The sequence below is a fragment of the Streptomyces sp. NPDC090025 genome, from assembly GCF_044748125.1.
GTDB lineage: Bacteria > Actinomycetota > Actinomycetes > Streptomycetales > Streptomycetaceae > Streptomyces.
The window spans coordinates 114432-170377 of sequence record NZ_JBIVFL010000011.1 but is presented as its reverse complement, the minus strand read 5'-3'; the positions used below and the strand labels follow the sequence as shown (position 1 = coordinate 170377).

General features: G+C 73.0%; 52 protein-coding genes and 1 CRISPR repeat array (1 of these 53 only partly in view). Of the genes, 23 read left to right on the top strand and 29 right to left on the bottom strand.

Annotated elements, in window-relative coordinates:
- Positions 1-13: 13 nt before the first annotated feature.
- Positions 14-1972 (bottom strand): ABC transporter ATP-binding protein, encoded by a 1959-nt coding sequence (locus tag ACIPXM_RS24350; protein ID WP_401658896.1) that lies wholly within the window; start codon positions 1970-1972, stop codon positions 14-16.
- Positions 1969-3906: an ABC transporter ATP-binding protein gene (locus tag ACIPXM_RS24345; RefSeq protein ID WP_401658894.1), complete on the bottom strand. Its 1938-nt coding sequence runs from the start codon at positions 3904-3906 to the stop codon at positions 1969-1971. The genes ACIPXM_RS24350 and ACIPXM_RS24345 overlap by 4 nt, the downstream gene beginning before the upstream one ends.
- 235 nt (positions 3907-4141) lie before the next feature.
- Here ACIPXM_RS24345 and ACIPXM_RS24340 point away from each other — a divergent pair, with 235 nt between their 5' ends.
- The 4 genes from ACIPXM_RS24340 (at position 4142) to ACIPXM_RS24325 (ending at position 8058) form a co-directional block, all read left to right on the top strand.
- Complete coding sequence (locus ACIPXM_RS24340) at positions 4142-5044, top strand: ABC transporter ATP-binding protein (protein ID WP_401658892.1); 903 nt, start codon at positions 4142-4144, stop codon at positions 5042-5044.
- Complete coding sequence (locus ACIPXM_RS24335; protein WP_401658889.1) at positions 5041-5853, top strand: ABC transporter permease; 813 nt, start codon at positions 5041-5043, stop codon at positions 5851-5853. Before ACIPXM_RS24340 ends, ACIPXM_RS24335 begins: the two co-directional genes overlap by 4 nt.
- Positions 5854-5917: 64 nt before the next feature.
- Positions 5918-7399, top strand: a complete 1482-nt coding sequence (locus tag ACIPXM_RS24330) for a sensor histidine kinase (protein WP_401658886.1) — start codon at positions 5918-5920, stop codon at positions 7397-7399.
- 5 nt (positions 7400-7404) lie between these two features.
- Positions 7405-8058 carry a response regulator gene (locus ACIPXM_RS24325; RefSeq protein ID WP_401658882.1) on the top strand — a complete coding sequence of 218 codons (654 nt, stop codon included), beginning with the start codon at positions 7405-7407 and terminating at the stop codon, positions 8056-8058.
- Between the two features lie 23 nt (positions 8059-8081).
- On the opposite strand, the gene glgX is transcribed toward ACIPXM_RS24325, so the two are convergent.
- On the bottom strand, positions 8082-10391 hold the full coding sequence (gene glgX, locus ACIPXM_RS24320; RefSeq protein ID WP_401658879.1) for a glycogen debranching protein GlgX: 2310 nt from the start codon (positions 10389-10391) through the stop codon (positions 8082-8084).
- Between the two features lie 155 nt (positions 10392-10546).
- Here glgX and ACIPXM_RS24315 point away from each other — a divergent pair, with 155 nt between their 5' ends.
- The 6 genes from ACIPXM_RS24315 (at position 10547) to ACIPXM_RS24290 (ending at position 17138) form a co-directional block, all read left to right on the top strand.
- Positions 10547-11773: an Ig-like domain-containing protein gene (locus ACIPXM_RS24315; protein WP_401658877.1), complete on the top strand. Its 1227-nt coding sequence runs from the start codon at positions 10547-10549 to the stop codon at positions 11771-11773.
- A 259-nt stretch (positions 11774-12032) separates the two neighbouring features.
- A complete protein-coding gene (locus ACIPXM_RS24310) occupies positions 12033-13283 on the top strand; it encodes an Ig-like domain-containing protein (RefSeq protein ID WP_401658875.1) in 1251 nt (416 codons plus the stop codon).
- Positions 13284-13369: 86 nt separating this feature from the next.
- On the top strand, positions 13370-14137 hold the full coding sequence (locus ACIPXM_RS24305) for an enoyl-CoA hydratase/isomerase family protein (RefSeq protein WP_401658873.1): 768 nt from the start codon (positions 13370-13372) through the stop codon (positions 14135-14137).
- Between the two features lie 89 nt (positions 14138-14226).
- Positions 14227-14742, top strand: a complete 516-nt coding sequence (locus ACIPXM_RS24300; RefSeq protein ID WP_401658870.1) for an ATP-binding protein — start codon at positions 14227-14229, stop codon at positions 14740-14742.
- A 396-nt stretch (positions 14743-15138) separates the two neighbouring features.
- On the top strand, positions 15139-15906 hold the full coding sequence (locus tag ACIPXM_RS24295) for a polysaccharide deacetylase family protein (RefSeq protein WP_401658868.1): 768 nt from the start codon (positions 15139-15141) through the stop codon (positions 15904-15906).
- Positions 15906-17138, top strand: a complete 1233-nt coding sequence (locus tag ACIPXM_RS24290) for a hypothetical protein (protein WP_401658866.1) — start codon at positions 15906-15908, stop codon at positions 17136-17138. The genes ACIPXM_RS24295 and ACIPXM_RS24290 overlap by 1 nt, the downstream gene beginning before the upstream one ends.
- Positions 17139-17583: 445 nt before the next feature.
- On the opposite strand, the gene ACIPXM_RS24285 is transcribed toward ACIPXM_RS24290, so the two are convergent.
- The gene (locus ACIPXM_RS24285) at positions 17584-18222 is read right to left on the bottom strand and encodes a GNAT family N-acetyltransferase (RefSeq protein WP_401658864.1); all 639 of its coding nucleotides are present in this window, start codon (positions 18220-18222) and stop codon (positions 17584-17586) included.
- A 74-nt stretch (positions 18223-18296) separates the two neighbouring features.
- Here ACIPXM_RS24285 and ACIPXM_RS24280 point away from each other — a divergent pair, with 74 nt between their 5' ends.
- The 3 genes from ACIPXM_RS24280 (at position 18297) to ACIPXM_RS24270 (ending at position 21260) form a co-directional block, all read left to right on the top strand.
- Entirely contained in the window at positions 18297-18512 is a 216-nt protein-coding gene (locus ACIPXM_RS24280; protein ID WP_401658861.1) for an EF-hand domain-containing protein, read from the top strand.
- A 113-nt stretch (positions 18513-18625) separates the two neighbouring features.
- Positions 18626-19534 (top strand): CopD family protein, encoded by a 909-nt coding sequence (locus tag ACIPXM_RS24275; RefSeq protein ID WP_401658858.1) that lies wholly within the window; start codon positions 18626-18628, stop codon positions 19532-19534.
- 772 nt (positions 19535-20306) lie between these two features.
- The gene (locus ACIPXM_RS24270; protein ID WP_401658856.1) at positions 20307-21260 is read left to right on the top strand and encodes a LuxR C-terminal-related transcriptional regulator; all 954 of its coding nucleotides are present in this window, start codon (positions 20307-20309) and stop codon (positions 21258-21260) included.
- Here the strand turns inward: ACIPXM_RS24270 and ACIPXM_RS24265 are convergent.
- The 11 genes from ACIPXM_RS24265 to ACIPXM_RS24215 all read right to left on the bottom strand — a co-directional run bounded on the left by ACIPXM_RS24265 (position 21226) and on the right by ACIPXM_RS24215 (position 33525).
- The gene (locus ACIPXM_RS24265; RefSeq protein WP_401658853.1) at positions 21226-22785 is read right to left on the bottom strand and encodes an MmgE/PrpD family protein; all 1560 of its coding nucleotides are present in this window, start codon (positions 22783-22785) and stop codon (positions 21226-21228) included. The two genes, ACIPXM_RS24270 and ACIPXM_RS24265, sit on opposite strands and share 35 nt — an antisense overlap.
- Positions 22786-22801: 16 nt before the next feature.
- Positions 22802-23404, bottom strand: a complete 603-nt coding sequence (locus ACIPXM_RS24260; protein WP_401658851.1) for a flavin reductase family protein — start codon at positions 23402-23404, stop codon at positions 22802-22804.
- A gap of 4 nt (positions 23405-23408) precedes the next feature.
- A complete protein-coding gene (locus ACIPXM_RS24255; RefSeq protein ID WP_401658848.1) occupies positions 23409-24359 on the bottom strand; it encodes a diacylglycerol/lipid kinase family protein in 951 nt (316 codons plus the stop codon).
- A 68-nt stretch (positions 24360-24427) separates the two neighbouring features.
- Entirely contained in the window at positions 24428-25798 is a 1371-nt protein-coding gene (locus ACIPXM_RS24250; RefSeq protein WP_401658845.1) for a cytochrome P450, read from the bottom strand.
- Entirely contained in the window at positions 25795-27156 is a 1362-nt protein-coding gene (locus ACIPXM_RS24245; protein ID WP_401658842.1) for an NAD(P)/FAD-dependent oxidoreductase, read from the bottom strand. Before ACIPXM_RS24245 ends, ACIPXM_RS24250 begins: the two co-directional genes overlap by 4 nt.
- Entirely contained in the window at positions 27153-28319 is a 1167-nt protein-coding gene (locus ACIPXM_RS24240; RefSeq protein WP_401658839.1) for a flavin-containing monooxygenase, read from the bottom strand. The genes ACIPXM_RS24245 and ACIPXM_RS24240 overlap by 4 nt, the downstream gene beginning before the upstream one ends.
- 18 nt (positions 28320-28337) lie before the next feature.
- Positions 28338-28820, bottom strand: a complete 483-nt coding sequence (locus ACIPXM_RS24235; RefSeq protein ID WP_401658837.1) for a hypothetical protein — start codon at positions 28818-28820, stop codon at positions 28338-28340.
- 25 nt (positions 28821-28845) lie between these two features.
- Positions 28846-29364, bottom strand: coding sequence for a type II toxin-antitoxin system RatA family toxin (locus tag ACIPXM_RS24230; RefSeq protein WP_401658835.1), 519 nt, complete (start codon positions 29362-29364; stop codon positions 28846-28848).
- Entirely contained in the window at positions 29357-30634 is a 1278-nt protein-coding gene (locus ACIPXM_RS24225) for an aspartate aminotransferase family protein (RefSeq protein WP_401658833.1), read from the bottom strand. Before ACIPXM_RS24225 ends, ACIPXM_RS24230 begins: the two co-directional genes overlap by 8 nt.
- A gap of 94 nt (positions 30635-30728) precedes the next feature.
- On the bottom strand, positions 30729-31865 hold the full coding sequence (locus ACIPXM_RS24220; RefSeq protein ID WP_401658830.1) for an acyl-CoA dehydrogenase: 1137 nt from the start codon (positions 31863-31865) through the stop codon (positions 30729-30731).
- Positions 31852-33525: an aldehyde dehydrogenase family protein gene (locus tag ACIPXM_RS24215; RefSeq protein ID WP_401658827.1), complete on the bottom strand. Its 1674-nt coding sequence runs from the start codon at positions 33523-33525 to the stop codon at positions 31852-31854. Before ACIPXM_RS24215 ends, ACIPXM_RS24220 begins: the two co-directional genes overlap by 14 nt.
- A 194-nt stretch (positions 33526-33719) precedes the next feature.
- On the opposite strand from ACIPXM_RS24215, the gene ACIPXM_RS24210 reads away from it, so the two are divergent.
- Genes ACIPXM_RS24210 through ACIPXM_RS24200 form a run of 3 tightly spaced genes read left to right on the top strand, consistent with a single transcriptional unit; the run spans position 33720 to position 35460 of the window.
- Positions 33720-34718 carry a bifunctional lysylphosphatidylglycerol flippase/synthetase MprF gene (locus ACIPXM_RS24210; RefSeq protein WP_401659173.1) on the top strand — a complete coding sequence of 333 codons (999 nt, stop codon included), beginning with the start codon at positions 33720-33722 and terminating at the stop codon, positions 34716-34718.
- 11 nt (positions 34719-34729) lie between these two features.
- Positions 34730-35206 carry an SRPBCC family protein gene (locus ACIPXM_RS24205; RefSeq protein ID WP_401658824.1) on the top strand — a complete coding sequence of 159 codons (477 nt, stop codon included), beginning with the start codon at positions 34730-34732 and terminating at the stop codon, positions 35204-35206.
- A complete protein-coding gene (locus tag ACIPXM_RS24200) occupies positions 35203-35460 on the top strand; it encodes a hypothetical protein (protein WP_401658821.1) in 258 nt (85 codons plus the stop codon). The genes ACIPXM_RS24205 and ACIPXM_RS24200 overlap by 4 nt, the downstream gene beginning before the upstream one ends.
- Before the next feature lie 81 nt (positions 35461-35541).
- On the opposite strand, the gene ACIPXM_RS24195 is transcribed toward ACIPXM_RS24200, so the two are convergent.
- From ACIPXM_RS24195 to ACIPXM_RS24185, 3 genes are read right to left on the bottom strand one after another with little or no spacing between them, the layout of a single operon-like run.
- Complete coding sequence (locus ACIPXM_RS24195; RefSeq protein WP_401658818.1) at positions 35542-36609, bottom strand: alpha/beta hydrolase fold domain-containing protein; 1068 nt, start codon at positions 36607-36609, stop codon at positions 35542-35544.
- Entirely contained in the window at positions 36606-37466 is an 861-nt protein-coding gene (locus tag ACIPXM_RS24190; RefSeq protein WP_401658815.1) for an SDR family NAD(P)-dependent oxidoreductase, read from the bottom strand. Before ACIPXM_RS24190 ends, ACIPXM_RS24195 begins: the two co-directional genes overlap by 4 nt.
- 8 nt (positions 37467-37474) lie before the next feature.
- Positions 37475-38923, bottom strand: coding sequence for a flavin-containing monooxygenase (locus tag ACIPXM_RS24185; protein WP_401658812.1), 1449 nt, complete (start codon positions 38921-38923; stop codon positions 37475-37477).
- A 221-nt stretch (positions 38924-39144) separates the two neighbouring features.
- On the opposite strand from ACIPXM_RS24185, the gene ACIPXM_RS24180 reads away from it, so the two are divergent.
- Positions 39145-40707 carry a flavin-containing monooxygenase gene (locus ACIPXM_RS24180; RefSeq protein WP_401658809.1) on the top strand — a complete coding sequence of 521 codons (1563 nt, stop codon included), beginning with the start codon at positions 39145-39147 and terminating at the stop codon, positions 40705-40707.
- Positions 40708-40785: 78 nt separating this feature from the next.
- Complete coding sequence (locus ACIPXM_RS24175; protein ID WP_401658806.1) at positions 40786-42246, top strand: MFS transporter; 1461 nt, start codon at positions 40786-40788, stop codon at positions 42244-42246.
- Between the two features lie 260 nt (positions 42247-42506).
- Here ACIPXM_RS24175 and ACIPXM_RS24170 read toward each other — a convergent pair whose 3' ends face one another.
- Positions 42507-43148: a TetR/AcrR family transcriptional regulator gene (locus ACIPXM_RS24170; protein ID WP_401658803.1), complete on the bottom strand. Its 642-nt coding sequence runs from the start codon at positions 43146-43148 to the stop codon at positions 42507-42509.
- A gap of 209 nt (positions 43149-43357) precedes the next feature.
- Between ACIPXM_RS24170 and ACIPXM_RS24165 the strand changes: the two genes are divergently transcribed.
- The gene (locus ACIPXM_RS24165) at positions 43358-44155 is read left to right on the top strand and encodes a BTAD domain-containing putative transcriptional regulator (RefSeq protein ID WP_401658800.1); all 798 of its coding nucleotides are present in this window, start codon (positions 43358-43360) and stop codon (positions 44153-44155) included.
- Positions 44156-44188: 33 nt separating this feature from the next.
- On the opposite strand, the gene ACIPXM_RS24160 is transcribed toward ACIPXM_RS24165, so the two are convergent.
- Positions 44189-44857: an SGNH/GDSL hydrolase family protein gene (locus ACIPXM_RS24160; RefSeq protein WP_401658798.1), complete on the bottom strand. Its 669-nt coding sequence runs from the start codon at positions 44855-44857 to the stop codon at positions 44189-44191.
- Between the two features lie 570 nt (positions 44858-45427).
- Between ACIPXM_RS24160 and lanL the strand changes: the two genes are divergently transcribed.
- The 4 genes from lanL to ACIPXM_RS24140 all read left to right on the top strand — a co-directional run bounded on the left by lanL (position 45428) and on the right by ACIPXM_RS24140 (position 50675).
- Complete coding sequence (gene lanL / locus ACIPXM_RS24155; RefSeq protein ID WP_401658795.1) at positions 45428-48238, top strand: class IV lanthionine synthetase LanL; 2811 nt, start codon at positions 45428-45430, stop codon at positions 48236-48238.
- 156 nt (positions 48239-48394) lie between these two features.
- On the top strand, positions 48395-48550 hold the full coding sequence (locus ACIPXM_RS24150) for a VenA family class IV lanthipeptide (protein WP_401658792.1): 156 nt from the start codon (positions 48395-48397) through the stop codon (positions 48548-48550).
- Positions 48551-48816: 266 nt separating this feature from the next.
- The gene (locus tag ACIPXM_RS24145; RefSeq protein WP_401658790.1) at positions 48817-49812 is read left to right on the top strand and encodes an ATP-binding cassette domain-containing protein; all 996 of its coding nucleotides are present in this window, start codon (positions 48817-48819) and stop codon (positions 49810-49812) included.
- Entirely contained in the window at positions 49809-50675 is an 867-nt protein-coding gene (locus ACIPXM_RS24140; protein WP_401658787.1) for an ABC transporter permease, read from the top strand. The genes ACIPXM_RS24145 and ACIPXM_RS24140 overlap by 4 nt, the downstream gene beginning before the upstream one ends.
- A gap of 262 nt (positions 50676-50937) precedes the next feature.
- Here ACIPXM_RS24140 and ACIPXM_RS24135 read toward each other — a convergent pair whose 3' ends face one another.
- From ACIPXM_RS24135 to ACIPXM_RS24095, 9 genes are all read right to left on the bottom strand, one after another.
- Complete coding sequence (locus ACIPXM_RS24135) at positions 50938-51144, bottom strand: hypothetical protein (protein ID WP_401658785.1); 207 nt, start codon at positions 51142-51144, stop codon at positions 50938-50940.
- Between the two features lie 28 nt (positions 51145-51172).
- Positions 51173-51721 carry a glycine-rich domain-containing protein gene (locus tag ACIPXM_RS24130; protein WP_401658782.1) on the bottom strand — a complete coding sequence of 183 codons (549 nt, stop codon included), beginning with the start codon at positions 51719-51721 and terminating at the stop codon, positions 51173-51175.
- 145 nt (positions 51722-51866) lie between these two features.
- Positions 51867-52046, bottom strand: a complete 180-nt coding sequence (locus ACIPXM_RS24125; RefSeq protein ID WP_401658779.1) for a hypothetical protein — start codon at positions 52044-52046, stop codon at positions 51867-51869.
- Positions 52043-52207 (bottom strand): hypothetical protein, encoded by a 165-nt coding sequence (locus tag ACIPXM_RS24120; protein ID WP_401658776.1) that lies wholly within the window; start codon positions 52205-52207, stop codon positions 52043-52045. Before ACIPXM_RS24120 ends, ACIPXM_RS24125 begins: the two co-directional genes overlap by 4 nt.
- Positions 52204-52389, bottom strand: coding sequence for a hypothetical protein (locus tag ACIPXM_RS24115; protein WP_401658773.1), 186 nt, complete (start codon positions 52387-52389; stop codon positions 52204-52206). Before ACIPXM_RS24115 ends, ACIPXM_RS24120 begins: the two co-directional genes overlap by 4 nt.
- An 87-nt stretch (positions 52390-52476) precedes the next feature.
- Positions 52477-53319, bottom strand: coding sequence for a helix-turn-helix domain-containing protein (locus ACIPXM_RS24110; protein WP_401658771.1), 843 nt, complete (start codon positions 53317-53319; stop codon positions 52477-52479).
- 10 nt (positions 53320-53329) lie between these two features.
- Complete coding sequence (locus ACIPXM_RS24105) at positions 53330-53845, bottom strand: DUF6879 family protein (RefSeq protein WP_401658768.1); 516 nt, start codon at positions 53843-53845, stop codon at positions 53330-53332.
- Position 53846: 1 nt separating this feature from the next.
- Positions 53847-54056, bottom strand: coding sequence for a hypothetical protein (locus ACIPXM_RS24100; RefSeq protein WP_401658765.1), 210 nt, complete (start codon positions 54054-54056; stop codon positions 53847-53849).
- A gap of 421 nt (positions 54057-54477) precedes the next feature.
- Positions 54478-54994: direct repeats of the CRISPR family, unit length 29 nt; unit sequence CGGAACACCCCCGCTCGCGCGGGGACCAC.
- Between the two features lie 117 nt (positions 54995-55111).
- Positions 55112-55946 carry the 3' portion of an L-serine ammonia-lyase gene (locus tag ACIPXM_RS24095; protein ID WP_401658762.1) on the bottom strand. 536 nt of this gene lie beyond the right edge of the window, so 835 of the gene's 1371 nt are visible here — the last part of the coding sequence; its start codon lies off the right edge, out of view; it ends in the stop codon at positions 55112-55114.

Below are 55946 nucleotides of genomic sequence, written 5' to 3'. Positions count from 1 at the left end.
GGGTCCCGGCGGGTCAGCCGACCAGGCTGTCCCGCCAGGCCCGGTGCAGACCCGCGTAACGGCCCTCGCCGCCCACCAGTTCGGCCGGGGAGCCGTCCTCCACGACCCGGCCCGCCTCCATCACCAGGACCCGGTCGGCGACCTCCACCGTGGACAGCCGGTGGGCGATCACGATCGCCGTACGGCCCGCGAGGACCGTGTCCATGGCCCGCTGGACCGCCCGCTCGCCCGGCACGTCCAGCGAACTCGTCGCCTCGTCCAGGATCAGCACCGCCGGATCGGCCAGCAACGCCCGCGCGAAGGCCACCAGTTGGCGCTGGCCCGCCGAGATGCGGCCGCCGCGCTTGCGGACGTCGGTGTCGTAGCCGTCCGGCAGGCCGGTGATGAAGTCGTGCGCGCCGATCGCCTTCGCCGCCTGCTCGATGTCCGCGCGGCTCGCCTCGGGCCGGCCGATCGCGATGTTCTCCGCGACCGTCCCGGAGAACAGGAACGCCTCCTGCGTCACCATCACCACCCCGCGCCGCAGCTCGGGCATCGCCAGCTCGCGCAGATCGACCCCGTCGAGCAGCACCCGCCCCTGGGTCGGGTCGTAGAACCGGGCGAGCAGCTTCGCCAGCGTCGACTTGCCCGCGCCGGTCGCCCCGACCACCGCCACCGTCTGCCCGGCCGGGACGGTCAGGTCCAGGGTCGGCAGCACCTCGCCGCCGGTCCGGTACGCGAAGCGCACCCCGTCGAACACGACCTCGCGGCCCGGCGCACCGCCCCGCCGCTCCGGCAGCGCACGCGGCGCCGTCGCCTCCGGCACGCTCGGCTCCTGCGCGAGCAGCCCGGCGATCTTGGCGAGCGAAGCGGCCGCCGACTCGTACGAGTTGAGGAACATCGCCAGCCGGTCGATCGGGTCGTAGAGCCGCCGCACATAGAGCACCGCCGCCGCGAGCACCCCGAGCTCCAGGGTCCGGTCGGCGACCCGCCACGCGCCCCACAGACACATTCCGGCCACCGCCGTGTTCGCGACAAGCCGCGAGCCCACCACATAGCGGGCCATCTCCAGGAGCGCGTCCCCGTTGCTGCGGGCGTGCCGCGCGTTGAGCCTCGCGAGTTCGGCGTCGTTGGCCCGCTCCCGGCGGAACGCCCGTACCGGCCGGATGCCGTTCAGCGTCTCCGCGAACTTCACGATCACCGCCGCGATCGCCGACGACCGCTCCCCGAACACCCGGGCCGAGCGCCGCCGGTAGCCGCGCACGAGCACGTACAGCGGCCCGAAGGAGGCGACCGCCACCGCGCCGATGCCGAGGTCGAGCCAGAGCAGCATCACCGAGATCGACACGAAGGACAGGGCCACGCCGATGAGTTCCTGCAAGCCCTCGGCCAGCAGCTCGCGCAACGACTCGACGTCGCTGGTGGAGCGCGAGATCAGCCGCCCGGAGGTGTAGCGCTCGTGGAAGTCCACGCTGAGCAGCTGCGCGTGCCGGAAGATCCGCCCGCGCAGGTCGAGCAGCACGTCCTGGCTGATCACCGCCGCGACCCGGACGAACGCGTACTGCAGCAGCCCGCCGCCCGCCGCGCAGCCCAGATACCCGAGCGCCACCGCGAGCAGCGGCCCGTGGTCCCCGGCCCGCAGCGCGGGCACGCCCCGGTCGATCGCGTACGCCACCAGCAGCGGCCCGGCCTGCAGCGCGGCCTGCTGGAGCAGCAGGACAAGGGCGGCGACCGTCACCCGCGCCCGGTGCGCGCCGAGCAGCGAGCGCAGCAGCCGCCCGGTGGCGCCGGGGGCGGTGGGCAGGTCGTCCTGGTCGAAGGGGTCGACGGCGGGTGCCTTGGTGCCGGGCGCGGGTGCGGGTGCGGGTGCCGCTTCCGCACCCGGGGTCGCTTCCGCACCCGGCGCCGGGCCCGGGACCGGGACCGGGCCCGGGACCGTAGCCGGACCTGTGCCCGGCCTCGTGTCCGCCTTCGCGTCCGGCTGCTCCGTCATCGGGTCTCCTCCCGCTCGCCGGACATCAGCCAGGCGTACTCGGCGCTGTCGCGCAGCAGTTCGTGATGGGTCCCGACCGCCGTGATCCGGCCGCCGGAGAGCAGCGCGACCCGGTCCGCGAGCAGCACCGTGGACGGCCGGTGCGCCACCACCAGGGCGGTGGTGCCGCGAAGCACCTCGCGCAGCGCCGCCTCCACCCGGGCCTCGGTGTGCACGTCGAGCGCGGACAGCGGGTCGTCGAGGATCAGGAAGCGCGGCCGGCCGGCCACCGCGCGGGCCAGCGCGAGGCGCTGGCGCTGACCGCCGGAGAGACTGAGGCCCTGCTCGCCGACCTCGGTCGCCGCGCCGTCCGGCAGCCGGTCCACGAAGCCGTCGGCCTGGGCGACGCCGAGCGCCCGCCGCAGCTCCCCGGAGTCCGGCCCACCGGCCGCCGCCCCGTCGGCCGCCCCTGCCACCCCCATCAGGACGTTCTCGGCGACGCTCGCGGAGAACAGCGTCGGCTCCTCGAACGCCATCGACACCAGGGTCCGCAGCCGCTCCCGGGGCATCCGCGTGACGTCCTCGCCGTCGAGCAGGATCCGCCCGCCGGTCGCCTCGTGCAGCCGGGGTACGAGCGCGGTCAGCGTGGTCTTGCCGGAACCGGTCGCACCGACCAGGGCCATCGTCTCGCCCGGCCGGACGTGCAGATCGATCCCGTCGAGCACGGGCGGCGCGCCGTCCGGCGCGTCCGGGAAGCGGAAGGTCAGGTGCTCGAACCGGATGCCGTCCGCGGCCCCGGGGGCTTCCGGGGCCCCCGGCCGCGCCGGAAGGACCACCCCAGGGGTCTTGTTCTCGTTCCCGGCCTCGGTCTCCTCGGCCGCGTCCATCACCTCGAAGTACCGCTGCGTCGCCGTCGCCGCCTCCTGGCTCATCGCCAGCAGGAAGCCGATCGACTCCACCGGCCAGCGCAGCGCGAGCGCCGTCGACAGGAACGCCACCAGGGTGCCCGCCGACAGCTGCCCGTCGGCCACCCGCAGGGTGCCGATCACCAGCGCCGCGCCCACCGCGAGCTCCGGCAGGAAGGTGATCAGCGCCCAGATCCGGGCGAGCAGCCGGGCCTTGCCCAGCTCCGTGGTCCGCAGCTGCCCGGCGAGCTTCTTGAAGGCCGCCGCCTGGCTGCGGTGGCGGCCGAAGCCCTTGATGATCCGGATGCCGAGCACGCTCTCCTCGACCACCGTGGTCAGATCGCCCACCTGGTCCTGGGCCCGCCGCGCCACCACCGCGTACGACCGCTCGAAGGACCAGCACAGCACCACCATCGGCACCACGGGCACAAGCAGCACAAGGCCGAGCGCCCAGTCCTGGGCGAGCAGCACCGCGTAACCGACCACGATCGTCACCCCGTTGACCAGCAGGAAGGTCAATGGGAAGGCCAGGAACATGCGGACCAGCATCAGATCCGTCGTGCCGCGCGAGAGCAGCTGCCCGGAGGCCCAGCGGTCGTGGAAGGCGATCGGCAGCCGTTGCAGCCGGGCGTAGAGCTCTGCCCGCATCCGGGCCTCCACCCCGGCCAGCGGCCGGGCCACCAGCCAGCGGCGGATGCCGAACAGCACCGCCTCGGCGATGCCGAGCAGCAGCAGCCACAGCGCGCCGAGCCACACCCCGGTCATGTCCCGGTCCGTGACCGGGCCGTCGACCAGCCACTTCAGGACGAGCGGGATGACGAGCGAGAGGCAGGAGGCGACGACGGCGACGGCCGCCGCCGTGAAGAGCCGGGCGCGCACCGGCCGGACGTACGGCCACAGGCGCAGCAGTGAACGCACGGCGGAGTGCGGGGGAGCGGGCGCGGGCGCGCTCACCGGCCCGGGTATCGGCCCGGGCCCGGATATCGGTACGGGGTCGGTGGCCGGGCCGGCGGGCGGGGCTTCGGCGGGGGCGGAATCGTTTTCAGGCATCAGGTCCGAGACTAGGGTTCGGGCCTGTCCGCGCTCACCTGCTTTTCCGGCCACCGGCCCCGGCCACCGGACTCGAACGCCGGTCCGGGCGCAGGTCCGAGCACCCGCCCCGCCCGGCGGGGTCGTACTCCGGGGCCGGACCGCGGGGTCGTACCGCCCGTCAACCGATCGGCTGATCCCGGTTCGAGCGCGATGGCCGATACCGCCGCGCCCCGCCCCGGCCGAACCTTGACCCATGCCCATGATCGAGGTTCACGACCTGCACAAGAGCTACGGCGGACGCACCGCCGTCGACGGCGTCTCCTTCACGGTGGAGGAGGGCGAGATCTTCGGCGTCCTCGGCCCCAACGGCGCCGGGAAGACCACCACCGTCGAGTGCGTCGCGGGACTGCGCGTCCCCGACTCCGGCACCGTCCGGGTCGCCGGGCTCGACCCGGTCGCCCGGCACACCGACGTCACCCGGCTGCTCGGCGTCCAGCTCCAGCAGAGCGAGCTCCAGGCCAAACTCACCGTCCGCGAGGCCCTTGAGCTGTACGCCTCCTTCCACGAGCGCCCGGCCGACTGGCGCGGGCTCGCCGAACGACTCGGCCTCGACGCCCAGTTGGGCACCCGCTACGCCAAGCTGTCCGGCGGCCAGCAGCAGCGCCTGTTCATCGCGCTCGCCCTGATCGGCAACCCGCGCGCGGTGATCCTCGACGAGCTCACCACCGGGCTCGACCCGCGCGGCCGCCGGGACACCTGGGCCCTGGTGGAGTCCGTCCGGGACAGCGGCGTGACCGTGCTCCTGGTCACCCACTTCATGGAGGAGGCGCAGCGGCTCTGCGACCGGGTCGCCGTCATCGACCGGGGCCGGGTCACCGCGCTCGACACCCCGGCCGGGCTGATCGGCCGGGCCGCCCACGGCAGCACCGTCTCCTTCGACGCGGCCACCCCGCTCGCGGCGGCCGAGCTGCTCGCGCTGCCCGGCGCGGCCGGGGTCGAGACCCGCGACGGCCGGACCGTGCTCACCGGCAACGACGCCACCGTCGACGCCTTCGTCCAGCTCCTCGCCCGCCGCGCGGTGACCGCCCGCGGCCTGCGCGTCACCGACGCCACCCTCGACGACGCCTACCTCGACCTGACCGGAGCCGACCAGTGACCACCACCGCCCCCACTTCCCCCACTTCCCCCACTTCCCCCGCCGCTCCCGCCCCGACCGCTTCCGCGTCCGGTGCCGCCCGCGCCCTGCTGCGCACCGAGGTCCGGCTGTTCCTGCGCGAACCCGGCGCCCTGTTCTGGGTGATGGCCTCGCCGACCGTGCTCCTGGTGGTCCTCGGCTGCATCCCCTCCTTCCGGGCACCCTCCGCCGACCTCGGCGGACGGCGGGTGATCGACCTGTACGTCGCCATCTCCGTGCTGTTCGCGCTGATCATGGCCGGTCTTCAGGCCATGCCGCCGGTCCTGGCCGGGTACCGCGAGCGCGGCATCCTGCGCCGGATGTCCACCACCCCGGTCCGCCCCGGCGCGCTGCTCGGCGCCCAACTGGTGCTGCACGGCGGCGCCGCGCTGGTCTCCGCGCTGCTCGTGATCACCGTCGGCAGGGTCGCCCTCGACGTCCCGCTGCCCGGCAACCCGGCCGGCTATCTGCTCGCCCTGCTGCTCGCCGTCGCGGGCGCCCTCGCGCTCGGCGCCGCCGTCTGCGCGGTCTCCCGCACCCAGAAGATCGCCACCGCCGTCGGCTCGGCGGTGTTCTTCCCGAGCATGTTCACCGCGGGGGTCTGGCTGCCGGTCCAGGCCATGCCGGATACGCTGCGCCGGATCGTCGACTTCTCCCCGCTCGGCGCCGCCTCCCAGGCGCTCGACGCGGCCACCGGCGGCGGCTGGCCCGGCTGGGCGGCGCTCGGCGTGATGGCGGCCTGGGCGGTGCTGCTCACCGGGGCGGCGGTCCGCTGGTTCCGCTGGGAGTGAGCGGCGGTGTTGTACGGCGGCGAGGAAGAGGTACGAGGAAGAGGCACGAGGAAGAGGTACGGGGATGAGCGAGCCGGAGACCGGCGGCGGGGCCGGTGCGGCCGAGGCGGCGGCGCCCGTCCCGCCCGTCGCCACGACGACGGTCGAGGAGCGCTGGCGGCAGTTCTTCCGCTGGGGTCCTTACGGCCTCTTCGCCGTCGGCGCGGCCCTCGTCGCGGCCTCCGCCGACGAGATCATGACCGCCCGGCGGGTGGCCTTCGCGGTCGCGCTCGGCGCCGCGCTGCTGCTGCTCCAGCTCTGGTGGACCCGCCACCAGACCGTCGCCGCCGCCCGGCCGGCCACCGCGGACACCCGCACGGCCGGGGCGGTCACGGCCGACGCCGGCGCGGCTCAGGCCGTCACCGCCGCGGAAGCGCTCGCCGCCCGGGACGCGGGCGCCCCGGTCAGCCTGCTGCCCGGCGCCCCGGGCCCCGCCGCCACCTGCTACTTCGTGCTGCGCAGCGCCCTGGCCTTCGCGCTCACCTGGCTGAACCCGTTCTTCGCGGTCTTCGCCTGCATCGGCTACTTCGACGCCCACCACCTCCTGCCGCGCCGCCCGGTGGTCACCCGGGCCGGGCTGCTGGCCGTCGCGCTGACCCTGTCCGGTTCGCAGTCCGGCGGGCTGCCGCCTCGCTCGACCATGCAGTGGGTGGCGTTCGGCGGTCTGTTCGCGCTCAACGCCGGGCTCGCGGTGGGGCTCTCGCACCTGGGCGAGAAGGAGGCCGAGAAGGCCAGGACGCTCGTCGAGACCAACGTCCGGCTGGAGCGCGCCCTCGCCGAGAACGCCGCCCTGCAGGCCCAACTCCTCGTCCAGGCCCGGGAGGCGGGCGTCGCCGATGAGCGGCGGCGGCTCGCCGCCGAGATCCACGACACGATCGCGCAGGGGCTCGCCGGGATCATCACCCAGCTCCAGGTGGTGACCGTGACCACCGACCCCGAGGTGGCCGGGACCCATCTGCGGCGGGCCGCCGACCTCGCCCGGCACAGCCTCGGCGAGGCCCGCCGCTCGGTGCGCGACCTCAGCCCGGTCGCGCTCGAACACGACGCGCTGCCACGGGCGTTGGCGAAGACGGTGACCGCCTGGTCCGAACGCACCGGGATCGACGCCCGGTTCACCGTCACCGGCACCGAACTCCCGCTGCACGGCGAGATCGAGGCGTCCCTGCTGCGGATCGCCCAGGAGGCGCTGGCCAACGCCGAACGCCACTCCGGCGCCGCCAGGGCCGGGGTCACCCTCTCCTACATGGGCGACGAGATCACCCTGGACGTCCGCGACGACGGCCGCGGCTTCACCGCCGACGCGGTCCCGGCGCCCTCCCGGGCGGGCGGGTTCGGGCTCGGCGGGATGCGGGCCAGGGCCGAACGGCTCGCCGGACGTCTCACGGTGGAGAGCGAACCCGGCCATGGCACGGCGATCAGCGCTCGCGTACCGTTGACCGGCGACAACGACGAGGACAACGGCGATGGCGGGGCGACGACGGCAGCGATGGGCGACGACGGGCGATGACGGCGATGCGTGAGACCCCGGCGATCACCCTGCTGCTCGTCGACGACCACCCGGTCGTCCGCGACGGCCTGCGCGGCATGTTCGAGACCGACCCCGGCTTCCGGGTGCTCGGCGAGGCCGCGAACGGCGTCGAGGGCGTCGCGCTCGCCCTCGCGCTCGACCCGGACGTGGTCCTGATGGACCTGCGGATGCCCGGTGGGGGCGGGGTCGACGCGATCGCCGAGCTGGTCCGGCGGGGCGCCAGGGCCCGGGTCCTGGTCCTCACCACGTACGACACGGACACCGACACGCTGCCCGCGATCGAGGCGGGCGCCACCGGCTACCTGCTCAAGGACACCCCGCGCGAGGAGCTGTTCGCGGCCGTACGGGCCGCCGCCGAGGGCCGTACGGTGCTGTCCCCGGCCGTCGCGGGCCGCCTGGTCAGCCGGGTCCGCACCCCGGCCGCCCCGGCCGACGAGTCGCTGTCCGCGCGCGAGCGCGAGGTCCTGGAACTCGTCGCCAAGGGCACCTCCAACCGGGCCATCGCCGCCGAGCTGTTCATCAGCGAGGCCACCGTGAAGACCCATCTGACCCATGTCTTCGCCAAGCTGGGCGCCAAGGACCGCGCCGCCGCCGTCGCCCTCGGCTACGACCGCGGCATCCTCGGCCGCCCCACCTGACTCTCCCGGGCCGCCCGGCGCCGTCAGGCCCGTACCCGCAGCAGCACCACCGACCGGCCCGCCACCGTGAGCGGCGCGCCGCCCGGGTGCCGGGTGCCCGGGGGAGCGGACTGGTCCTCCAGGGCGGTGTCCAGGACCCGCTCGTACGACTCCGCCCAGGGCGGGCCCGGCAGCCGGAACTCCACCGGCCGGGCCCCGGTGTGCAGCACCGCGAGGAAGCTGTCGTCGGTGACCTGCGCGCCGCGCTCGTCCCGGCCCGGTATGTCGCGGCCCGACAGATACAGGCCGAGGCTCTCCGCGGGCGCGTACCAGTCGGCCTCCGTCATCTCGCCGCCCGCCGCCGTGAACCAGGCCAGGTCCCGGAGCCCGTCCGCGCCCTGCGGGAGGCCGGAGAAGAACGCCCGGCGGCGCAGCACCGGATGGTCGTGGCGCAGCGCGACGAGCCGCCGGGTCAGCGCGAGCAGCTGGGCGTTGCCCGGGTCGTCGGTGAGGCTCCAGTCCAGCCAGCCCAGCTCGTTGTCCTGGCAGTAGGCGTTGTTGTTGCCGCCCTGGGTGCGGCCCATCTCGTCGCCCGCGACCAGCATCGGCACCCCGGTCGAAAGCAGCAGCGTGCTCAGCAGGTTCCGCAGCTGGCGGCGGCGCAGGCCGGTCACCGCCGGGTCGTCGGTCTCGCCCTCGGCGCCGCAGTTCCAGGACCGGTTGTCGTCGGTGCCGTCCCGGTTGCCCTCGCCGTTGGCCTCGTTGTGCTTGCGTTCGTAGCTGACCAGGTCCCGCAGGGTGAAGCCGTCGTGCGCGGTGACGAAGTTGACCGAGGCGTACGGGCGGCGCCCGCCCCAGGCGTACAGGTCGCTGGAGCCGGAGAGCCGGTAGCCGAGGTCGCGGACGTCCGGCAGCGCGCCCCGCCAGAAGTCCCGCACGGCGTCCCGGTAGCGGTCGTTCCACTCGGTCCACAGCGGCGGGAAGGCGCCCACCTGGTAGCCGCCGTTGCCGACGTCCCACGGTTCGGCGATCAGCTTCACCCGGCGCAGCACCGGGTCCTGGGCAATCACCGCGAGGAACGGCGACAGCATGTCGACGTCGTGGAAGGAGCGGGCGAGCGCCGCCGCCAGGTCGAAGCGGAAGCCGTCCACGCCCATCTCGGTGACCCAGTAGCGCAGGCTGTCGGTGATGAGCCGCAGCACCTGCGGCTGCACCACGTGCAGGGTGTTGCCGCAGCCGGTGTAGTCGGCGTAGCGGCGGGCGTCGGACTGGAGCCGGTAGTAGCCGCGGTTGTCGATGCCCTTCAGGGACAGCGTCGGGCCCAGCTCGCCCGCCTCCGCCGTGTGGTTGTAGACCACGTCGAGGATGACCTCGATGCCCGCCGCGTGCAGCGCCCGCACCATCCGCTTGAACTCGCCGACCTGCTGCCCGGCCGTGCCGCTCGCCGAGTATCCGGCGTGCGGCGCGAAGTAGCCGATGGAGTTGTAGCCCCAGTAGTTGGTGAGCCCGCGCCGCAGCAGATGGTCCTCGTGCGCGAACTGGTGCACCGGCAGCAGTTCCACCGCCGTCACCCCGAGCCCGCGCAGATGCTCGACCGCCGCCGGATGGGCGAGCCCGGCGTAGGTGCCGCGCAGCGGCTCCGGCACCCCCGGGTGGCGGGCCGTGAACCCCTTGACGTGCAGTTCGTAGATGACCGAGTCCGGCCACGGCGTCTTCGGCCTGCGGTCGTCGGACCAGTCGTCGTCGTCCCGCACGACCACACCCTTGGGCACGTACGGGGCGGAGTCCCGCTCGTCGCGGACGGTGTCGGCGACATGCTGCTGGGGCCAGTCGCGGACGTGCCCGTACACCTCGGGCGGCAGTCCGGTGCGCGCGAAGTCGCCGTCGACCGCGCGCGCGTACGGGTCGAGGAGCAGCTTCGCCGGGTTCCAGCGGGCCCCGGTCCACGGGTCCCAGCGGCCGTGCACCCGGTAGCCGTAGCGCTGCCCGGGGCCGACGCCGGGCACGAAGCCGTGCCAGATCTCGTGGGTGAGCTCGGCGAGCCGCAGCCGGGTCTCGTGTCCTTCGGCGTCGAACAGGCACAGCTCGACGGCCTCGGCGCCGCCCGCCCAGAGCGCGAAGTTGGTGCCCGCGACCCCGCCGGGCCCGACCCGGCAGCGGGCGCCCAGCGGGTTCGGCGCGCCCGGCCACACCGCCCGGCCGCCCGGCGCCCCGCCGTCCGCACCGCCCGGCGCCCCGGCCGGCACCCCGGTCGCCGCGAGGCCCGGCGCCGGGTCCCGCACCCCGCCCCGCGCCCGCTCCACCCGCGCCCGGGCATGCCCGGGCACCGCCTCCTGCTCGGCTGCGCTCGACACCGTCCGGCCTCCCGCGGCTCTCCCCGTGCGAGCGGGCGGCGTCCCGGCCGGAACCGCCCGCACGTGGTCCTGCACCTGTTCTGCCCGCACGGCCGTGCTCCCAACATGCGCCGCACGCACGTTTCCCCTGGAGGGTGGCCGTCGTTGGGCCGGTCGTGAGACATGTACTGAAGCGGGCGGGTTACGCGTGCGCGGTCGCGGGCCTCCTGGTGGCCCTGGGTGCCACCGCGGGCTGCACCGGCGGGGACGGCGGCGGGGGCATCGACCTGAGCCTGCCGGGGAAGGCGCGCGCCCCCGGCGATGTGATCCGGGTGAGCCCGGAGGACGGCACCCGGGGCGTGCCGGCCGAGGGGCCCCTGGAGGTGAAGGTCGACAGCGGCCGCCTCGAACGGGTCACCGTGGTCCAGGTGGAGGACGCGCAGCGGACCGAGGTGGCGGGCGGGATCTCCGCGGACGGGCTGCGCTGGCGCCCCGCCGACGGCACCCGGCTCGCGCTCGCCGCCAAGTACAGCGTGGACGCGGTCGCGCTCGACGGCCACGGCCGCCGCTCGGCCCGCCACACCACCTTCACCACCGTCGTCCCCGAGCACCGGTTCATCGGCTACTTCAAGCCGGAGAACCGTTCCACGGTGGGCGTCGGGATGATCGTGTCGCTCTCCTTCAACCAGGAGATCGAGAACCGGGCCGAGGTCGAACGGGCCGTCAGGATCACCTCGGACCCGCCCGTCGAGGTCGTCGGCCACTGGTTCGGCAAGGACCGGCTGGACTTCCGCCCGGCCACGTACTGGCAGCCCGGCACCCGGGTCACCGTCGACCTTGCGCTCCGCGACGTCGAGGGCGCGCCGGGGGTGTACGGCATCCAGCGCAAGACGGTCGGCTTCACGGTGGGCCGCTCCCAGGTGTCCCTGGTGGACGCCGAGAAGCACACCATGGAGATCCGGCGCGGCGGCGAGCTCCTGCACACCCTGCCGATCACGGCCGGGGCGCCGAAGACCACCACGTACAACGGGAAGATGGTGGTCACGGAGCTGTACGACGTGACCAGGATGGACGGCCGTACGGTCGGTTTCGGCGGCGAGTACGACATCAAGGACGTGCCGCACGCCATGCGGCTCACCGACTCCGGCACCTTCCTGCACGGCAACTACTGGGCGTCCGCGTCGACCTTCGGTTCCGCGAACGTCAGCCACGGCTGTGTGGGTCTGCGGGACGTGAAGGGCGGCGGCGCGGACACCCCGGCCGGCTGGTTCTTCGACCGGACGCTGATCGGCGACGTGATCGAGGTGGTCAACTCGCAGGACAAGCAGGTCTCCCCGGACAACGGTCTCGGTGGCTGGAACATGACCTGGAGCCGCTGGAAGACCGGCTCCGCCCTCGGCTGACCCGCCGCTCCCCGACCCGCTCCCTGACCCGGCCCCCGCCCCGTTCCCCGACCCGCCCACGGCACAGCCGCACCCCGTCCGAGGTGCGGCTTTCGCCCGCCGTACGGCGCTGTATCACGTCAACTGGGACTGAACGGTGACATTCACGAGGAACTTTCGTGTCCCACGGTGTGATTAATTGACGCCGTAGGCGCGGGTCACGCGCATGGGGGTGGGGTCCGGCAGGTGTGCCGGGGCCGCGCGAGGGGAGAACACCATAGTGAACGGGCAGCCGATATCCGGTCGGACCACCGGACGACGCGGCCGAGGCGCGCGCCTCGGCGCGCTGGCGACGGGGGCGCTCCTCCTAGTCCTGACCGCCTGCGGAGGCGGTGACACCGGCGGCGCCAAGGGCGGCACCGACGGCGCGGGCAGCGGCAGCGGTGGCGGCAAGCAGGAGATCGCCGCCTCGCAGGCCGTCGTGACGGTCCTGCCGAAGGACGGCGCCGACGCCGTCGCCACCAGCGGCGCCCTGAAGGTGACGGCCCAGCAGGGCAAGCTGACCACGGTCTCGGTCGCCGACTCCGAGGGCAACAAGGTCGAGGGCAAGCTCGCCGCCGACGGCAGCAGCTGGGAGCCGGTCGGCCACTTGGCGGCCAGCACCCAGTACAAGGTGCACGCCATCGCGCAGGACACCGAGGGCCGCGAGTCCGCCAAGGACACCACCTTCGCGACGCTGACCCCGAAGAACACCTTCATCGGCCACTACACGCCGGAGGCCGGCCAGACCGTCGGCGTCGGCATGCCGGTGTCCATCAACTTCACCCGGGGCATCACCGACCCGGAGGCCGTCGAGCGCGCCATCAAGGTGACGGCGGAGCCCGCCGTCGAGGTCAAGGGCCACTGGTTCGGCAACGACCGCCTCGACTTCCGGCCGAAGGACTACTGGGCCGCGGGCACCAAGGTGACCGTGCAGCTCAACCTGGACGGCGTCGAGGGCCGCCCGGGCGTGTACGGCAAGCAGAAGAAGACGTACTCCTTCACCATCGGCCGCCGCCAGGTCTCCACGGTCGACGCCGCCGCGCACACCATGAAGGTCGAGCGCAACGGCTCCATCGTGAAGGACCTGCTGATCACCGCGGGTGCCCCGTCGACGACCACGTACAACGGCCAGATGGTCATCAGCGAGAAGTTCAAGGTGACCCGGATGAACGGCGCCACCGTCGGCTTCGGCGGTGAGTACGACATCAAGGACGTGCCGCACGCCATGCGCCTGTCCGCCTCCGGCACCTTCGTGCACGGCAACTACTGGGCCTCCGCCTCGACCTTCGGCTCGACCAACGTCAGCCACGGCTGCGTCGGTCTGCGCGACGCCCGGGGCGCCGGTGACAGCTCCACCCCGGCCGCCTGGTTCTACGACCACTCGCTGATCGGCGACGTGGTCATCGTGAAGAACTCGAAGGACAAGCAGATCAAGCCCGACAACGGCCTCAACGGCTGGAACATGTCGTGGTCGGAGTGGACCGCCTGACGGACCCCGCTCCCTCCCGGGGCCCGGTGCGGTTGTGACCAACCGCACCGGGCCCCGGCGCGTTAACGACGGCTAACCTTTCGGGCATGACTGTGAACCTCGAAGTCGCCGAAGGCGTCGGCACGATCCGCCTCGACCGCCCTCCGATGAACGCCCTCGACATCGCGATCCAGGACCGGCTGCGCGAGCTCGCCGTCGAGGCGGGTGAGCGCGCCGACGTACGGGCCGTGGTGCTGTACGGCGGCGAGAAGGTGTTCGCGGCGGGCGCGGACATCAAGGAGATGCGGGACATGGACCACGCGGCCATGGTCGGCAGGGCCCGCGGCCTGCAGGACGCGTTCACCGCCATCGCCCGGATCCCCAAGCCGGTCGTCGCGGCCGTCACCGGCTACGCGCTCGGCGGCGGCTGCGAGCTGGCGCTGTGCGCCGACTTCCGGATCGCCGCCGAGGACGCCAAGCTCGGCCAGCCGGAGATCCTGCTCGGGCTGATCCCGGGCGCCGGCGGCACCCAGCGGCTGCCCCGGCTGGTCGGCCCGTCGAAGGCCAAGGACCTCATCTTCACCGGCCGGATGGTGAAGGCCGAGGAGGCGCTGCGGATCGGCCTGGTCGACCGGGTCGTCCCGGCCGCCGAGGTGTACGAGCAGGCCCACGCCTGGGCCGCGAAGCTCGCCCAGGGCCCGGCGATCGCGCTGCGCGCCGCCAAGGAGTCGATCGACCAGGGCCTGGAGACCGACCTCGACACCGGTCTGACCATCGAGCGGGCCTGGTTCGCGGGTCTGTTCGCCACCGAGGACCGGGAGCGCGGGATGCGCAGCTTCGTCGAAGAGGGCCCGGGCAAGGCCAAGTTCGTCTGACCGGCGGCTCGCTGACAGTCCGTCTGACAATGTGGCCGTTTCGGGGGTCGAATCCCTCGGAACGGCCACGCGCCAGGCTCCGCCCGGCCATGATGGGGGGCATGGCGGGCCTGGAAGGTATGGATCAACCGCGGCAGCGTGGCGGTGCGACCGCCGCACGGTGGGTACCGGCCGCGGAGGACGAACAGGCCGCGGAAGCACTGAGGTTGTACGGGAACCCGGCCGAGGAGGACGCCCGGTTGCCGTCGCGCCCGCAGTCGGCCGCGGTCGCCCGGCGGCTCACCCACTGGGTGGTCGTACGGCACTGGGGACTGAGCGCGCAGATCGCCGAGCACGCGGTGCTGCTCGTCTCCGAACTGGTCGGCAACGCGGTCCGGCACACCGGTGCCCGGGTCTTCGCGCTGCGGATGCTGCGGCGGCGCGGCTGGATCAGGGTCGAGGTGCGCGACCCCTCGCGCGGCCTGCCCTGTCTGATGCCGGTGCACGAGCTGGACACCAGCGGCCGTGGCCTGTTCCTGGTCGACAAGCTGTCCGACCGCTGGGGCGTCGACCTGGCGCCGCGCGGCAAGACCACCTGGTTCGAGATGCGGGTCAGCGACCGCTGAGCCCGCGGCCCCCGCCTCGCCCGGAAACACGAAAGCCCCCGTCCGCCGGGGTACGGCGCCTGGGGGGCTCTCGTGTGTGCGCCGTGGATAGGGGGGGTGTTCCACGGCTGCTTCGTTCGACCTTGCCCGGGTCAATGGGGGTCGTGTCACCGACTATGACACGAGGGAGGGCACGGCGGCAAAAGTCCCTACCGGGGCAGAACCGGACAAACAGTGACAGTTTACCGGTGAATCGTTGGTGACGTGCGGCACTCACCTTTCAAAACATGAATAGGTATGAGGTTCACGGAGTGTTTCCTCGCCCTGTCCGCATGGTGGACGCCTGAATCCGACCCGCAAACGTCCTGAATCGGCTCAATCGTTATCTTTCCGCTCCATTCATCTTTAAATGGACGCGTGATGCCGACCGACCGCCGAGGCGCCCTCCGGGCGGGCGCGGCCACCGCCCTCGCGGGAGCCCTCGCCACCGCCTGCGGCACGGAGCCCCGCCCCGCGCCGCCCCGGCCCCAGCGCCCCGCCCCCGCGGCACCCGTCGCCGCCCCCGCGCCCCGCCGCTATCCCGGCCTGCCCGCCGAGATCGCCCACGGCCCCCGCGACCGCCCCCGGGTCGCCCTCACCTTCCACGGCCAGGGCGACCCCGCGATCGCCCGCACCCTGCTCGGCCAGGCCGAACGGGCCGGCGCCCGGGTCACCGTCCTCGCCGTCGGCGGCTGGCTCGACGAACACCCCGACATCGCCCGGCGGATCCTCGACGGCGGCCACGACCTCGGCAACCACACCCAGCACCACCTCGACATCAACGCCATGACCGAGGACCAGGCACACGCCGAGATCGAGGGCTGCGCCCGTCGGCTGCGCCGCCTCACCGGCTCCGTCGGCACCTGGTTCCGGCCCTCCCGCACCCAGCACGCCACCCCGGCCGTCGTACGGGCCGCCCGGCGCGCCGGATACCCGCACGTCCTCTCGTACGACGTCGACTCCCTCGACTTCACCTCGCCCGGCGCCGCCGCCGTCGTCACCAACATCACCCGGCCGCTGCGCGACGGCTCCGTGGTCAGCCTCCACTTCGGCTACCCCGACACCGTCGCCGCGCTGCCCCTCCTCCTCGCCGACCTCGACCGCCGCGGCCTGCGCGCGGTGACCACCACGGAGCTGCTGAGCTGATGCCGACCCCGCGCCCCTCCCGCACCCGGACGGGAACCCGTACCCGTACCGCCGCCCTGCTGCTCACCACGGCCGCCGCCCTCGCCCTCGGCCCGGTCGGCTGCGGCGGCCCGCGCCCCGCCCCCGACGCCGGACACAGCACCCAGAAGGCCGCCGCCGTCCCCGCCGTCCCCGCCGTCCCCAAGGCCGCCGCCGCGCCCGCCGGACTCCCCGGGATGCCGCCCCTGCTCGCCCGCGACGACGTCTACGCCGCCGACCGGCCGAACCGGCTCTCCCCGGTGGTGCAGGGCTTCCCGTCCCGGGTCTACGTCCCGAACACCAACTCCAACACGGTGTCCGTGATCGACCCGGCCACCTACAAGGTCATCGAGACCATCCCGGTCGGCGTCCAGCCGCAGCACGTCGTCCCGTCCTGGGACCTCAAGACCCTCTGGGTCAACAACAACCGCGGCCACACCCTCACCCCCATCGACCCGGCGACCGGCGTCGCCGGAAAACCGGTCGAGGTGCACGACCCGTACAACCTGTACTTCACGCCCAACGGCAAGTACGCGGTCGTGATGGCCTCCATGGACCGCGAGCTGGTCTTCCGCGACCCGCACACCATGGCGCGGAAGAAGACCGTCCCGGTCACCTGCTACGGCGTCAACCACGCGGACTTCTCGGCGGACGGCCGGTACTTCGTCGTCTCCTGCGAGTTCTCCGGCGAGCTGCTCAAGGTCGACACCGAGAAGATGGAGGTCGTCGGCCAGCAGAAACTGCCCTTCCAGGGCGCCATGCCGCAGGACGTGAAGATCTCCCCGGACGGCAAGACCTTCTACATCGCCGACATGATGGCCCACGGCATGTGGGTGCTCGACGGCGACACCTTCACCACCCCCCGGCTGCTGCCCACCGGCAAGGGCTGCCACGGCCTGTACGTCTCCCGCGACTCCAAGGAGATGTACGTGTCCAACCGGGGCGAGGGCACCGTCTCCGTCTTCGACTTCACCAAGAACGCCCTCACCAAGAAGTGGCACCTGCCGAACGGCGGCTCCCCGGACATGGGCGGCGTCTCGGCCGACGGCAAGGTGCTGTGGCTGTCCGGCCGCTACAACTCCGAGGTGTACGCGATCGACACCACGACCGGCCACCAGCTGGCCCGCATCCCGGTGGGCAGCGGCCCGCACGGGCTTGCGGTGTACCCGCAGCCCGGCCGGTACTCCTTGGGCCACACCGGCATCTTCCGATAGTTCTGTGGCTCGGTTCGCCCTTTTTTCGTGGCTCGGTTCGCCTCCGGGGCGCTACAGCCGAGCTCACAGCACCTGCCGTGCTCGGCCCCTCGTTCCTCGGGGCCTGTGCGCGCCAGGCACTGTTCCCTCGACGCGCCCCTTCGGCTCACTCGCCCGTACGGGCACAGCCGCAACAGCAGTCACCCCCGGGCCAGGCCGCCCCCCGGGGGGCTCAGCCCGCACCAGTAGGCACCCCACCGGTGCGGGCTCACCCTCCGGCGGCGCCTGCTGGTCCGGTCTCACCTGTTGGGCGAGTGAGCCGAAGGGCGCCGTGGGTGTCGAAAGGGAGAGCGCGCGGAGGTCCCGAGGTACGAGGGACCGAGCACGGTCGACCGTCGACACACGCTGAGGCGCCCGGAGGCGAACCGAGCCACAAAAAAAAGGGGGGCGGGCCCGCACCGCTTGCTCACTTGGCGATCAACAGGGCCTCTGCTCCCACCGGCCGGTACCCCGCGCCCTGGAACGCGCGCACGCTGCGGGCGTTGCCGGGGGTCTGCTGGGACCAGATGTGGGGGTCGGGGGTGAGGTGGCGGGCGGCGGTCGCGAGGGCGCGGCCGAGGCCGCGGTGGCGGGCGGTCTCGTCGACCTCGACGGCCACCTCCATCCGGCCCGCGACGCCCCGGCCCAGGGTGACGAGGCCGCCGTCGGTGACCCAGACGCGTACCTCGTCCCGGTACTTCAGGGCGCGTTCGACGCGCGGGTGGTGCTGGTCGTGGATCTCGCGCAGCGGCAGTTCGGGGGCGCCGGGCAGGGCGTCGGCGACGGTCATCAGGTCGATGTGGTCGACGGAGCGGCCGCTGCGGGCGCTCAGCGCGGTCAGGAAGCGCGGGGTCATGCTCGCGGCCAGCGGGTCGGGCGAGGCGGCGGCCAGTTCGGCCCTGATCCACTCGGGGTCCTCGTCGAGGAAGATCACCGAGTGGGCGGTGAAGGACAGCACTCCGGCGTCCCGTCCGCCGGGCTGCGGCAGGATCGTGGTCGAGCCGTCCGGCGCCGGGAAGTCCCCGTTCGCCGCGGCCGTGAGTATGTCGGTCAGTGTGCTGCTCATACCCCCATCATCCGGCACCGGGGCGACCGCTAATCTGACCCCCGACATCGAAGCACCATGAAGGGGCGGAAGCAGTGGCGGACATCGAGTCGGCACGCACGGCATTCAACAAGTTCGACGTGGACGGGGACGGCTTCATCACGGCCGCCGAGTACAAGCACGTCATGGCCGAGATGGGCGACTTCAACGTCACCGAGACGGTCGCCGAGGCGCTCATCAGGCAGCGCGACGACAACGAGGACGGCGTGCTGTCCTGGGACGAGTTCTGGGCGCACCTGAACAAGGCGTGAGCCTGAGCCCCGCCCGGGGCCTGCCCCCTGGGCGCGCGGGCGGGCGGCGACCCGTACCACCAAGCGTACGAAGCTGAGTTGCCGCCCGTCCGGGCCCCGGTGACGATCGTCCGGTGAGTGCTCCCGGACCCTTCGGCACCCCGATCCGCCGGACGGCGGCCGTTCTGGCCGGACTGGCCGTCCTGGCCGTCGCGCTGCTCGGCGTCTCGCTCGCCCAGGTGGGCACCGGCGAGCTGGAGATTCCCGCCGCGGGCAGCATCACCCTGTTACGGCTGCTGGTCGTCGCCGCGCTGGCGGTGCAGCTCGGCGAGATCGTCGGGGTGCGCCTCGCCCGGGCGGGTCCGCTGCCGCGCCGCTGGTCGGTCCCGGCCGCGCTGACCGGCTGTGCCGCGTCCGCGGCCCTGTTGTTCCTGCTGGCCGCGATCAGCGGTCTCGATCTTTCCACCGTGTACGGGCTGCGCGAGGGCCGGCTGCTCCTGGTGACCGCGAACGCGCTGGCGCTGGCCGCGCTGTGCGCCGCGGGCCGCCGTCCCGCGCTGGCGCTGGGGCCGCTGGCGCTGGCGATCGGCGCGGAGGCGCTGCGCGCGCACCCGGAGTCGTACAGTCCGGCGGTGGGTGTCGGGCTGACCGTGGTGCATCTGACGGCGGCGTCGCTGTGGTGCGGCACCCTGCTGTACGTGCTGCGGGTGATGCGGCTGCGCGGCGGTGGCCTGGAGGTGCTGACGCGGTACGCGCGGATGGCCGGGTGGGTGTTCGCGGCGCTGGCCGTCACCGGGACCTGCTCGACGCTGCGGCGGCTGCCGCTGGACGGGGTGGTCAGCACCGCCTACGGTCGGGTGCTGCTCGTGAAGCTGGGTCTGTTCGGGCTCACGGCGCTGCTGGCGCTGACCGCGCGGCGGCGGATGCTGCGGGGTGCGGACGCCGAGGCACCGGCCCGGGTGGAGCTGGGGGTGCTCGGCGCGGTGGTGGTGGTGTCGGCGTTGCTCACGGTCGTTCCCGACCCGCACTGGCTGCTGCCCTGAACCGCTCGCTTCCCCTTTTCGGGCTCATGCATTCCGCATGTGCCGGAATTCGTGGGTGTGAATCAGTTCACATGGCCGAAAATGGCTGGCCGGGGCTCCGGCGGGGTGCGCGGCGATGTGTGTGCTTTGCCGGTAGATACCGCTTTCGCGGTCCGGGCTCGTGTCGGATTGTCGCTCTTTGGTGCCATTTTACAATTCCTTGGTATTTAGGGTCGCGACCCGTGCGGATCGGCCCCGTCGGCGCCGTCCGTGAAGTGACTCTTCGGTAACTATTGGAGGGCGGGAGGGCGGCGCCTAGAATTTTCGGTGATCTTCAATGGCCGAGGGTCCGCTTACGATCGAGAGGAGCTCCGCGGTGTGCTCGGCGCGCCCGTCCGACCCGACATCTGTCAGTGATGTGTTGTACCTGATCGGGGCGCATCACTCCGCGGAAATGAGCGAAACGGTCCGGGCCACCCTGGACCGGGCCCGGATCAGGTTCGTCAGGGGTGACGTGCAGGGCGCCCTCCTTGCGACCAACGAGGCCCTCGACGATCTCGCCGAGGACACCCCCGCCCACCGGGACATCAAGGCTTTCCGGGTACTCGTCGGTTCCATGATCGGAGAGCCCATCGAGCGATGGATTTCGGATGCGGAAGGCCCCGCGAATCCCGATTCCCTCGATGTGGTCACCTTGTGCGTGCAATCACAGCAGAAGTGGCACGAAGGTGATCTCACAAAAGGTTTGTGGTTGAACCAGTCCGCCGTGCAGAAAGCGGGTGGAGTGATTCCCATGTGGCGGCTCTACGCGGATCTGCTGCTCGCCAAAAAATTGATCGAGTTACATGTTTCCCAACAGGTCGTCCGGGTGGTCAGCGACATGCGCGCCACCGTCGACGGCGCCGGACTCCTCGCCTTCAGCTCCCTGCCCGACGCGCTGCTCGCCACCCTCGACCTCCAGGAGGGCCGCTACGACGACGCCATCGAGAAGGCCCGCACCGCGGTCGGCCTCAGCGACCGGCACGCCTCCGCCGTCGGCGTGAAACTGGCCCTCTCCGTCGCCGCCATGGCCCAGCTGCGCAAGGGCAGGACCGACCTCGCCGTCGACGCGCTCACCCGCTTCCACCGCAGATCCGCCTACTACGCCTACCCCGACTCGATCGCCCGGGCCGCCTACGCCGAACTCGTCCTGACCGCCCGCCAGGACGGCCCGCGGGCCGCCGCCGACCAGCTGCGGGCCCGCTGGTCCGAGCTCGCCACCACCTCCGGCTGCCTGGTCGAGGACCCCACCAGGGCCGCCTGGATGATCGCCACCGCCCGCGCCGCCGGGGACGTGCCGCTCGCCGAACGCGCCCGGCTCGCGATCGAGAAGCTGGCCCGGAACAACCCCGGCGTGCCCGCCATCGAGGCCGCCGCCCGCTACGCCCGCGCCGCCTGGCTCGGCGACCCCCCGGCGCCCGAAGGACCCCGGGTGCCCCGGCAACGCCTGACGACCTCCTTCGCGCCGGACGCCGGCGCGGCCGACGCCGACCAGCTGGAGCGGCTCGACTCGCTGACCCAGCGCGAGATCGAGGTCGCCCGCCATGTCACGTACGGGCTCACCAACCAGCAGATCGCCCGCGAGCTGGAGCTGTCCCCGCACACCGTCAACTACCACCTGCGCAACATCTTCCGGAAGCTCGCGATCACCTCCCGGGTCAAGATCGGCCCGGTCATCGCCCTCCTGGACCGGGGGGAGCGACGGTGAGCGCCGCCGCCAGGGCCCGGGCCGTGGCGGCCGGGCCGAGCGCGGCGATGTCCTCAAGGGCGGCGAGGGCCGCCCCGGAGCCGCCGGTGGCGAGGAACTTGGCCCGCACCAGGGCCCGCTGCCCGGCCCGGTCGGTCGCGCCCGCCGCGCCCAGGAACGCCGGGCACTCCTCGCCGACCACCGTGCCGTCCACCAGCTCCACCCGCACCCGGGCGCCGATCGCCATCGTCGCGTCCTCGAAGGTCTCCTCCGGCGGACCGAGCGACGCCACCACCTCGGGCGCCGCGTCCCCGGTCCAGCGGACCAGCTCCGGCCAGCCGAGCGCCCGGTCGCCCGCCTGCCGCAGCGCCGCGCCGAGCGGCACGGTGGCCGCCGCCATGGCCAGCGAGAGCCCCATGTCGTGCTCCACCGTCACTTTGTCGGCGAGCGCCCACCGGTCCGCCCCGGCGAGCGCGGCGGGCGTCAGGTCCGGCGCCCCGAAGCCGCCGGTCAGCAGCAGCGTCGCCACGCCGTAGCCGACCGACAGGGTGGCCGCCGCCACCGAGGTGTCCGGGCCGCGCAGCGCGCCCGCCACCTTCCGCTCCAGCTGCCAGGTCAGCAGCGACCCGTCGACCACGATCCGGGCCACCCGGGCCGCGTCGACCCGGCCGAGCCGCGCGTGCAGCCGCTCGGCGCAGTCGAACGCGGCGTGCAGATAGGCGCTGCCAGGGAACCGCTTGTAGGTGAGGGTGTCGGTGTGCCAGCGCACCCCGAGCAGGGTGTCCACCGCCTCCGGCACCGGCACCGCCGACAGCTCGGCGAGCAGCCCCTCCGGATGCTCCAGGACGTCGTCGGCGCCGCCCAGGCCGTGCGCCGCCGCGTCGCACGCGTCCAGCGCGAGCCGTACCGGCGCCGCCGCCGTGAACGCCTTGACGTGACTTGTCACCACCCCGTGGTGCAGCGGTACGGGCAGGATGCCGAGGGCGAGCCCCAGTGCCCTGCGCCACTCGTCGGCCGGCGCCCCGCGCGCGTGCAGCCGGGCCGCCGCCGCGCTCGCCAGATGGGTGTGGGTGTTGGTCTGGCCCCGGAAGAACGGGCTGAGGATGGTGGCCGCGGTGATCCGGGCCGCGCACTCGTTCGCCGTGACCACCGCGGCGAGCAGCGCCCGGCCGTCCAGTCGCAGCTGCCGGGCCTCGGCGACGGCCACGTTCACCGCGCCCGCCGACACATGCCCGGCGTACGCGACCTCGTCGAAGTCGAGCGCCGTCGCCAGGGCGGCGAGGACCTGGGCGGAGCGGGCCGGGTCCGCCTGGAGCGGCGGGCCGAGGGCGGCGGTCAGCGGTCCGCCCCAGGGGTGCGCCAGGGTGGCCCGGACGGCGGCCAGGTTCGAGATCAGCTGGCTGACCGCCGCCTCCCGGGTGCGGGCCGGGATGTCGTCGAAGCGGACCCGGTGCGCCCAGTCGGCGAGCCGGCCGGTGAGCGTGGGGCCGGGGCCGGGGGCAGCGGCGGTATCGGGGGCGGGGGCGGGGGCGCGGGTGTCGGGCATCGGGGATCGCCTTCGGTCAGAGCCGGGTGGCCAGCGTCGGGGCGGGCACGTCCAGGGCGCGGAAGGAACGGTCGTGCCAGAGCAGCGGGCGGCCGTGGCCGACCCGTACCGAGGTGAGCCGCCCGTACACGACCACGTGGTCGCCGACCTCGGTGGTCGCGTACAGATCGCACCAGCTCACGGCGAGGGTGCCGGGGATGACCGGCACCCCGTCCACCAGGCGCACCTCCTCGCGCAGATCGGTGAGCCGGGAGCCGCCGCCCGGCGGCCGGGCGCAGCGCTCGGCGATGTCGCTCTGGTGGTCGGCGAGCAGATGGACCGCGAACCGGCCGGAGTGCCGCAGGGCGGCGAGGGTCTCCGAGCCGGTGGACAGGCAGCACAGCAGCACCGGTGGGGCGAGCGAGACGCTGGTGACGGTCGAGGCGGTGGAGGCGGACCACCCGGCCGGCCCGCGGGCGGTCACCACGGCCACCCCCGAGGTCAGCCTGCGGTAGTAGTCGCGGCACTCCTCGGCGCTCGGCGCCGTACCGGCCGGGGACCCGCCGACGGGGGCTGTGCCGCCAGGGGCTGTGCCGTCCGGGGGAGTGCCGCCCGGCGGCCGTTCGTCGTGACGGGGCATCGGCTCAGCCCTCCCCGAACCAGGCGGGGGTGTCGGTGGTGGTCAGCACGTCCAGCGCGGCGGGCAGCACCCGCAGCGCGCAGGCGGCGACGCCGCGCGGCATCACCTCGCCGTCGTGCTCGTAGAGCAGCGGCTCGCCGTCGGTCCGCTCCACCACCACCCGGACGCCGCGGCCCCGGACGATGCCCGGCACCTCGTACACGTCGCCGCCGAGCGCGGCCTGCGCGAAGGCGTTCATGTCGGCGGCGGCGGTCACCACCGTGACGTCGAGCAGTCCGTCGTCCAGCATCGAGTGCGGCACCAGGTTCAACAGGCCGCCCCGGTAACGGAATCCGCCGACGATCGTCTCGACGATCCCGCCCTCGTGCACCGCCACCCCGTCGACCGTGACCCGGCCCGGGTACGGCACGTGCTCGGCCATCGCGGCGAGCGCCGCGTCCATCAGCAACTGGCGCCCGCTGCCCGGCAGTTCCGCCGCCTTCAACAGCGTCTGGGCGAACAGGCCGCTGCCCGAGCCGAGCACCACGATCTCCTCGTCGTGCTCCACCTGGGCCAGGTCCAGCGCCCGGGTCCTGGTGCGCCCGGTCGCCACCCGCTCGACCACCTCGGGCCACGGCTCGTCGTTCCACAGGCCGCGGTAGACGGAGTTGCCGGTGCCGCCGGGCGCGACGAGCAGCGGCGGCACCGCGCGGACGCCCGCCGCCCTGGCCCGCCACAGGCCGGAGGCGACCTCGAAGGTGGTGCCGTCGCCGCCCACCGAGACCACGGCGGACGGCGGTTCGGGGTCCGTCACGGCCTTGTGCGCGAGCTCGGCGGCGGTGCCGGGCGCGGTGGTCGTGACGACCTCCACCCGGACCGCGTCCCGCGCGGCCAGTTCCTCGATCAGCCGCTCGCCGTCGCTGCCCGCCGCCGGGTTGAGCACCGCGACCAGGCGCGGGGGTCGGTTCGTTGACATGCCTCTCCTACGTCTCCGTCTACGTTTCGCTGGGTGGTCCGGGGTCCGGGGTCCGGGGGCCGGGCGGCTCAGCGGAGCCGGCGGACGACGCTGACCCGCGCCCCGCGCTTCGGGATCATGGTGATGTGGTTCATGGCGCTCGGCTCGTCCCCCGGGTCGGCGGCGCGCAGCTCCACCGCGCGCAGCACCCCGCACAGCACCGTCTCCACCTCGACCTGCGCGAACGTCGCGCCCAGGCAGCGCCGGGCGCCGCCGCCGAAGGGGATCCAGGCGTTCTGCGGCGGGTTGCCCTCCAGCCAGCGCTCGGGCCGGAACAGATGCGCGTCGGGCCCCCACAGCCGGGGGTCGAAATGCACCGGGCCGATCGACGGCAGCACCGACACCCCGGCCGGCAGCCGGTGGCCGCCCAGCTCGATCGGCTCGGTGAGCCGCCGGGCCACGTTGTGGATGACCGGCCGGACCCGCAGCGCCTCCTTGAACACCCCGGTGCGGTAAGGGTCCTTGGGATCGTCGATGCCCTCGCGGACCCGGGCCAGCGCGGCCGGGTGCCGCAGCAGCCGCTCGAACAGCCAGGACAGCGCGACCGCCGTCGTCTCGTGCCCGGCCACGAGCAGCGTCACGACCTCGTCGCGCACCACCTCGTCGTCCGGCTCGTCCGCCAGGAGCATCGAGAGCACGTCGGAGCGCTCCGCGCGGCGCGGATCGGCCCGGCGCCGGGCGATCTCGGCGTAGATCAGCTCGTCGGCCCGCTCAAGACCGCGCACCACCCGGGTCCAGGGCCAGATCCGGCCGAGCCCCGGCCTGATCCACACCAGGATCTCGGAGAGCCCGATGTCGGCCATGCTGCGCAGCGCGGCGCCGAGCGCGGCGGCCCGGCCCGGGTCGTCGACGCCGAACACCACCCGGACCATGATGTCGAGGGTCAGCGCGTAGGCCCGGTCGAGGAAGTCCACCGGCCGGCCGACCGGCCAGCTCAGTGCCTCCTGCTCGGCCATCTCCCGCATGGCCACGGTCAGTTGGCTGATCCGCTCGTGGTGGAACGGCGGCATCATCCGCTTCCGGGCGGGGCGGTGCTCGGGGGCGTCCAGGGTGAGCACCGAGTGCCTGCCGACGATCGGCACGAGCAGCGAGTTGCCCTCACCGGCGTGGAAGACGTCCGGGGCGCCCTTGAACACCTCCTTGATGTGCTCCGGGTCGCGCAGCAGCACGAACGGGCCGCCGGGCACCACCCGCAGGGTGACCATGTCGCCGTACCGGTCGTGCATCTCGCGCAGATAGTGCTGGCGGGCCCGGCGGAACCGGACGGTCTGCCGGGCCACCGACGCGGTGGGGCCCGGCGGCATCCGGTCCAGGGGCTCGGTGATCGGGACCCGGCCGAGGGTGGCCGACCGCGCCAGCCGTTCGCGCGCGGTCGTCCGGCGCGGTACGGCGATGCTCATGAGGGGTTCTCCGTCCTTGATACGGCGGTACGTGATGCGGCGGGCGCGGCGGACCCGTAGCGGGGCCCGGCGGGTGCGGCGGCGGCCGTCAGATGGTCCAGATAGCGGTCGACGAGCCGTCCGGCGACCCGGCCGCCGGGCAGCCAGGGCGCGTCGGGCCGCAGCCACGGCAGCTCGCCGGGGCTCGGCCCGGCGCCGACGAGACGGCGGGCGAGCAGCGTCCCGTGGTGGACGCTCACGGCGAGCCCGTGGCCGTTGCAGCCGCCCGCGCGGTGCAGCCACGGGTCGGCCGGGTCCGCGCCGAGCACCGGCAGGCCGTCCCTGGTCACGGCGACCGGACCGGCCCAGGTGGAGTCGAGGGCGACGTCGGCGAGGACCGGTGACAGACCCCGGACGGCCGCGAGCAGCCGCCCCGGCCGGGGCGCCAGCCCGCCGTGCGGGCCGCGCTCGACGGCCCCGCCGCCGACCACCAGACGGCCGTCGGCGGTGAGCCGGAAGTACGGGGCGAGCTCGCCGTGCTCGATCAGCGGTTCGGCGCCCAGGCCCGCGAGCGCGGCCAGTTGCTCCGCCGACAGTTTCTCCGTCACCCCGGCCTGCACCCGGACCCCGAGCACCCCGGCGGGGGCCTCGGCGAGCGCGCCGCCGTAGGCGTTGACGGCGACCACCACCTGGTCGGCGATCAGCTCGCCGCCGTCGGTGACCACGGTCGCCAGGAGCCCCCGGCGGACCGACCGGACCTGGCTCGACTCGTGGACGACGAGCCCGAGCCGCTCCCCGGCCCTGGCCAGCCGCTCGGTGAGCGCCGCCGGGTCGAGGGTCGCGGCCGGGCCGTACCGCAGCCCGCCGAGGTACCGCCGGGCGACCGGGGGCAGCAGCTCCCGGTCCACGAACTCGACCTGCTCCGGCGGCAGTCCGAGCAGCCGCGCCGCGTCCCGCTCGCGCAGCTGGTGCGCCAGGGCCCGCTCGTCGGGCGCGACCACCAGCTGGCCGCCGGGGGTGAGGTCGCAGTCGATCCGGTGCCGTTCCACCAGGTCGAGGACGGTCCGGACGGCGGCCACCGACCACAGGTGGGCGGCGCGGGCGACCTGGTCGCCGTACCGCTTCCTGGCGACCTGGAGCGACGGGCCGAGCCGCGGCCCGAGCAGCCCGGTGCCCCGGCCGCTGGCGCCCGCGGCGACCCGGTCGGCCTCCACCACCCGGACCGTCAGTTCCGGTGCCAGGGTGAGGAGTTCGAGCGCGGTCGCGAGCCCGGTGAGGCCCGCCCCGATCACCACCACGTCGCAGCGGTGCCGGCCGCGCAGCCGGGGCCGGGTGGCCTCCTGGCCACCGGCCCACGGGGTGGGGTTGCCGGTCGTCATCGCCTGCTCCGCAGCTGCCCGGCGAGCCCGCCGAGCCGCCCGGCCCCGGAGATCGCGCGGGCGATGGCCCGGGCGTCCACCGCCATGTCGGGCAGCTGGCCCGGCGGCAGCCGGTAGCCCTGGAAGTACAGGTGCGGCGCGTGCGGCAGGGTCCGCGCGCCGTGCACCAGGGGCCGCCCGCCCGGCTGCGACAGCACCCGCAGATGGCCCAGCAGGCCCTCCATGTCCGGGCGTTGGCCGGTCGCGGAGATCACCACGTCCGGCTCGACGCGGGTGCCGTCGTCGAGCAGCACCGCCTTCTCGTCGAAGCCGGTGACGCCGCGGACGATCCCGATCGAGCCGTCCCTGACCCCGGCGATGAGACCGCGGTCGATGGCGCCGTACGCGTGCCCGATGCGCGACGTGCCCGCCATCGTGCCCTCCTTCGGCTGCGGGATCCCGTACCGGGTCAGATCGCCCCACTGCATCCGGTGCATCAGCAGGCTCGCCCGGTTGACCAGCCAGTGCGGCAGCGGTCCGTGCTTGATCGCCTGGCAGAGCAGCGAGGTGGTGGGGCTCAGCTTGAACAGCACCGGCATGTTGCGGATCGACATCCGCACCCGGGAGGCACCGGCCTGGGCCGCCGCCACCGCGATGTCGATGCCGGTCGGCCCGCACCCCACCACCAGGACGTCCTTGCCCACCAGACCGTCGGGCACCGTGTAGTCCCGGGCGTGCAGGAACTCGCCCTGGAACCCGTCGAGCCCCGGCCAGTCCGGCACGAACGGCTTGCGGTGCAGCCCGGTCGCGATCACCAGATGCCCGGTCCGCAGGTCCCCGGCGTCGGTGCGCACCACCCACTGCCCGTCCTCCCGGTCCACCCGCCGGGCGTCGGTCCCGAACAGCACGTCGGGCGAGAGCACCTCGATGTACTTCTTCATGTACGTGAGGAAGTCGTTGCGCATCGGCCACGGCCCGTACTCCGCCGAGAGCCGCATTCCCGGCAGCGAGCTGAGCCGCCGCCAGGAGTTCATCCGCAGCGAGGGGTAGTACGAGTGCCAGGTCGAGCAGGCCCGGTCCTCGCGGTCGACGAGCAGCGGGTCGTACCCCGCCTCCTTCAGGGTCCAGGCCACCGCGAGGCCGCCGGGGCCCGCGCCGATGATGATCGGGCGTTCCTTCGTCATGGACATGCGCTCCTCACCTCAGACCCGCTCGGCGGCGGCGTGCCGGGCGTCCGGCCGGTCCGGTCCGGCGAGCCGGCTCTCGAACTCGGCGAACGCGGGCAGCCGGACCGGCTCGAACGGCACCTTGAACGACTTCAGGAAGTTCCCGAACAGCGCGCGGTCGCCGCACAGATGGATGGGCACGGCGAGCAGCGCCCACTCGAACCCCGCGACGAGCACCCAGACGCCGACCACGGCGGCGTTGGTGACCAGGCTGTGCATGGTGTTGTAGAGGACGTAGTAGACCTTCGGGATCCGGCCGCCGGGGGCGCGCCGGAACGCCACCGCCCCCGGCAGATAGCCGATCACGTCGATGTAGACGAACAGCAGCACCGCCGCCCACCAGCGCACCTCGGACAGGTGCAGCAGCATGAGCACCGAGCACAGGACGAGCGCGACCCCGTACTCCAGGCGCAGCAGCCGGTAGGTCGCCTTGCTCTCGAACCGGTTCAGATGGTCCATCGTGGGCTCCTCGGGGTCCTCGGGCTCACGCGGCCGACACCGGGCGCGGCGCCGCCGCCCCCGCGAACCGGGCCCGGATGACGGCGGCGACCGCCGGGTCGTCGAGGACCGTGACATTGCCGAGGAGGCTGCCGACGATGGTCGCGATGGCCTCCTTGAGCACCTTCGTCGCGATCGGCTCCAGGACGCCCGCCAGGGACGGGATGCCGAAGTCGAAGGTCACCTCGAAGACCACCTCGCAGCCGCCCTCGGCCGTGTCGACCTGCCAGGAGCCGCGGAACAGCTCGAAGTCGCCCTCGGTCTGCTCGAACACGATCCGGCGGGTGTCCCGCTGGATGTAGTCGATCTCGGACCAGCGCAGCGGCCCGTTGCGGAAGAAGATGTCCCAGTCGCTGACCAGCGGGCCCGGCCCGTCGGACGGGTGCACCACCACCGAGCGGACCTCGTCCACCAGGTCGGGGTAGCGCTCGAACTCGGTGATCCGCTGGTACGCGTCGTCGGCGTCGACGCCGGTGGAACGCAGGGTCAGTCGCAGGCTACGCATGGGTGAGTACCTCGTATTCGGGATTGCGTTCGGCGACCTGCCGGGCCGCCCGGTCGAAGCGCTCGACGAGGAACTCGACATCGGAGTCCGTCATCGTCGCGGGGGGCGTGAACCGCACCACGTGGTCCGAGTTGAGCGACAGGTTCGCCACCACGTCCTGGCCGACCAGCGCGATGAACAGATCGGCGGCCATCGCCGGATCGGCGAACTCGGCCCCGATCAGCAGCCCGGCGCCGCGCACCTCGTGCGGATGGTGCCCCAGGTGCCCGGCCAGGATCCGGGTGAGGTCGGCGGTCAGCCGGCGGCCCAGCGAGGCCGCCCGGGACACCAGACCGTCGTCGCGGATCGCCGTGATCGCACCGCACACCGCGGCCATCGCGATCGGCGCCGCCGAGAACGTCGAGGTGTGCAGCACCGGGTCGCGGTCCAGGACCGCGAACACCTCCTCGGTCGCCACCGTCGCCGCCACCGGGATCACCGCGCCGCCCAGCGCCTTCCCGGACAGCAGGATGTCCGGGCGCACCTCCTCGGCGTCCACGCCCCACCAGCGGCCCAGCCGGCCGAGACCGGTCTGCACCTCGTCGATCACCAGCAGCGCCCCGTGCCGGGTGCAGGACTCCCGCACCGCCCGCAGATAGCCGGCCGGCGGCACGATCACCCCGGCCTCGCCCTGCACCGGCTCGACGATCACGCAGGACTCGCCGGGGTGCCGGGCGAGCACCGCGTCGAGCGAGGCGGCGTCCCCGTACGGCACATGGGTGACGTCCGGCAGCAGCGGCCGGAACGGGTCCTGGAAGGTGCTCTTCGCGGTCAGCGACAGGGCGCCCAGGGTCTTGCCGTGGTAGCCGCCGGTCATCGACACCAGCCGACGCCTGCCGTTGAGCCGGGCCAGCTTGATCGCGGCCTCCACCGCCTCGGTGCCCGAACCGGAGAAATGGATCCGGTGCAGGCCCGGCGGGGTCACCGAGGCCAGCAGCTCGCCCGCGCGGGCCGCCGCCGGATCGAGGAAGATCCGGGTGCCGATCGGATGCCGGTGCAGCTGCCGCTCCACCTCGCGGACCACCGCCGGATGCCGGGCGCCGGTGATGAACACCCCGTAGCCGCCCGCGTTGAGATACCGGCGGCCGTCGCTCGTGGTGAGCCACGCCCCGGACGACTCGACCTCCACCTGACCGCCGAGCACCTCGGCCAGCCGGGCCCGTCCGGAGCTCATGGTGCGCCGGTACGCCGCGGACACCCGGGCGTCGTCGAACTCCGCTTCGCTCTTCATCGCTGCCTCCACTCCTCACTTCCGGCCGGAACGCGCACGGGCGCGGGTACGGGTACGGGTACGGGCACCGGTACGGGTACGCGCAGGGCCCGGCTCACTCGAAACGGACCACGCCGCCGCGGAAACCGGCCGCGAGCGCCGCCGCGGTCGACGCCTTCGACGGCGGGTGGAACGACACGCAGTGGGTCGCCGCGAGCAGATAGGCGACGTCGGCCGAGCCGATGTACGCCATGCCGCCGAGCGCCTCCACCGCCCTGCGGGCCGCGTCGACGATGGCCTCCTGGGCGGCGTAGCGGGCGGTCAGCGCCCTCGCCAGGGCCGCGTTGTCGCCGTCGCCCGCGATCAGCTGCCGGGCGATGCCCTCCAGGAGCTGGGCGGCGGTCTCGATCCGGACGCCGAGCTCGGCGACGGTGGCGGGGGCGACCCGCGGGTTCGCGAACGCCTTCTCCACCAGCGCGCTGGCCATCCCCAGGTAGCAGGAGGTGATCAGCATCTCGAACCACATCAGACCGATCGTCTGGAGCTCGTCGATCTCGCCCCCGTCGCCGGTCTCGGTCGGCACCAGCAGCCGCTCGTCGACGAACACGTCGGTGAGCCGCACCTCGTCGCTCTCCGCGCCGCCGAGCACGTCGCTCTTCCAGAACGGGTGCACCGACACGCCCTCGGTCTCCGCGGGCAGCAGCATCAGCACCGTCTCCGGGGTGCCGTCCTCGCGCGGCAGCACGATGCTCGCCGACAGCAGGTCCATCGAACGGGACATGCTGCACGGCTTCTTGGCGCCGTTGACGATCACGCCGCCCTCGGCGCGGACCGCCGAGACCGTGGGGGAGAGGATGCCCTGCCCGGCGTTGCCCTCGGCGAAGCCCGACGACACCAGCAGGTTCTGGGTGGCGATGCCCTCCAGGAGCGCCCACTCGACCCCGCTGGACCGCAGGCTCTCGGCCAGCGTGAAGATCGTCGCGACCGAGAAGTGGTGCATGGTCGACGCCACCGCGAGGGACGGCGCCGCGGCCCCGATCGCCCGGGTCACCTGCACCGCCTCCAGGGCGGTCGCGCCCCGCCCCGCGTACGCCTTGGGGATCACCAGGGCGGGCCCGCCGGCCGCCTTGAACAGGTCGAGGCCCGGGTTGCCCGGCTTCTCCAGCTCGGCCAGGGGCAGTTCGGCCAGCTTCGACAGCAGACCGGGCAGATGGTGCTCACAGACCGCGCGGGCCTCGTCAAGCGATCGCAACGCCGCTCTCCTCTTCGTGGGATCCGTTCGATTCGTGGGATTCGTGGGATTCGGCCGATGCGTCCGACGGGCGGGACGGCCGTCCGACCACCGAGACGCCCTGTAGGTGGGTGGTCCGCAGGACCGGGTAGTTGGCCTCGCCGAACGCGCCGCCGGTGAGCCCGGTGCCGCCGTGCGACGGCAGCGGCGCGGTGAACGCGATGTGCGAGTCGTTGACCTTCACCAGGCCGCCGGTCGCCACATCGGCGACATAGCGGTCGACGACCTTCTCGTCGCGCGCCCAGAGTGAGTTGCGCAGCCCGTACGCGTTGGAGTTCACGAACTCCATGCAGGCGTCGAGCAGCGCCTCGTCGCCCATCACCTCCGGCACCACCACCGGAAGCAGCGGGAAGAACGTCTCCTCGCGGACCGCCCGCACCTCACGGGCGCGGCGCAGCCCGTCCACCCGCAGCACGGTCGGCTGCAGGAAGAACCCGGCGCTGTCGTCGACGGTCCCGTCGAGCGCGAGGCCGTGCCCGCCGGTGACCACCTCGGCGCCGCGCTCCACCGCGTCGGTCAGGAAGTCGTGGAACTTGTCGTGCCGCAGCACCGGCGACAGATGCACCCCCGGCTGGTCCGGATAGCCGGGCCGGAGCCGCTCGGCGCGCTCCGCGACCTTCGCGATCAGCGCGTCCGCGATCTCCGGGTGCGCGATCGCCTGGTTCGGCACCATGCACAGCTGCCCTGAGCCGTAGAAGCTCTCGGCCAGCGCGTCCGCCGCCCCGTCCAGGTCGGCGTCCTTCCACACCAGCACCGCGTCGTTGCCCGCGAGTTCCAGGATCGGCTTCTTGCCCGCCTCGACACAGCGCCGCTCCAGCTTGAGCCCGGCCGGAACGTCACCGAAGAACATGACGTCGTCGACGAGCGGGCTCTCCAGCCAGGCGTCGATCATCGGCGCCGGGTTGCCGCACACCACGTTGAGGACGCCGGGCGGCGCCCCGAGCTCGTCGAGGATCGGCGCGATGATGTGCCGCAGGGCGTAGCTGATGCCGTACGGGGCGGTGCGCGGCGCCCGGATCACGGCCGCGTTGCCACCGGGGATGCACATCGTCCCCAGCAGCGCGCTGACCAGCGGCGCGTTCGCGGGCGGGGTGATGCAGACGACGCCGTCGGCCTGCCGCCGCACGATGTTGCGGCGCCCGTCGACCTGGAACTCCTGGTGCAGCTGGGTGCGCAGGAAGGCGGCCGACTCCGGCCGGGCCAGCTCCCGCATGCCGGAGATCTCCCAGCGGGCGAGCTCCAGCGGATGCCCCTCCAGGGTGAGCAGCTCCACCAGTTCGTCCCTGCGCTCCTCGATGGTGGCGCGCAGCAGCTCCATCCAGCCGTCGAAGCGCACCGACAGCGGGGTGGCCCGCCAGGTCCGCACCGCGTCCGCCGCCGCCTGGAGCGCGTCCTCCACGGTCGCCTTGTCGGCGAGCGCCACCCGGCCGGCGATGACGCCGGCGGGCACCTCGGCGGGGGAGACCGTGCCGGCCTCGAGCCGCCGTTTCAGGGTGAGACTCGCGAACGAGTCGTCGAGCACGGAGCGGGCCGAAAGCACATAGACCCACTTGCCGCTGTCGATGTCCTTGCCCCGCACATAACTGCTGAGCGTGGGGATTGTCTGCGTCTCGGCTGCCAAAGTGACCCCGCTAGATAGATGTCCGCACCGGCGGCGCGATGAGGTGCGCCTCGTTGTCGGCGCTGCGACAGGAAGTATCGACAGCGCCCCTGAAACGGGCCTGACATCCCGGGCCGGCCGAAGTGGGGCGCGTGTCAGGGCGGCCCGTTAGCTTCTGGCCGACCCTTTTCCGTAGGTGAGGACAGAGCATGCAGATGCCCGACTCGCTCCGGCCGGAAGGCTCCGGACCGATCGCCTCGGCGCTGGAACGCCACGCGGACAATCCCAGCGCCTTTCTCGCCCTCAACCGGGGCAACCGGTACTTCCGCCACGACGGCCTCGACGGTTTCGTGTGCTATCGGGTGCAGGGGCGTCGCTGGATCCAGTTCGGCGGGCCTTTCGCGGACCCGTCCTGTGCGACCGAACTGGAATCCCGGTTCCTCGACCACGCCCATGAGAACGGCTGCAAGGTGATCGGCGCCCAATTGCAGCGGGCCGACGCCGAACTGCTCGGCGGGCTCGGCCTCACCGTGAACCAGGTGGGTGCCTCGTACGCCGTGGGCCTGAAGGAGTTCAGCCTGCGCGGAAAGCGTTTCGTGCGGCTGCGGAACAAGATCTCCCGGGCGGTCCGGGCGGGCCTGGAGATCGCCGAGGTCGACCCGGCGCACGTCGCCGACGAGATCGGCGCGATCAACGAGCGCTGGCTGCGCGACAAGGGCCGGCACACCAAGGAACTCGCCTTCCTCATCGGCGAGATCGGCGGCGACTGGCAGCCGATGCGCAAGCTGTACGTGGGCCGCATCGACGGCGTGGCCATCGCCTATGTGTCGTACGCGCCGGTCTGGGGCACCCGTCCCGGCTGGCTGCACGACCTGAGCCGACGGCTCCCGGACGCCCCGCCCGGGGTGATGGAGGCGATCAACTCACAGGCCATCGAGGACATGCGGGCGGCCGGGACCGAGTGGCTCCACTTCGGCTTCACCCCGTTCACCGGCCTCGACGAGGACCACGAACTGCCGGCCGCGAGCCGGACGGCGGCCAAGGTCGTCCGGTGGATCGCCGAGCACGGTGACCGTGTCTACCCGGCGAAGAGCCAATTGGAATACAAATCCAAGTGGTATCCCGACGCCGTCCTTCCCGAGTACTTCGCCTTCGACGGCGGCCTTTCCCCGCGTTCCCTGTGGAGCGTGGCCAGGGCGACCAACATCATCTGAAGGGAACCGACGTGTCCGAAGTACGTTTCACCGCGGTGTGCGACGCACCGCTCGCCTTCACCTTCGCCTATCTGGACGACTACCGGAACGTCCTGGAGTACTGGCACGGAATGACCCTCTACCGGCCGGTCGGCGAACGCGACCAGGGGCTCGGCGCCCGCTTCGAATCCGCCATCAAGATCGGTGCCTCCACCCAGAAGTCGACCATCGAGAACGTGCGCTGGGAGGAGAACGCCCGGCTCTCCTACGCCTCCGTCTCCGGCATGAAGTCCACCACCGACTTCCTCTTCCGGGAACTCCCCGGAAACCGCAGCGAGGTCGAGGTCCGGATCGGCTTCACCCTCTTCGGCGGAATAGCGGGACGGGCCCTGGAGAAGACCCTGGAGCCGTTCGTCTCGGCATCCGCGAAGGCCACCGCGGAGAACATCTCCCGCTTCGTCTCCGCGCATTACGCGAAACAGGCCGCGGACGCCGGAAGTCCCGAATGAGCACCGCGCCCGCGACCGCCGCGCCGGAGGCGCCGGACCTCCGGGACGATGCCGCCGCGCCCGCCGGGCCCGGCACCGACGGCACCGAAGGCATCGGCACCGGAGGCACCGACGGCGTCGGCATCGGCACCGTCGGATCCGACGACCCGGACGCCGTCCGCCGGTACACCCGGCGGCTGCGCCGCGACGCCCTCACCGGCCTGGCCGACCGGCTCGCCGACGACTGGGCGGTGCGGCTCGGCGTGCTGCCCTGACCGGCCCGCGCACGCGGAAGAAGCTCCCGGCCCTGCGGCCGGGAGCTCTTCCGTGGGGGGACCGGCACGGCGGCCCGCGGGTCAGCCACCGCGCGCGGCCGCACCGCGCAGCGGGGTGACCCGGGCCTCGCCCTCGCCCGGCCGGGTCCACCGGGCGGACAGGAAGACGGCCAGGTCACGGACCGAGGCCGCGGCCTCCGCGACAAGCCCCGCCTGGGCCTGCGCCGCGTGCCACAGCGTCGCGCTCTCCACCAGCGTCACCGGCACCCCGGCCCGGCGCAGCGCGGCGGCCAGCCGCAGCCCCTGCGCGTACAGCAACTCCCGCCGGTTGGTGTGCAGATAGACCGGCGGGAGCCCGCCGAGCGGGCCCTTCAGCGGCGCGAACCGCGGGTCGTCGGGGTCCCCTTCGCCGAGGTAGGCGGCGGCGCAGGCGAGCCCCCAGGCCCGGCTGACCACCAGGTCCCGGCGGCCGTCGGCGACCTCGCCGGGGTCGGCCCACGGCGACACCAGGCCGAGCGCCGCGAGCACCGGAGCGCCGGGACGGCCGGTGGCAGCCGCCGGGCCCGAGCCGTCACCGGTCTCCGGGCCCGCCCCCGTACCGTCACCGGCCCCGGCGGCGGCCGTCAGCCGCTGGGCCGCGGCGAGCGCGATGCCGCCGCCCGCCGAGTCCCCGGTGAGCGCCAGCGTCCCGGCCGGATGCTCCTCGGTACGGGCCAGCGCCTCGATCGCCGCGAGGGTGTCCTCCAGGGCGGCCGGGTACGGGTGCTCCGGGGCGAGCCGGTAGTCGAGCAGATAGACCGGACGGCGGGTGGCCGCGGCCAGATGGGCGGCGAACGAGCGGTGGGTGGCCAGGGAACCGACCGTGTAGCCGCCGCCGTGCAGATGGAGCACCGCACCCGGCCCGCCGACCGGCCCCACCGTCACCCGCTCGGCCCGCCGGGCGCCGAGCGCCAGCCGGTCCACCCGGGTGCCCCGGGGCAGCGGCTGCCCCGCCGAGAACGCGTCGAGCAGCAGCCGCTGCGCGGACCACGGCACCCCGGGCCGGAACACCGCCCGGAAGAACGGGTGCAGCAGCGCCCGGACCACCGGCAGCGGCAGCCGCACCGGCCGCGGCGGCACGGTCAGCCCCACCGGCCGCACCGGGCTCACCGCCGCGCACCCGGGCGCGGCGCGATCCGCAGCACCCGCGACATCACGGCGCCGAACCGCTGCGAGGCCACCGGCGCGAGCCGGCCGAAGCGTTCCAGCGCCTTCGCCTCGGCGCCGATCACGATCCTGGCCCGGCCGCCGTGCACCCCGCGCACGATCGCCTCGGCCGCCGTCTCGGGGCTGTGCAGGGCGAGCCTGCGGTCGAAGGCCCGGGCGATGGCGGCGGCGTCGAGCCCGTCGGCGGCCCCGGCGTTGCGGGCCACCGCCGTCTTGACGCCGCCCGGGTGGACCGCCGTCACCTTGACCGGATAGCGGGCGAGCAGCATCTCCTGGCGCAGCGTCTCGGTGAAGCCGCGGACGGCGAACTTCGAGGCCGTGTAGGCGCTCTGGCCCGGATAGGTGATCAGGCCGAACAGGCTGGAGACATTGACGACGTGCCCGTCGTGCGAGGCGATCAGATAGGGCAGGAACGACCGGGTCATGGCCACCGTGCCCCAGAAGTTGACGTCCATCACCCGCTCGACGTCCTTGAACGACTGGCGCTCCACCTCCCCGTAGAAGGCCACGCCCGCGTTGTTGTAGAGCTGGTGGACGGTGCCGAAGTAGGCCCGTACGTCGTGCGCGTAGGCGGTCACCGCCTCCCGCTCGGTGACGTCGAGGCGGGTGGCCCAGACGTCCCTGCCGTGCTCCGAGCAGATCCGGGCGGTCTCCTCGACCCCGGCGGCGTCGATGTCGGACAGCGCGAGATGCGCGCCGAGCTCGGTGAGCCGTACGGCGAGCGCGCGCCCGATGCCGGAGCCGGCGCCGGTGATCGCGACGACCTTGTCCTTGAAGCTGTCCAGCGGCTTGCGTGCCATGCCGGTGCTCACCTCGCGATGTGGTAGGCGTCGATGTCGAACGTGCGGGTGATGCGGCGGAAGGCGTACGAGAAGCCGGGCCACATCGTGGTGTTGGCGCCGTGCCGGTCCAGGTACCAGCTGGCGCAGCCGCCGGTGTTCCAGACACTGCGCGCCAGGGCGCTCTGCAGGCCCTGGTAGAAGCGTTCCTGGGCGTCCTCGCGGACCTCGACCCGGCGCAGTCCGCGCTCGCGCATCGCGTCGAGCGCGCCGAGCAGGTACCGCACCTGCGACTCGATCATGAAGATCATCGAGTTGTGGCCGAGGCCGGTGTTCGGGCCCACGAGCAGGAACATGTTGGGGAATCCGGCGATCGCGGTGCCCTTGTAGCAGCGCCGCCCGACGGTGGCGAACACCTCGGCGAGGCTGCGCCCGTCCGCGCCGGTGATCCGCTCGTACATCGGCGAGTCCGTGACGTGGAAGCCGGTCGCGAACACCAGGACGTCCGTGGGGTGTTCCGTGCCGTCCGCGGTGACCACGGACTTCTCCCGGATCTCGGTGATGGCGTCGGTGACCAGCCGCACATGGTCGTGGTTGAACGCCGGGTAGTACGTGTTGGACAGCAGGATCCGCTTGCAGCCCAGCGCGTAGTCGGGCCGCAGCCCGCGCCGTACCGCCGGATCGCGCACCTCGCGGCGGAGCTTGGCCCTGGCCAGCAGCTCGACCGGTTTGAGCAGTGCCGGGACCTTCGCGAGGGCGATCGCCTGCGCCTCGTGCGCCCAGTACAGACCGGCCCGCCAGGTCCGCTGGTAGAACGGCACCCAGCGGCAGGCGAACCGCTCGGCCCGGGAGTAGCCGCGGTCGAGCCGGGGCATCACCCACGGCGCGGTCCGCTGGTGCACCCGCAGTTCGGCGACGTGCGGGGCGATGGCGGGCACGATCTGGATCGCGGAGGCCCCGGTGCCGACCACCGCCACCCGCTTCCCGGCCAGCTCGGTGCCGTGGTCCCAGCGCGCCGAGTGGTGGACCTCCCCGGCGAACGAGGCGAGCCCCGGGATGTCCGGCAGCGCGGGCTCGCACAGCGCCCCGAAGGCACCGACCAGGACGGTGGCCTCGTACGTCCCCCGGGAGGTCTCGACCTCCCAGAGCCCGGCCTCCTCCCGCCAGCGCGCGCCCAGCACCTCGCACTCCGTGACCTGGTGCTCGGCGGCGCCGTACCGGCGGGCGACCTTCTCGATGTACGCCTGGATCTCCGGCTGCGGCGAGAAGGACCGGCTCCAGCCGGGGTTGAGCGCGAAGGAGTACGAGTAGAGGTGGGACGGCACGTCACAGGCCGCCCCCGGATAGGTGTTGTCCCGCCAGGTGCCGCCGACCCGGTCCCCCCGGTCGAGCACCAGGAAGTCCCGGATGCCCCGGCGGCGCAGCCGGACGGCGGCGGCGAGGCCCGCGAGCCCGCCGCCGATCACGATGATGTGCACGCGCCGGGCCCGTGGCTTCCTCGGCGTGGTGTCCGAAGCACTCAAGAAGGATCAGCTCTCCCGTCACGTCCGCCGCAAGGGCGAGGGGTCCGGCCAGCGATGCTCGCCGACCCCCCTGACGCGCCCCTGAAGCGGCCCGCGCGGAGCGGACAGCGCCGTTTCAGGGGCGGGCCCGATGCTGGGTCACTGCCCCGGCGGACGCCCAGACGAGGAGAGACCCGATGGCCCGAGCGAAAGCGCAGCAGACCGACAGCACGGTCGAGACCCCCGACGTCCTGATCGTGGGGACCGGCTTCGCCGGCCTGGGCATGGCGGTGAAGCTGCTCGACGCGGGGCACCGGGACTTCGTCGTCCTGGAGAAGGCCGACGGCGTCGGCGGCACCTGGCGCGAGAACACCTACCCCGGCTGCGCCTGCGACGTGGCCAGCGTCATGTACTCGTACTCCTTCGCGCCGAACCGCGACTGGAGCCGGATGTACGCCGAACAGCCGGAGATCCTCGACTACATCAAGCAGGTGGTGAAGGAGCGCGAGCTCGAACCGTATCTGCGGTTCGGCGCCGAGGCGGTGTCGTACGAGTTCGACGAGGCGGCCGACCGCTGGCACGTGGTCACCAGGTCCGGGCAGGAGTACCGGCCGCGGGTGGTGGTCCTCGCCCACGGCGCGCTGCACCAGCCGCACGTCCCCGAGCTGCCCGGCATGGGCGGCTTCAAGGGCGAGCTGTTCCACTCGGCGCGCTGGGACGACTCGGTCGACCTGCGGGGCAAGCGGGTCGCGGTGATCGGCACCGGTTCCAGCGCCGTGCAGTTCATCCCGAAGATCGCGGGCGTGGCGAGCCACGTCGACGTCTTCCAGCGCAACGCGCACTGGGTGCTGCCCAAGGCCGACCGGCCGCTGAAGCAGCTGGAGCGGCGGCTGTTCAAGGCGGCGCCGTTCGTCCAGCGGCTCTACCGGCTCACCGCCTACTGGACCCATGAGCTGCCGGTGCTCGCCTTCCTCAACCCCCGCTGGGTCGGCATCCTGGAGTTCGCCGCCCGGCGCACCCTGGCCAAGCAGGTGCCGGACCCGGAGCTGCGGGCGAAGCTGACCCCCTCGTACCGCATCGGCTGCAAGCGGATCCTGCTGACCAACGACTACTTCCCGGCCCTGCAGCGCCCCGACGTGTCGCTGACCACCTCGGGCATCGAGGAGTTCACCGAGGACGGGATCCGCACCAAGGACGGGGAGTTCCACCCGGCGGACGTGGTGATCCTGGCGACGGGTTTCTCCACCGACAACCGGTGCGCGACCGAGCACATCGTCGGCCGGGACGGGCTGACCATCCAGGAGGCGTGGCGGGACGGCATGACCGCCCATCTCGGCACCACGGTCGCCGGGTTCCCGAACCTCTTCATGCTGATGGGCCCGAACTCGGGCGGCGGCGCCCAGTCGATCCTCTTCGTCATCGAGGCCCAGCTGCACTACATCGTGGAGTGCCTGAAGCTGATGCGCCGACGCCGGTCGACCCGCCTGGAGGTACGGGACGAGGTGCAGCGCCGGTTCAACGACACGCTGCACGGGAAGCTGGCCGGCTCGGTGTGGAACTCGGGCGGCTGCCACAGCTGGTTCCTCGACCACCGGGGCGTCAACCGGCAGTCCTGGCCCGGCACCGGCAGCTCCTACTGGCTGGCCACCCGCAAGCCCGACCCGGCGGCGTTCCGGTTCGGGGGCAGTGGCGTGGCCCGTTCCGAGGACCGCCCCGTGGCCCGTTCCGCGCGCACGGACGAGGGAACCCGATTGCAGTAGGCATACGGTCGTGCGTATGGTTTGTATGGGCTCGGGAAAGCGGAGCCCGTACGTCGTGCCAGGGAAGGGAAGCCTCACGTGTCGCATGCCAGTCAGAGCCTGAGAGCGGCGGATCCGGCATCGTCCGGCCCCACGGCCGAGGTCCCCTGGACCGCCGTCGCGACCGTCATGGTCGGGATGTTCATGGCGATCCTGGACTCGTTCATCGTGGTGGTCGCCGGACCGGCCGTCCAGGAGGACCTCGGGGCCACCGCGGGCGAGCTCCAATGGGTCCTCGCGGGCTACCAGTTGAGCTACGCCGTCTTCATGATCACCGGCGGCAGGCTCGCCGATCTCTACGGGCGCAAGCGCCTCTACCTCATCGGCACGGCGGTCTTCACGCTCTCCTCCGTCGCCTGCGCCCTCGCGGGCAGCGCCGCCGTGCTGATCGTCTCCCGGATCGTCCAGGGCTTCGGCGCCGCCCTCATGGTCCCGCAGGTCTTCGCCATCATCACGCTCACCGTCGCCCCGGCCGCCCGGGCCCGGGTGTTCGGCGTCCTCGGCGTCGTCATCGGCATGGCCACCGTCAGCGGCCAGCTCGTCGGCGGTCTGCTCATCGGCGCCGACCTGTTCGGCTCCGGCTGGCGCGCGGTGTTCTGGGTCAACGTCCCGATCGGCCTGGTCACCATGGTGATCGCGGCCCGCTCGGTCACCGAGTCACGGGCCGAACAGACCCGCAGGCTCGACGTCCCCGGCGTGCTGCTGCTCAGCGCCGCCCTGCTGCTGCTCACCTTCCCGCTCATCCAGGGCCGCGAGATGGGCTGGCCCTGGTGGACCTGGGTGTGCCTGGCGGGCAGCGGCCTCGCCTTCGTGCTCTTCGCCGTCCTGGAGCGCGGCGTCGACCGGCGCGGCGGCGAACCGCTGATCCGGCTCTCGCTGTTCTCGCAGCGCTCGTTCTCGCTCGGCATCGTGCTCGTCCTCGCCGTCTACGCGCTGCTCACCTCCTACTACCTCTCGCTCTCCATCTCCATGCAGGAGGGCCTCGGGATGTCGGCGCTCGGCGCCGGACTCGTCTACACCCCGGCCGCCGTGACCTTCTTCGTCTGCAGCATGATCGCGGGCAAGCTGGTGCCCAAGTACGGCCGCCGGGTCCTGGAGTTCGGCGCCGTGGTGCTGGCGCTCGGCTACCTCACCACCGCCGTGGTGCTGCTCTCCGGGCCGCGGCTCACCCCGCTGCTCGTCATCCCCACCCTGATGCTGCAGAGCGTCGGCGGCGGTCTGCTCATCACCCAGCTGCTCAACTCGGTGCTCGCCAGGGTCGATCCGCAGACCGCGGGCATGGCCTCGGGCTCGCTCTCCACCGCCCAGCAGGTCGGCGGGGCGCTCGGTGTCGCGGTGGTCGGCGCGGTGTTCTTCCACGCCTTCGACAACGGCGGCGCCGACCGGGTCGAGGCCGCGGGCCACGCCTTCGCGCTCACCTCGCTGACCACCTTCGGCATCGCCGCGGTCGCCGCCGTCCTGGTCTTCCTGCTGCCGAAGACCCCGCCGGCCAAGGGCTGACCGGCGGTACGGAGAAGGGGCGGGGGGGCCCGGGGGCCCCCCCCCCCCCCGGCGCCGGCCCCCCCCCGGGCGCCCCCCCCCCCCCCCCCAACCACCGGGGGGGGGGGGGGGGGGGGGGCCCCGCCCCCCGCCCCCCCCCCCCGCCCCCCCCCGGGCCGGGGGGCGGGGGGGGGGCGGGCCCCCCGCCCCCCCCCCCCCCGCGCCCCCCCCCCCCCTTCTCCGTACCGTCCCCGCACCTTCCAAGTACCTCGTCGGGCGGGTCAGGGCGTGCGCAGCAGCCCGTCAAGGGTCCGGTGCACCTTGTCGACGGCGCTGTGGTCACCGAGCCGCAGCGCGGTGTTGGCCGCGCACAGCACCGCGTCGACCTGGAACACCGCCAGATCGACGTCGATCTCCGCGATCTCGCCGGAATCCACCGCGTGCCGGAACTCGCGCCCGATGGTCTCGTACCACTCCCGCTGGTGCTGGAACAGGGCGTCTCTGACCGGCCCTTCCTTGCTGTCGAAATACGAGATGTTCGCGACCCGGAAACAGCCGCCCTGGAACAGCGGGGTCTCCGCGTAGACGATCCAGTGGTCGATCAAGGAACGCAGTCGGCGCACCCCGTGCGGGGAATTCCTGGCCGGACCCGCGACCGCCTCGATGAACATGTCACGTGCGAAGTCGATCGTGGCCAGTTGAAGGGATTCCTTCGTCCGGAACAGGGTCTGGATCCCGGCCTTGCTCATGCCGATGTCCGTTGCCAGACGGCCGAAACTGACGTCCTCAAGTCCTTCGAGCGAGGCGACGTCCACCGCGCGCCGCAACACGGTCTCCCGCGTGCGCGCCCCTCTGAGCAGGCGCTTGTCGGTGATCGACGCCTGTTCCTCGCGTGTGGGATAGCTCCGCGACTGAGTGCCCATACGGTCGATCGTACCTCTTCTTCCTGGTCATCGCAGGGGTCGTGCGGGCGGTCCGGGGTCCGGTCTCGCACCGTGGACCCACCCATGCACGGGGAAGTCGCCCGCACACCTACTCGAATGTGTGGGATGTGGGTCCGCGGGGCCGCCGCGTAGGCTCCGCGGCGCGAACGGAATCGACCGTGCACGGGCGAACACAGGGGGAGCGGACCGTGGCCGAATTGCGCATCGGAGTACTGGGGACCTTGCGCGTGGAGATCGAGAACGCGGAAGTGGAACTGCCCGGAGCGAAACTCCGCGACATCGTCGCGGTGCTCGCGTTACGCGCCGGGGAGGACGTCCGGCGGGACGAATTGATCGAGGAACTCGATCTGGCCGCGACCACACGGGATTCCGTGAACGCGGTGCACGCGCACATCCGCCGGGTGCGGCGCCGGCTGCAGAGCCATGGGCTGCCGGCCGACCTGATCGAGACCGTCGACTCCGGCTACCGGCTGAACCTGGAGCCCGGCCGGGTGGACGCCCACCGTTTCGGCGACCTGGTCCGGCAGGGCCTCCATCTGGCGCCGAAGACCCCGTCGGTGGTGGCGACGATCCTGGAGGAGGCGCTCGCCCTGTGGCGGGGCGACGCCCTGACGGACACCCGGCAGGGTCCGCTGACCGCCTCGGCGGCCGAGGAGCTGCACCAGTGGCGGACCACCGCGCGCGGTGCCCTGCTCGACGCCTGGCTCGCGCTCGGCCACGACAACAAGGTGATCCTGAACGCCCCGCGCTTCATCACCGACGACCCGCTCAACGAGGCCCTGCGGGTGCGCCAGCTGATCGCGCTGCGCCGGGCGGGCCGGTACGCGGAGGCGGTCCGCGCCTACGACGACGCGGAGCGGGTGCTGCGCCAGGAACTGCGGGTGGAGCCCGGCACGGAGCTGCGTGCCGCGCACGGTCTCGCCAGACGGCTGATCACCTCGGGCCTCGCCCGGGAGCGCGGCGAGGTGCTGGCCCGGCTGGGCTGACCGCCCTGGCGGGGGCGGCCGGGCCCGCGCGGTTCAGCGGGTGCGCCGCCCCAGCAGTCCGGCCAGCGCCTTGGCCATCTCCGCCGCCATCACGGCCTGCCCCGACCCGGCGAAGTGGATCCGGTCCGCGCTCAGCAGGTCGTCCCGGTCGTTGACCGGGTGGTTCCACATGTCCACCACCACGGCCCCGTACTCGGCGGCGAGTCCCCGGGTGATGTCGTTGACGGTCCGCACCCGCTCGGTCCAGTCGGGGAACACCGGCACCACATAGGCCCGGCCCAGCGTGAACGTGGTCAGCTGCGCCCCGGTCTGCGCGGCCAGCTCGTACAGCTTGCGCATGTTCTGCCGGATCTCGTCGAAGTCCGGCCTCCGCCGCACCAGATCGTTGGCCCCGCAGGGGATGTGCAGCAGATCGGGCTCGAACGCCTGGAGCTTGTCGGCCTGTTGCTCGATGGTCTCGGTGGTGGTCGCCCCCACCGTCGCGGTGTTCAGGTACGCCAGATCCGGCCGCACCCGCCCCAGGACCTCCGCGAACCGGTCGGACCACCCCAGCTCCCGGTATCCGGGGCTCGGGTCGCCGGTACCGGCGGACAGGCTGTCCCCGATCACGGCATAGCGCTGCCACGGGGCGTCGAACAGCAGGGCCGCCGCGTCGAGGACGGGCAGGCAGTACGGATCGGTCTCCTCGGTGAAGGCTGTCATACTTAAGAGTGCGGTCGACCGTATGTAGATGTCAACCCTGGGTGGTGCGCCGGGGGTGCGGCGGGCGCCCGGTGACGGTTCCGGTTCCGGCTTCGGTTCCGGCTTCGGTTCCGGTTTCGAGCCGTTCGGGGCGCGGTCCCGGCCGGATCCGCGCCCCGAACGGTCCGCGCAGGCCCAGTTCAGTCCCGGAGTGGGCACTCTCGGCCATGTCCGAAATACCGCAGTCGCCGCCCGCTGGCGGAATATGCGCCTTTACCGAACGGGTGCCCGACGGCAAAGCTGTGCGCCGAAAGCGACGAAGCCGACGACGAAAACTCCGCGGCCCCCCGACGATTCACCAGGTCACACGGGTCCCGCGGGCGCGGAACCATCGCTCGCGGCCGCTCTTGACCCCGGCGGCCGGCAGGTCCCGCGCTCCTCTGCGCCGCCCCGTTGCGCCGGTGGACGCCATCAGGCGTCGCAGTGACACCGTGCGCTCACTACCGCCAACTGCCCACCGTACGGCGCAGGTTGTACGTTCTTACCGAAGGCATATTCCGCCAGCGGTCTTCGCCGTTGAGAGGAACACGCATGACGAGCCACGCCACCGAGGCCGACCTCGAAGCCCTGCTGCACCAGGCACTGCGGACCTCGGACACCACCGCCCGCTGGACCACCGTCACCGACGACATGTGGTGCCGCCTCGCCCCCCGCGCCACCACCCCGCGCAGCCAGGGCTGGAAGCTCCACGTGTCCGCCACCTCGGGCTCCGCGCCCGAGGTCCTGGCCAAGGCGCTCCCGGTCCTCCTCGCGGACACCTCGCCGTTCAAGTTCGCCCGGTCCCTCGAGAACGTGGGCGCCCTCAACTCCCGGGCCACCCCGCGCGGTAACTCCGGCAAGTTCCTCACCGTCTACCCGCGCTCCGACGCCGACGCCGCCCGGCTCGCCCTCGCCCTGCACGAGGCCACCCTCGGCCTGGCGGGCCCGCAGATCCTCTCCGACCGGGCGTACACCCCCGGCAGCCTGGTGCACTACCGCTACGGCGCCTTCGCCGGACGCCAGCGCCTGTCCGACGAGGGCCTGCTGGTCTGGTACTACGAGGACCCCGACGGCAATCCGGTCGAGGACCGGCGCACCGGCCGGTACACCCAGCCCGACTGGGCGGTCAGCCCCTTCCCGGCCGCCGTGCCCGCGCCCCGTCCCCAGCCCGCCCCCACCGGCCCGGTGCTGCTCGGCGGACGGTTCGCGGTACGGGAGGCCATCCGGTTCACCAACAAGGGCGGCGTCTACCGGGCCACCGACACCACCACCGGCGCACCCGCGATCGTCAAGGAGGCCCGGCCGCACGTCGAGGCCGACGCCTCGGGCGCCGACGTCCGCGACTGGCTGCGCGCCGAGGCCCGCACCCTGGAGCGGCTGCGCGGCACCGGACTCGCCCCGGAGCCCCTCGCCCTGTTCGAGCACGCCGGCCATCTGTTCCTGGCCCAGGAGGAGATCCCCGGCCGCCCGCTGCGCACCTGGGTCGCCGAGCACTTCCGCGACGTCGGCGCCGACCGCTACCGCGCCGACGCCCTGACCCAGGCCGGACACCTCGTCGAACTCCTCGCCGAGGCCCACGCCCACGGCTGCGTCCTGCGCGACTTCACCCCCGCCAACGTCATGGTCAGACCCGACGGTTCACTGCGCCTCATCGACCTGGAACTCGCCGTCCTCGCGGGCGACGAGGACCAGCCGACCGCGCGCCCGACCACCGTCGGCACCCCCGGCTTCAGCGCCCCGGAACGCCTGCGGCACGCGCCCGTCGCCCCGAGCGGCGACCACTACAGCCTCGGCGCCACCCTGTGCTTCCTGTTCACCGGGAAGGTGCCGCACCCGCTGCCCGAGGAGCCCGCGACCAGGACCGCCGAACAGCGTCTCGCGGACTGGCTCACGGCCTGCGACGCCGCCGTCGCGCTGCCGGCCGGCCTGCCGGAGCTCGTCCTCGGCCTGATGCGGGACGAGCCCGCCGAGCGCACGGACCCGGCCGCGGCCCGTACGGCGGTGCGCGCCCTCGGCCGTACGGCAGGAGTCGACCGTACGACAGGGGTACGGGCGGTCGCCGACGCCGACGCCGACGCCTACCGGCGTGAGGGCCCGGACGGGGACCTCGACGTGGTGATCGCCGGGATGGTGGCGCACCTGCTCGACACGATGACCCCGGACGACGAACGGCGGCTGTGGCCGGTGTCGACGACGGCGGGGGAGACCGACCCGTGCACCGTGCAGCAGGGCGCCGCCGGAGTCCTCGCGGTCCTGACCCGATGTCTGGAGATCCACAGAACCCACGGAGCTCACGGAATCCCCGCAACCCCCGGGGTCGGCGGTGTCGGCGGAGCACCCGCCGACCCCGGAGCAGCTCCCGGCGCCGATCCCCGGCTGGCCGAGGCGATCCGTACCGCCGGGCACTGGATCGCCGCCCACGCCGACCCCCGTACCGTCCGCCCCGGACTGCACTTCGGTGCCCGGGGCACCGCGTGGGCGCTGTACGACGCGGGCCGCGCGGTCGACGACCCCGCCCTCCTCGCCCACGCGACGGAACTCGCCCTCGCCCCGCAACAGCCCAGCCCCAGCCCCAGCCATGACATCACCCATGGCGCCGCGGGCTCGGGCCTGGCCGCCGCCCACCTCTGGCGGCGCACCGGGGACCCCCGGTTCGCCACCCTGGTCGAGGCCGACGCCGAACGGCTGACGGCCGCCGCCCGGCGCGACGCGTCCGGGGTGACCTGGCCGGTCCCGGCCGAGAGCGCCGCCGCCCCGGCCGCCGAAGGACAGGGCACCCGCTACCTCGGCTTCGCGCACGGCACCGCGGGCATCGCCACCTTCCTGCTCACCGCCGCCGACGTCACCGGCCGCAAGGAGTACCGCGACCTCGCGATCGCGGCGGGGGAGGGCCTGGTCGCCCAGGCCCTGCGGGTCGGCGGCGCCGCCCAATGGCCCGCCAAGGCAGCGGACTCCGTGCCCACCGCCCCGTACTGGTGCCACGGCTCCGCGGGCATCGGCAGCTTCCTGCTGCGGCTCTGGCAGGCCACCGGCGACGAGCGGTACGCCGACCTCGCCCACCGGGCCGGGCACGCCGTCGTCGAGCGCGCCCCGCGCGCCCCGCTCACCCAGTGCCACGGCCTCGCGGGCAACGGTGACTTCCTGCTCGACCTGGCCGACGCCACCGGCACACCCGCCCACCGCGCGGCGGCCGGACGGCTCGCCCGCCTCCTCACCTCCGAACGGGCCCGCCGCGCCGGCCACGTCGTCTTCCCCAACGAGTACGGGGACGTCTCGACGGGCTGGAGCGACGGCGCCGCGGGCATCCTGGCGTTCCTCCTGCGGGTCCGCCACCAAGGCTCCCGGCTGTGGACGTCCCCGTGACGTGCCGACAGCCGGGCTGACGGCGGGAACTCCGCCGTCGCACCACAGAGAAAAACAGAGAAAACAGGCACACCCAGAACACACAGAACACCCAGAACACACAGAGATCACCGTGATCGCAGCGATCACGGAGATCATCAGGAGAAGGAGAACGTCATGGAGAACCTCGACCTCGACCTGCTGGCCCAGCTCCACGCCCTTCCGGAGACCGACCCGGTGGCCGGCGACGGCGTCGCCTTCGGCGGCACCTGTGAGTGCGTCGGCCTGCTCACGCTCCTGAACACCGTCTGCGTCGGCATCAGCTGCGCCTGACCGGCCACCAGGGGCGTCCTGTCGACCCCATCGACACGACGCCGAACCCGGCGGGACCGGAGCCGTACCCGGGTGCACACCCGGGTACGGGACCGGATCCCGGTGCCGGGCGCCGTCGCCGAGGGAGCACCCCATGCTCCCTCGGCGACACCCCGCCCGGGTGAGCCCGCAACGGGCCGATGACCTCCGGCCGGTGGCCGCCGCACAGCGGCCACCGGCCGGAGCGTCGCGTCGCAGGTTCCGGTCCACAGACGAGGACTCCTTCCATGCAACCACACGCGGAAGCCGGCGTCCCCGCCGCGATCAGCGCACGCGGCCTGGTGAAGAACTACCCGGGCCCGGGCGGCACTTCGACCACCGCGGTCGGCGGACTCGACCTCGACGTCCGGCAGGGCGAGACCTTCGCCTTCCTCGGCCCCAACGGCGCCGGGAAGTCCACCACCATCGCGCTGCTCTGCGCCCTCGCCCGGCCCACCGCCGGACACGCCACCGTCGCGGGCGTCGACGTGCTGCGACAACCGGACCTGGTCAGACGACAGGTCGGCATGCTGTTCCAGCACAGCGCCCTGGACATGGAACTGACGGCCGAACAGAACCTCACGGTGCACGCCCGGTTGTACGGCATGAGCCGCCGCCAGGCCCGGCAGCGGGTCGGCGACACCCTCGCGGCGGTCGGCCTCGCCGACCGGCGACGGTCCCCGGTCCGCACCCTGTCCGGCGGGATGCGGCGCCGGGTCGAACTCGCCCGGGGCCTGCTGCACGAGCCGCGCGTCCTGTTCCTCGACGAACCGACCACCGGACTCGACCCGCACGCCCGCGCCCAGGTCTGGGACCACCTGCGGGAGTTGCGCGACCGGCACGGGATCACCCTGTTCGTCACCACCCACTACCTGGACGAGGCGGAGAACTGCGACCGCCTCGCCATCATCGACGGCGGCCGGCTGGTCGCCGAGGACACCCCGGCCGCGCTGAAGGCCGCGATCGGCGACGACCGGGTGGTGCTGCGGACCGGCGACGACCCGGCCGCCCGCCGGGTGCTGACCGGGATCCTGCCGCCCGGCGCCGAGCCGAAGGGGGAATCCCAGGGCATCACCCTCCGGCTGCCGGACGGCAGTTCCTGGATCCCCCGGCTGTGCGCGGCCCTCGCGGCCCACGACATCCCGGTACGGGCGGCCTCGGCGACCCCGCCGACGCTGGACGACGTGTTCTTCCACCACACCGGGCGCACCATCGGCACGACGACCGCAGGCGGGACCCGGTGACGGCCCCGGCCCGCCCCGCCGCCCCGCCGGTGCCGACCGCCGATCCCGCCCCGCCCGCCACCAGACTTCGCCGGGAACTACGGGCGGTGCACGCCCTGGTCCACCGCGACCTGCTGCGCCTGTCGTCCCAGCCCACCCACACCGCGCTGATGCTGATCCAGCCGGTGCTCTACCTGTTCATCCTGGGTGGCGGCCTGGCCGCCCTGATCCCGACGTCGACGCTGGGCGCCGACTACCGGACGTACCTGTTCCCCGGCATGCTGATGATGACGATCCAGACCCCGGCCATCATGGTCGGCATCCGTCTGATCACCGACCGCCAGAGCGGCTACCTCCGCGAACTCCTGATGGCCCCGGTGCACCGCGCCACCCTGCTCCTCGGCAGCTGCGCGGGCGGCACGGCGGTGGCCGCGGTCCAGGGCACGGTCCTCCTCACCCTCGCGGGCACGATCGGCCTCCCCTACGACCCGGTCCTGCTGCTCCTGCTCCTCGGCGGCATGATCCTGTCCTCCTTCACCCTCACGGCCCTCAGCCTCCTGCTCGCGGTGACCCTGAACCGCCCCGAGGTCTTCCACATGCTCCTGGGCCTGGTGATGATGCCGCTGCTCTTCCTGTCCGGCGGTTTCTTCCCCCTGTCCTCCCTCCCGTCGTGGTCCCACCCCCTGGCCGCCCTGAACCCGATCGCCTACGGCGTCGACCTCCTCCGCCGCACGATCACCCTGCGGACCGCGACGGGAACCCCACCGCCCGGCATCACCTGGTTCGGCCACCAGCCGCCGTTGGTACTGGAGGCGGGGGTGCTGGCGGGGGCGGGGGTGCTGGCACTGGTGTGGGCGGCGCGGAAGTTCAGCAGGCAGGAGTGAGGACCCCCGCGGACGCGGGGAACGGCCGGCGGTGGCGACGTTACGCACGTACTCGTCCGGAACACCCCCGCGGACGCGGGGAACACCGCACCATCACCCGAAGCGGCAGCCGCTTCTACGGAACACCCCCGCTCGCGCGGGGAACATGTCTCGGCCTGCTGCTCCAGATCGCGGGCGCGCTTGAGGTGCCGCTCGCGGAGCTGGTGCGGTAGCCCCGGCCGGCCGTGGGGGAACGCGTCGGCCGGGGCCTGTGCTTGGGCGGTCAGCGCGCGATCACGAACCCACGGGTGGGCCTCTTACGCGATGCTGCCGCAGCGGCGGCGAGGGTCTCCCTGGTGATGTCCCGGCCCGCGTCGTCCGCCACCCGCCAGGGGCCGTTCGGGTTCTCCGGGTCCTCGGGCTGGAGGGTGCCGGGGATTCCGTGCTGCCGCATCGTGTCGTGCAGGTCTGAGATCTCGCGCGCTTCCATGGCTCTCCGTCCGTAGGGGCTGCTGAGCCTAGCCGCCGCCTCCGCTGTTGCAGTGGCTCGCGCAGTTGCCGGGGTTGATCGGCCCGCAGCCGCCGGGCACCGGGGTGTGGCTGCAGTTCGCCGCCACGGTGACGAGGGACTGCCGCGGCCCTAGCCACAGCTCGGTGTCCGGGGTGTAGCCCGCCTGCTCGATCAGGGCCACGGTGCGGGTGAGGACGTCCGGGTCGTGGCGGGTCTCGTCGGGTCGCTCGGGGTAGTGGTGGACGGTCCGGCCGAGTCGGCGGCACAGGGTGGCGTACAGGTGAGTGTGGAGGATCAGGGCGTGCCACCCCTCGTCGACCTCGCGGCTCGGAGAGATCCGCACCTGCGGGAACAGGCTGGCGGCGTGGACGAACTTGAGGGCCTCCTCCACGATTCGGCCGGCCACGAAGGCGTCCATGCCCGGGTTGTTGTCGAGGACGGTGTGCATCACGCCGTTGAACGCGGCGTCGCTGAGCAGGGCTCGGGCGTCAATGCCGGTGGGACCGGTCGGGGCGCAGGGCGGCGGCGGCTTGGACGGCTGGTTGGTGCAGGCCATGGTTCCTCCTGGTGTGGATTCTCGATGGTGCGCAGGGCCCGTCCTGGATCAGCCAGGGCGGGAGCTTAGTGAGCGATGCCGTACGCGATGACGGCGAGGGCGTCCAGGGCGATGAGGATGTAGAGCGTCTGGCGCCAGAGCTCGGTCACGGCGTCTCGGTGGGGACGGGCGGGAGATGGGTGCGTCCGACGAACCTGGGCCGGACGGCGGCAGTGGCGCGGTGATCACGGATCGCGGTGAGCATGTCCCGGGCGGCGAGCGCCAGGGCGGCGAGCAGCTCGTCGAGGTCTACGCCGGTGGTCTCGTCGGTGTCGGGCTCGGTCATTGGGCCGTCTCCGGGGGCGTGCGGTGGCAGGGGCAGGCGCAGGTCCTGCCGAGGCCGGGCACATGGTCGCCGTAGCAGGTGTAGACCTCGCCGGTCTTGCAGACCGAGTGCAGCTCGAACTGACACTCCGGCAGCACGCCGGGCAGCGCCGGGGCGCTCACCGTCCGGCTCCGATCCGGACGAGGCCGTCGACGAAGACGTACCTGTACGGGACGCCGCGAACCGTCGCGCAGATCCGATGGGCGTAGATGTGCTGACCGTCCGGGTGGACGCGGACGCAACAGTCCGCCCCCGGATTCGGGCAGTACGTGCAGTGCTTGGGCCTGTCGCTGTACTCCGCCATGAGCAGGAAGGTAGGACGAGGCGTTTCTCAGATCTGCCCGTGTTTCTCGATGTTTCTCACTCGGTCTCGCCCGTTTCCGGGTGTTGCTCACGCAGGTAGCAGCGTGCTTCGCGCGCGGGCGATCAGGCGATGCGCGGCCCGCCCCGTCGCGGCCCCGGCCGCGAGCGCATCCCAGACCGTGGCGTACAGGGCTACGTCCTCGTTCGAGTCGAGCCACATCTCGGCATGCCACGACTCGGCGATCACGAGCCGGTCGTCGTGGATCCAAAAGTCATCCCCCGCTGCGACGCGCACATCAGCGGCCAGGGGAATGATGCCGAGTTCTACCGTGCTCAGGCCGTTGACAGACATGAGGCGGTCCAACTGGTCAGCGAGAACCGCAGGCGAGCAGATTCGCGTGTGCAGTGCGGCCTCCCCCATCAGTACCCGGTACCGGCGTCCGGGCTGGTAGAGCCCCTCCTGCCGCCGGAGCCGGGAGGTGACACCCGCCTCTACGTCACGGGTGACGCCGTGAAGCTCCGCGTACCGGCCGAGGACTGCGCGGGCGTACTCCGGTGTTTGGAACACGCCCGGCACGACGCTGCCGGAGTAGGCGCGGAACATGCTGGTCCTCTCGTGCTCTGCGCCGAGGGCATCTTGAACGGCACGGTGGCCGCCCGCAAGCTGGCGCCGCCATGAACGGTAGGTCGACTCCAGTCCGGCCAACCGCCCGCGCAGCTCGGCGGCAGCTTCGGGGTGACCGACCCCGGCCGCCCATGTGTCGAGGTCGCCGCCGGTCGCGGTCTGCTTTCCATTCTCCAGTTTGGAGACCTTCGATGGCGCCCAGCCGCACTCTGCGGCCAGCGCCCGCACAGTCAGGCCAGCCTCGGTGCGCAGCTCGCGAAGCCGCGCACCGAGGGCTTTCCTCGCCTGCTGGTAGTCCGTGCTCACACCAGGGAAGTTACCGGGTGAACTCGGCGTACGGGACGGCGTGGTGCCATGCTGCGTCGCGAGTCTGGCACGCGGCAACGACGGCGGACGGGTCGGTGGTCAGTTCCAGGCGCCGGTCTGCGTCTTCCCAGTTGAAGCGGGCCAGGACGCGGGAGTCGAACAGCCAGAAGTCGAAGTCCAGCAGTCCGATCTGCTCAGCGTCCTTACGGAGCAGATAGCGGATGTCCTCGCCCGCTGCGAGATTGTCCCGCGTGGTAGCCAGGAGGTATCGCTGTCCGTCACTGGGCGGCTCGTCGACGAGGCGTACACGCTCGATCCGCTTCCCGGCAGCCGTTTGCGCCCGGGCGTTGACGAACCAGGGTCCGCCCTCATCGCGAGGCGGCATGACTCCCTGGAGGAACTGTCGGTACTCCTCAGTCGCTTGGTCAGCGGTGTACTCCCGGCGAGTCTCCAGCCGCCAGGCCGTGTGCGCGAACCCTTCCCGGAAGAGCTCGAGAATCTGGCGGGCGGGTACGTGATCCTTCACGTCACTCCTTCGGCGCGAAGTTGACCAGGAGGGCACGATCGACAACGACCAGGGACTCTCCCTTCAGCGGGTTCGCCATCTGCACGAGCACCTCGGGATCGGTGACGGTGTACCCCTGCACGAGGATCTCGCCGGTGTCGATGTCCTCGTAGAGCGTCGGGCACTCACCCGTCTTCGAGTTGGTGCCGAGCATGCGCAACTTGCGGGCCATCGTGGTCCCCTCTCGGTCCTGCCAGACGAAGTGCTGCTGGATGCACCGTAGTTCGGAGATCTAGAAACACGAAAGGCCCCTCTTCCCCGCCGTGGCGTGGAAGAGGGCGTCGTGACGAAACCGCCCCCTTCCCGTGCTACAGCCCGTAGCGCGGGAAGGGGGCGGGGGTTCAGCGCCCGCCGCCTGTGGGGCGCGCTGGAGGGCATCCGGCACCGCCTCAACTGCGCCGCGTGGACGCGTCCGCCCGGCGATGCCGCTCTGCACGATCGGCACCGCCGGGCGGACACTCCCGCGCGGCTGGACCCCGAGACGACGAACCGTGTCCCCTCCGCCTGGCAGGTGGAGGGGACACGGTTCGTTGACGGCTGCTGCTCACGACGTGACCAGCAACGTGCGCAGAGGGTGGGCATCCTGTGGACAGCGGAACACCCCCGCTCGCGCGGGGACCACGGAGCCGTACATGGCCTCGGTGGCGACGAGGGCGGAACACCCCCGCTCGCGCGGGGACCACCCGCCGAGGAGGTTCTTCACCATGGTCACGTACGGAACACCCCCGCTCGCGCGGGGACCACGGAGCCGTACATGGCCTCGGCGGCGACGAGGGCGGAACACCCCCGCTCGCGCGGGGACCACTCGACGTAGTCGATCGCGGCCTTGCGGCCCTTCGGAACACCCCCGCTCGCGCGGGGACCACGGCGAAAAGGCGTGGACCACCCTCGGCGATCTCGGAACACCCCCGCTCGCGCGGGGACCACGGCAGCCGGAGCCGCTCCCGCGCGCGCGGAGGCGGAACACCCCCGCTCGCGCGGGGACCACGGGCAGGCCGTCGGCAACCGCAGCTCCGTCGACGGAACACCCCCGCTCGCGCGGGGACCACGGCCGCAACCCGACGTGGCGCCGCCCCCCGGTGGGAACACCCCCGCTCGCGCGGGGACCACCCTTCCCGACCTGCGCATTCAGAGCAACTTTGCCCCTACTTTGCCCTCGCCCGAGCCCGCGCGCACCGCCTCACCCTCCCAGGCGACCAGCACCGTCACCTGCCGTCAGAGCCACCCTCAGCACTCAATAATGTTCACCGCGAGCCCGCCCCGCGCCGTCTCCTTGTACTTCACGCTCATGTCCGCCCCCGTCTCCTTCATCGTCTTGATGACCTTGTCCAGAGACACCAGGTGGCTGCCATCCCCCCGCATCGACATCTTCGCCGCCGTCACCGCCTTCACCGCCGCCATGCCGTTGCGCTCGATGCACGGGATCTGGACCAGGCCGCCGACCGGGTCGCAGGTCAGGCCCAGGTTGTGTTCCATGCCGATCTCGGCCGCGTTCTCGACCTGCTCCGGGGAGCCGCCGAGGACCTCGGCCAGGGCGCCGGCCGCCATCGAGCAGGCGGAGCCGACCTCGCCCTGGCAGCCGACCTCGGCGCCCGAGATGGAGGCGTTCTCCTTGAAGAGCATGCCGATCGCGCCCGCCGCGAGCAGGAAGCGGACCACGCCGTCGTCGTCCGCGCCCGGCACGAAGTTCATGTAGTAGTGCAGGACCGACGGGATGATGCCCGCCGCGCCGTTCGTCGGGGCGGTGACCACGCGGCCGCCCGCCGCGTTCTCCTCGTTCACCGCCATCGCGTACAGCGTGATCCACTCCATCGCGTGCGCCGCCGGGTCGCCCTCGGAGCGCAGCTTGCGGGCGGAGGTGGCGGCGCGGCGGCGGACGCGCAGGCCGCCCGGGAGGATGCCCTCGCGGGACATGCCGCGCGAGACGCACGCCTGCATGACCCGCCAGATCTCAAGGAGGCCGGTGCGGATCTCGTCCTCGGTGCGCCATGCCTTCTCGTTCTCCAGCATCAGCGAGGAGATCGACAGGCCGGTCTCCTTGGTGAGGCGGAGCAGCTCGTCG

What these genes read in the sequence shown, in the direction of transcription:
- ACIPXM_RS24350 (WP_401658896.1), bottom strand. Translation starts at nt 1,972, where the DNA reads ATGACGGAGCAGCCGGACGCGAAGGCGGACACGAGGCCGGGCACAGGT.
- ACIPXM_RS24345 (WP_401658894.1), bottom strand. Translation starts at nt 3,906, where the DNA reads ATGCCTGAAAACGATTCCGCCCCCGCCGAAGCCCCGCCCGCCGGCCCG.
- ACIPXM_RS24340 (WP_401658892.1), top strand. Translation starts at nt 4,142, where the DNA reads ATGCCCATGATCGAGGTTCACGACCTGCACAAGAGCTACGGCGGACGC.
- ACIPXM_RS24330 (WP_401658886.1), top strand. Translation starts at nt 5,918, where the DNA reads ATGAGCGAGCCGGAGACCGGCGGCGGGGCCGGTGCGGCCGAGGCGGCG.
- ACIPXM_RS24325 (WP_401658882.1), top strand. Translation starts at nt 7,405, where the DNA reads ATGCGTGAGACCCCGGCGATCACCCTGCTGCTCGTCGACGACCACCCG.
- ACIPXM_RS24305 (WP_401658873.1), top strand. Translation starts at nt 13,370, where the DNA reads ATGACTGTGAACCTCGAAGTCGCCGAAGGCGTCGGCACGATCCGCCTC.
- ACIPXM_RS24300 (WP_401658870.1), top strand. Translation starts at nt 14,227, where the DNA reads ATGATGGGGGGCATGGCGGGCCTGGAAGGTATGGATCAACCGCGGCAG.
- ACIPXM_RS24290 (WP_401658866.1), top strand. Translation starts at nt 15,906, where the DNA reads ATGCCGACCCCGCGCCCCTCCCGCACCCGGACGGGAACCCGTACCCGT.
- ACIPXM_RS24285 (WP_401658864.1), bottom strand. Translation starts at nt 18,222, where the DNA reads ATGAGCAGCACACTGACCGACATACTCACGGCCGCGGCGAACGGGGAC.
- ACIPXM_RS24270 (WP_401658856.1), top strand. Translation starts at nt 20,307, where the DNA reads ATGTGGCGGCTCTACGCGGATCTGCTGCTCGCCAAAAAATTGATCGAG.
- ACIPXM_RS24265 (WP_401658853.1), bottom strand. Translation starts at nt 22,785, where the DNA reads ATGCCCGACACCCGCGCCCCCGCCCCCGCCCCCGATACCGCCGCTGCC.
- ACIPXM_RS24260 (WP_401658851.1), bottom strand. Translation starts at nt 23,404, where the DNA reads ATGCCCCGTCACGACGAACGGCCGCCGGGCGGCACTCCCCCGGACGGC.
- ACIPXM_RS24255 (WP_401658848.1), bottom strand. Translation starts at nt 24,359, where the DNA reads ATGTCAACGAACCGACCCCCGCGCCTGGTCGCGGTGCTCAACCCGGCG.
- ACIPXM_RS24250 (WP_401658845.1), bottom strand. Translation starts at nt 25,798, where the DNA reads ATGAGCATCGCCGTACCGCGCCGGACGACCGCGCGCGAACGGCTGGCG.
- ACIPXM_RS24245 (WP_401658842.1), bottom strand. Translation starts at nt 27,156, where the DNA reads ATGACGACCGGCAACCCCACCCCGTGGGCCGGTGGCCAGGAGGCCACC.
- ACIPXM_RS24240 (WP_401658839.1), bottom strand. Translation starts at nt 28,319, where the DNA reads ATGACGAAGGAACGCCCGATCATCATCGGCGCGGGCCCCGGCGGCCTC.
- ACIPXM_RS24235 (WP_401658837.1), bottom strand. Translation starts at nt 28,820, where the DNA reads ATGGACCATCTGAACCGGTTCGAGAGCAAGGCGACCTACCGGCTGCTG.
- ACIPXM_RS24230 (WP_401658835.1), bottom strand. Translation starts at nt 29,364, where the DNA reads ATGCGTAGCCTGCGACTGACCCTGCGTTCCACCGGCGTCGACGCCGAC.
- ACIPXM_RS24225 (WP_401658833.1), bottom strand. Translation starts at nt 30,634, where the DNA reads ATGAAGAGCGAAGCGGAGTTCGACGACGCCCGGGTGTCCGCGGCGTAC.
- ACIPXM_RS24210 (WP_401659173.1), top strand. Translation starts at nt 33,720, where the DNA reads ATGCCCGACTCGCTCCGGCCGGAAGGCTCCGGACCGATCGCCTCGGCG.
- ACIPXM_RS24200 (WP_401658821.1), top strand. Translation starts at nt 35,203, where the DNA reads ATGAGCACCGCGCCCGCGACCGCCGCGCCGGAGGCGCCGGACCTCCGG.
- ACIPXM_RS24190 (WP_401658815.1), bottom strand. Translation starts at nt 37,466, where the DNA reads ATGGCACGCAAGCCGCTGGACAGCTTCAAGGACAAGGTCGTCGCGATC.
- ACIPXM_RS24180 (WP_401658809.1), top strand. Translation starts at nt 39,145, where the DNA reads ATGGCCCGAGCGAAAGCGCAGCAGACCGACAGCACGGTCGAGACCCCC.
- ACIPXM_RS24170 (WP_401658803.1), bottom strand. Translation starts at nt 43,148, where the DNA reads ATGGGCACTCAGTCGCGGAGCTATCCCACACGCGAGGAACAGGCGTCG.
- ACIPXM_RS24160 (WP_401658798.1), bottom strand. Translation starts at nt 44,857, where the DNA reads ATGACAGCCTTCACCGAGGAGACCGATCCGTACTGCCTGCCCGTCCTC.
- lanL (WP_401658795.1), top strand. Translation starts at nt 45,428, where the DNA reads ATGACGAGCCACGCCACCGAGGCCGACCTCGAAGCCCTGCTGCACCAG.
- ACIPXM_RS24150 (WP_401658792.1), top strand. Translation starts at nt 48,395, where the DNA reads ATGGAGAACCTCGACCTCGACCTGCTGGCCCAGCTCCACGCCCTTCCG.
- ACIPXM_RS24145 (WP_401658790.1), top strand. Translation starts at nt 48,817, where the DNA reads ATGCAACCACACGCGGAAGCCGGCGTCCCCGCCGCGATCAGCGCACGC.
- ACIPXM_RS24135 (WP_401658785.1), bottom strand. Translation starts at nt 51,144, where the DNA reads ATGGAAGCGCGCGAGATCTCAGACCTGCACGACACGATGCGGCAGCAC.
- ACIPXM_RS24130 (WP_401658782.1), bottom strand. Translation starts at nt 51,721, where the DNA reads ATGGCCTGCACCAACCAGCCGTCCAAGCCGCCGCCGCCCTGCGCCCCG.
- ACIPXM_RS24125 (WP_401658779.1), bottom strand. Translation starts at nt 52,046, where the DNA reads ATGACCGAGCCCGACACCGACGAGACCACCGGCGTAGACCTCGACGAG.
- ACIPXM_RS24115 (WP_401658773.1), bottom strand. Translation starts at nt 52,389, where the DNA reads ATGGCGGAGTACAGCGACAGGCCCAAGCACTGCACGTACTGCCCGAAT.
- ACIPXM_RS24100 (WP_401658765.1), bottom strand. Translation starts at nt 54,056, where the DNA reads ATGGCCCGCAAGTTGCGCATGCTCGGCACCAACTCGAAGACGGGTGAG.